Source organism: Streptomyces taklimakanensis, assembly GCF_009709575.1.
GTDB lineage: Bacteria > Actinomycetota > Actinomycetes > Streptomycetales > Streptomycetaceae > Streptomyces > Streptomyces taklimakanensis.
This window is the reverse complement of sequence record NZ_WIXO01000001.1, coordinates 2110001-2167671: the sequence shown is the minus strand read 5'-3', so window position 1 is coordinate 2167671 and position 57671 is coordinate 2110001. Positions and strand designations below refer to the sequence as shown.

The following is a 57671-nucleotide window of genomic DNA, read 5'->3' as shown; positions in this document are numbered from 1 at the left end:
AGCGTGCCGGACGTCCCCGCGGCCCTGGCGGACGCCATCCGACAAGGAGCCCGCTGATGAGCACCCACCCCACCCGCGACACCGCCGCCGCCCCCGACGGCGCCGGCAGCACCCTCATCGCCAACATCTCCTCCCTCGTCACCAACGACCACGAGACCGTGGCGGCCGCCGAGCACGGCCCCCTCGGAGTCGTCCGGAACGCGGCCGTCGTCGTCGAGGGCGACCGCGTCGCCTGGGTCGGCACGGAAAGCGAAGCACCGGCCACCGACAGTCGCGTGGACGCGGGCGGCCGGGCGATGCTGCCCGGCTTCGTCGACTCCCACTCCCACCTGCTCTTCGGCGGCGACCGCACCGAGGAGTTCGCCGCCCGCATGTCCGGCCGCCCTTACACCGCCGGCGGCATCCGCACCACCGTCGAGGCCACCCGCGCGGCCGACGACGCCGAACTCGCCGCGAACCTCGCCCGCCACGTCCGCGAGGCGCTGCGCCAGGGCACCACCACCCTGGAGACCAAGTCCGGCTACGGCCTGACCGTCGAGGACGAGGTCCGCGCCCTGCGCATCGCCGCCGACCAGGTGGACGAGACCACCTACCTCGGCGCCCACGTCGTGCCCCCCGAGTACGCCTCGGACCCGGACGGCTACGTCGATCTGGTCACCGGTCCGATGCTGGACGCCTGCGCCCGCCACGCCCGCTGGGTGGACGTCTTCTGCGAGCGCGGCGCCTTCGACGGCGACCAGGCCCGCGCCGTCCTCGCCGCCGGGGTCGCCCGCGGTCTGGTGCCCCGCGTCCACGCGGGGCAGCTCGGTCCCGGGCCCGGCGTCCGGCTCGCGGTCGAGTTCGACGCGGCCTCCGCCGACCACTGCACCCACCTGTCCGACGAGGACGTCGACGCCCTCGCCGGCAGCCGCACGGTCGCCACGCTGCTGCCCGGTTGCGAGTTCTCCACCCGCTCGCCCTACCCCGACGCCCGCCGCCTGCTGGACGCCAAGGTCACCGTCGCGCTCTCCACCGACTGCAACCCCGGATCGTCCTACACCAGCTCGATGCCCTTCTGTGTCGCCGTCGCCGTCCGGGAGATGGGCATGACGCCCGACGAGGCGGTGTGGGCCGCCACGGCGGGCGGCGCCGCGGCGCTGCGCCGCATCGACATCGGCCGTGTCACCCCCGGCGCCCGCGCCGACCTGGTGCTGTTGGACGCGCCCTCGCACGTCCACCTCGCCTACCGGCCCGGAGTGCCGCTGGTGGCGGCGGTGTGGCAGCGCGGCGAGCGCGTGCTCTGAGGGTTCCGCGGGCCTCGGCCGTCGGCCCGGAGACGGCCGTCGCCGCCCCGGCGGGTACCGGGGCGGCGACGGAGGTCCTCCTCCGCCCCGGGGCCGACCGTCGGAGACGGCGGGCACCGGGGCAGGAGTCGAAGGGCCGGGCGGGGGAACGCGGAAGGGCGCGGAGGAACGCGAGGGAACGCGGAAGGGTGTGACGGAGTGGGACGGAGCGGCGCGGGGAGCCTCGTCCGGGGCCCGGGGAGGTCACTCCTCGACCAGCAGCCCCTTGCGCAGCTTGCCCAACGTCCGCGAGAGCAGGCGGGAGACGTGCATCTGCGAGATGCCCAGCTCCTCGCCGATCTCCGACTGGGTCATGTTCGCCACGAAGCGCAGGGAGAGGATCCTGCGGTCCCGCGGCGAGAGTTCGGCGATGAGCGGCTTGAGGGACTCCATGTACTCGATGCCCTCCAGCCCGTGGTCCTCGTAGCCGATGCGGTCGGCGAGGGCGCCTTCGGTCTCGTCCTCCTCGGGCTGGGCGTCCAGGGAGCTGGCGGTGTAGGCGTTGCTCGCCGCCATGCCCTCGACGACCTCCTCCCGGGTGAGGCCCAGACGCTCGGCGAGTTCGCCGGCGGTGGGGGAGCGGTCGAGCTGCTGGGCGAGCTCGTCCCCGGCCTTGGCCAGGGCCAGCCGGAGCTCCTGGAGGCGGCGGGGGACGCGCACGGACCAGGAGGTGTCGCGGAAGAAGCGCTTGATCTCACCGACGATCGTCGGCATCGCGAAGGTGGGGAACTCGACCCCGCGGCCGAGTTCGAAGCGGTCGATGGCCTTGATCAGGCCGATGGTGCCGACCTGGACGATGTCCTCCATCGGTTCGCTGCGGGAACGGAACCGGGCGGCGGCGAACTTCACCAGTGCGAGATTCAGCTCGACCAGGGTGTTGCGGACGTACGCGTGCTCGTGGGTGCCCTCCTGGAGCGTCTCCAGGCGCTCGAAGAGGGTCTTCGACAGGGCCCGCGCGTCCAGCGGCCCCACCTCGCCGTACGGCGGGATCTCGGGGAGGTGGAGTTCCTCGGTGAGGTCGTGGACCTCGTCCGGGCCCACCTCGGGGAGCACGATGTGCTCGGGCGGGACGACCGACGACGCGGTGGACGTTTCGTCGAGCCGGGGTGACATGGGGTCCTCCATCGTTCTCGGCATATGGCTGCCGAAGCCGTTCCTGTGCTACGGGGTGCGGCGCCTCCAAGCCGACGTGATTTAGTGGTTTCTCCTACGCCTACCCGGTCATGTGGGGCCCTGGCAAGTGCTGGTTGTCCGAATATGACCCAATGTGCTGGTTGTGTGGCTACCGGTTGGGGCTGTAAGGGCGTAGGGTTCGAACGTCCATCTCCGGACGGCAGTGATCGGTTACCGGGAAAGTTGAAGGGGTGTACATGGACCGCGGGGTGCCCGGCAGCACCAGCCACCGGGGTCGGCTGACGGTCGACGTACAGCGCCACGGCGCGAGCCTGGTGGTGACGCCGGACGGCGAACTCGACCACCACACCGCCGATCTGCTGCGCGAGCCGCTGGAGCGTGCGCTGGAGGACGGCTGCAAGCTCCTGGTCGTGGACTGCTCGAAGCTGGAGTTCTGCGATTCCACGGGGCTGAACGTCCTCCTGGGGGCCAGGCTGAAGGCGGAGGCCGCCGGCGGCGGGATCCACCTGGCCGGGATGCGCCCGGTCGTCGCGCGTGTGTTCGAGATCACCGGTGCCGACGGAGTGTTCGTCCTCCACGGGACCTTGGCCGACGCCCTGAAGGAAACGGCGCAGTCCTAGCCGACCCCCACCGTGCCTCCGGGCCGTGACCAGAGTGTTACGTCCAGAGCCCGGTTCGGGGGAAATCCATGTGTGTCCCCCCGCCCCCGCAGGGCAGGAGACTCCTGGAAATCCATCGGAAACAGTTGTCCGCAGACCGAGCGAAACCGACGACATTGGTCAACCGGTGAGGTGAAGCACTGATGAGCACCACCCGGCCGCAACCGGCGGGCGATCGCGGCCCGGAGCCGGAGGGCACCGCCGCGACCGCAGCCGCACCGGTCGGTCAGGTGCGCGAGATGCGCCAGGTTCGACGGCTGCGGCTCATGGGGGCGAACGGTGCCGTGCCCCGTGCCCGTGACTTCACCCGCCAGGCGCTTCACGACTGGGGCTGGCTCCCGGCTTCCGGTCCCGAACAGCGTGCCGCCGCCGAGGACGCCCTGCTCGTGGTCTCCGAGCTGGTGACGAACGCCTGCCTGCACGCCGACGGCCCCGAAGAGGTGCGCATAGGTCTCGGTCCCAAACTGCTGAGGATCGAAGTGGCCGACCAGGGCGCCGGCCTCCCCTCGCCCCGCACTCCGCACCGTCCCGGGCGGCCGGGCGGCCACGGCATGTTCATCGTCCAGCGGCTCTGTCTGGACTGGGGGGTCGTACGCCACCCCCACGGAGCCGTGGGCAAGACGGTCTGGGCCGAGCTGGCCGGGCCGGACGAGGACTGAGAGCCGGAGCCGACGCCCCGCCCCGCCCCGCCGAGGCCGGTCGTCCGACCGGACCGCCGAGCGCGACGCACGCGGGTACGGGCGGACACCACAGCGACACACAGCGGACGTACGATCCTCATCGCCGGGTCCCCAGGGACTCGGCGTCGTCATGTGCGGCCCCGCCCCTCCGCGGGCGGTGGAGGGGCGGGGTGGAAGACGCCCGGGAGAAGGGCGACGAACAGGGGCCGGGCCCCGGTCCTGCCGACGAGGACCGGGGCCCGGCCCCACGGGTTTCTCCCCCCGCGCCGCGCGGGGTGGGCGCTCCCGGAGGAGCGCCCACCCCGTGTCACGGCACCGGTCGCCGGAGGAACCGGCTCGGGGGCGGGTTGTTACTTCACCCCGCCCATCAGGGCGCGGATCCGCTTCGAGGCCGTCATGAAGGCCAGGCCCGCGACCACGGCGACGACGCCCCACATGGTGTAGTACGCCGCGTCGCCCATCGGCTCGTTCAACTGGGTCGCCCAGCCGTTGAGGGCGTTGCCGGTCGCCGTGGCGAGGAACCACAGGCCCATGATCTGGCCGACGAACTGCTTCGGGGCCAGCTTGGTCGACAGCGACAGGCCCACCGGGGACAGGCACAGCTCGCCGAGCGTCTGGAGCAGGTACACGCCCAGCAGCCAGAAGACGGTGACCTTGCCGGTCTCGCTGTTCGCCGCGGCGGCGCCCGCCAGGCCCATCAGGCCGAAGGAGCCACCGATCAGCAGCATGGCCAGGGCGAACTTCACCGGGGCGCTGGGCTCGCTGTTGCGCTTGGCCAGCCACACCCACAGGCTCGCGAAGAGCGGCGCCAGGATGATGATCATGACGGGGTTGACCGACTGGAACCACGAGGCGGGGAACTCCCAGCCGCCGATCATGCGGTCGGTGTCGTTGTCCGCGAAGATCGTCAGCAGCGAGCCGGACTGGTCGTAGATCATCCAGAACAGCACGGCGGTGACGAAGAACCACACGAAGGCCTGGACGCGCGGCCGGTCCTCGGCGGTGAGCTGCGGGTTCCGGTACATCGAGGCGAAGTACAGGATGGGGACGACGACGCCGAGGACGGCCAGGAAGTTGACGATGTGCTCGATGTCGTAGGTGCCCAGGGCGATGTCCAGCAGCAGCGCGGCGACGGCCACGCCCACCCAGAGGCCGGTCTTCCGCAGCACCGAGCGCTTCTCCTCCGGCGAGGCCGGGGTGCCCGGTCGGCGGCCGACGTCACCGAGGTAGCGGCCGCCCAGCACGTACTGGACCACGGCCAGCGTCATGCCGATGCCGGCGACGGCGAAGCCCAGATGCCAGTCGACGTTCTCGCCCAGGTAGCCGACCACCAACGGCGCGAACATGGCACCGATGTTGATCGACATGTAGAAGATCGTGAAGCCGGCGTCGCGGCGGGCGCTGGACTGGCCCTCGTAGAGGCCGCCGACCATCGCCGAGATGTTCGGCTTGAGCAGGCCGGTGCCGAGGGCGATCAGGCCGAGCCCGATGAAGAACGCCACGTCGGACGGGATCGCCAGGGTGTAGTGGCCGGCCGCGATGACGATGCCGCCCACCAGGACGGCCTTGCGGGCCCCCCAGAGGCGGTCGGCCACCCAGCCGCCGGGCATGGCGGCCATGTAGACGACGGCGTTGTAGACGCCGTAGATCGCCGCTGCCAGGGCCTCGCGGCCGGCGAGCGGTCCCTCGAGCACACCCGCGATCAGGTAGAGGACGAGGATGGCGCGCATTCCGTACCAGGAGAAGCGCTCCCACATCTCCGTCATGAAGAGGGTGGCCAGACCGCGGGGGTGGCCGAAGAAGGTCTTGCCGGGGGTGCCGGCGGAGTCCTTCGTCAGGCTGGACGCCATGGTGGTGGTTCCTTGCTCGATCGGGACGCGCACGATGTGGTGCGCACGCGCCCGGGCGGGTGGTCGCCGGCTCCGGCGGCGCGCTCCCCGCGCGCGCCCGGACGGCAGGCCGGCATTCCTGCAGCGTTGTCCGCGTCCGGTCCTGACCGGCCGGACGCCCGATCCCGGGGAGCCCCTGCGGTGGTCCTCCGCGAAAGGACCCGGGCGCTCTCGCGCGCCACGGGTCACCGCTCCGGACAACGTCCCGGTCAGGGTACGTCACCGCGTACCGCCCGGATGACGGACACCCACCACCGAGAGGCGCATTTCACACCCGGCGCGGGGAACCGCCACCGGGTTTCCGCAAGTCGGTCACAGACCGCCGGGGGCGTCTCCACGAGGTCTACCATCAGGCCATGACCCGAGTACTGCTCGCCGAGGACGACGCCTCCATCTCCGAGCCGCTGGCCCGCGCCCTGCGTCGCGAAGGGTACGAGGTCGAGGTGCGCGAGGACGGTCCCAGCGCGCTCGACGCCGGACAGCACGGGGACATCGACCTGGTCGTACTCGACCTCGGCCTGCCCGGGATGGACGGGCTGGAGGTCTGCCGCCGGCTGCGCACCGAGGGGTACACCTTCCCCGTCCTGGTGCTGACCGCCCGGGCCGACGAGGTGGACACCGTCGTCGGCCTGGACGCGGGCGCCGACGACTACGTCACCAAGCCGTTCCGCCTGGCCGAGCTGCTGGCCCGGGTCCGGGCCCTGCTGCGGCGGGGCGCGGTCGAGCCGGTCCAGCCCGTCGCCACCCACGGCGTGCGCATCGACGTCGAGTCGCACCGGGCGTGGATGGGGGACGAGGAGCTCCAGCTCACCGCGAAGGAGTTCGACCTGCTGCGGGTGCTGGTACGGGACGCGGGCCGCGTCGTCACCCGTGACCAGCTCATGCGCGAGGTCTGGGACACCACCTGGTGGTCCTCCACCAAGACCCTCGACATGCACATCTCGTGGTTGCGCAAGAAGCTCGGCGACGACGCCGCCAACCCCCGCTACATCGCCACGGTGCGGGGCGTCGGATTCCGCTTCGAGAAGGACTGACCGACCGGCCCGTGGGGCGCCCGGAGCGGCACGGCACCACCGGGCGGCGCCGAGAACCGACGAGCATCACCGAGGGGTTCCCAGGCCCCGGAAGGGCTGACCGGCCATGCGCAGACGTCTGATCAACTCCACGTTGGCCGTGGTCCTCGTCGTGATCGCCGTCTTCGGGGTGTCGCTGGTCATCATCGAGAGCCGCACCATCGAGGGCAGCGCCGAGGAGAGCGTCCGCTCCGACGCCGCGCGGCTGGTCTCGGTCGTCGAGAGCCGGATCGTGGCCCGGGAGAGCGTCACGGCCGAGTCCATGCGCTCCCACGTCCCCGAGGACCGCCACGTCCGCATCGAACTGCCCGGACAGGCGCCGATCGAGCTGGGCGAGCGGCCCGACGACGCCATCGAGGGACGTGCCTCCTCCGGGCCGAACGGCGTGACCGTCACCGTCCGGCAGGACCGCGCCACCGTCCGGGAGGAAGTGGGCCGGACCCTGCTGATCATCCTGGCGGTGGCGTTGCTGGCGGTGATAGCGGCCGTCCTGCTGGCCGTGGGCCAGGCCCGTCGCGTCGCCGCCCCCCTCACCGACCTGGCCGAGACCGCCGAGCGGCTCGGCTCCGGCGACCCGCGTCCCCGCCACCGCCGCTACGGGGTGCCCGAGCTGGACCGGGTGGCGGACGTCCTGGACGCCAGTGCCGAACGGATCGCGCGGATGCTCACCGCCGAACGTCGGCTGGCCGCCGACGCGTCCCACCAACTGCGCACCCCCCTGACCGCGCTGTCGATGCGGCTGGAGGAGATCGTCACGGCCGCGGACTCCATCGGCGCCGCCGACACCTCGCCCACCGCCGACAGGACGGCCACCGCCGGCATCCGGGAGGAGGCGATGATCGGGCTCGCCCAGGTGGAGCGGCTGACCGACGTGGTACAGCGGCTGTTGACCAACTCGCGCGACCCCCGTTCGGGCTCGGCCGTCGGCTTCGACCTGGACGAGGTGGTCAAGCAGCAGGTCGAGGAGTGGCGTCCGGCGTACCGCAAGGCGGGCCGGGCCATCGTCCGCTCCGGCCGCGAGGGACTGCGCGCGGTGGGCACCCCCGGCGCGGTGGCGCAGGTGCTGGCCACCCTTGTGGAGAACGCCCTGATGCACGGTGCCGGTGCCGTCGCCCTGCGCACCCGCATCGCCGGCAACCAGGTGGTGGTCGAGGTGACGGACGAGGGGCCGGGCGTGGACTCGGCGCTGGGCTCACGGGTCTTCGAGCGCACCGTCAGCGGCCGCAACTCCACGGGGCTGGGCCTGGCGGTCGCCCGCGACCTGGCGGAGGCGGACGGCGGGCGACTGGAGCTACTTCAACAGCACCCGCCGGTCTTCGCGCTCTTCCTCAGCCGAGAGGTGGCCGAGGAGCCGTCCGGCGACTGAGGGGCCGCGCCGGTCGCGCCGGCCGTGCCGCCGACCGTGCCCGTCCCGCTCGCCCCGCCGGATCCGGAAGACCCAGGTGCGGTAGGCCCAGAAGCGGAAGACCGTGGCGACGCCCAGGCCGACCACGTTCTTGGCGATGTTGTCGGCCAGGGGCGAGGTGAGGCCCAGGCCGTAGTGCGAGAGCGCCAGCGCGCCGTTCTCGATCACCAGGCCGATGCCGCTGAACAGCAGGAACAGCCCGGCCTCCCGGTGTATCCGGCTCTTGTCGGTGTGCCGGTAGGTCCAGTAGCGGTTGCCCAGGTAGTTCGTCGCGACGGCGACCGCCGTGGCTGTCACCCCCGACCGCACCGGGGCCAGCCCCAGACCGTGGATGCAGAGGTTGAAGACCGCGACGTTCACCAGGAAGCCGAAGGCCCCCACCGTGCCGAACCTGGCCATCTCGCGCCTCAGCCGCAGCAGTCGGGAGCGTGGTGCGTACCGTTCGCCCATAGTGGTCCACTCGCCCCGTTCTCTCGGTCGCCTCGCGGGCCCGGACAGGGCACCGTCGCGTCCCCGTTCCGGTCATGCTAACCACGCCCCTACGCCGTACGGGGTACCCGCGGAGCGGCGGATAGGCTACGACCGTGACATTTCCTGTGATCGGCATGGTCGGCGGCGGTCAGCTCGCGCGGATGACCCACGAGGCGGGCATCCCCCTCGGAATCGGGTTCAAACTGCTCAGCGGGGCGCCTCGGGACTCCGCGGCACAGGTCGTGCGCGACGTCGTCGTCGGCGACCACCGCGATCTGGACACGCTGCGTGACTTCGCCCGCGGCTGCGACGTGATCACCTTCGACCACGAGCACGTCCCCACCGAGCACCTGCGGGCACTCCAGGCGGAGGGCGTCGTGGTGCGGCCCGGCCCCGACGCGCTGGTGCACGCCCAGGACAAGGGCGTGATGCGGGCGAGGCTCACCGAGATCGGTGTGCCCTGCCCCCGACACCGCGTCGTGACCGACCCGGCCGACGCGGCCCGGTTCGCGGCGGAGATCGGCGGCCGGCCGATCGTCCTCAAGACCGTCCGCGGCGGCTACGACGGCAAGGGCGTGTGGGTGGTGCGCTCCGAGGAGGAGGCGGCCGACCCGTTCCGGGCGGGGGTGCCGGTGCTGGCCGAGGAGAAGGTCGACTTCGTCCGCGAGCTGGCCGCCAACGTGGTCCGTTCCCCGCACGGCCAGGCCGTGGCGTACCCGGTGGTGGAGTCCGTCCAGGTGAACGGCGTCTGTGACACCGTGATCGCCCCGGCGCCCGACCTGTCGCCCGAGCTGTCCGCCCACGCCCAGGAGATGGCGCTGACGATCGCCAAGGAGCTGGACGTCGTCGGGCACCTGGCGGTCGAGCTGTTCGAGACCGGCGACGGCCGGGTCCTGGTCAACGAGCTGGCCATGCGGCCCCACAACAGCGGCCACTGGACCCAGGACGGCGCCGTCACCTCCCAGTTCGCCAACCACCTGCGGGCCGTCCTCGACCTCCCGCTCGGCGACCCGCGTCCGCGCGCCCCGTGGACGGTGATGGTCAACGTGCTCGGCGGCGACTTCCCCGACATGTACCAGGGCTACCCGCACTGCATGGCCCGCGACCCGCGGCTGAAGATCCACATGTACGGCAAGGACGTGAAGCCCGGCCGCAAGGTGGGCCACGTCACCACCTACGGCGACGATCTGGCGGACGTCCGCGAGCGCGCCGCCCACGCCGCCGCCTACCTGCGAGGGACCATCACAGAATGAGCAACGCCCCCCGTTCCGACTCCGCCCCCGCCACGAGCTCCCGCCCCGCCGTGGGCGTCGTGATGGGCTCCGACTCCGACTGGCCCGTCATGGAGGCCGCGGCCGAGGCCCTGGACGAGTTCGAGGTCCCCTACGAGGTCGACGTGGTCTCCGCGCACCGGATGCCGCACGAGATGATCGCCTACGGCGACCGCGCCGCCGGACGCGGCCTGAAGGTGGTCATCGCGGGTGCCGGGGGAGCGGCCCACCTGCCGGGCATGCTCGCCTCCGTCACCCCGCTGCCGGTGATCGGCGTCCCGGTGCCGTTGGAGCACCTGGACGGGATGGACTCCCTGCTGTCCATCGCGCAGATGCCCGCCGGGGTGCCCGTCGCCACGGTCTCGGTGGGCGGCGCCCGCAACGCCGGGCTGCTCGCCGTCCGCGTGCTCGCGGCCCACGACGAGGCGCTGCGTGAGCGGATGGAGGAGTTCCAGGCGAAGTTGAGGGAGCAGGCGGAGGAGAAGGGCCGACGGCTGCGGGCGAAGGTCGCCGCGGGCGGCGCGGGGTTCGGCTTCGGGGGCAAGTGAGATGGCCCACTCCGCGGAGTTGCTGGAGCGGGCCCGGGAGCTGCTGGCCGTCCACCCCGTGGTCGACGGCCACAACGACCTGCCGTGGGCCCTGCGCGAGCAGGTCGCCTACGACCTCGACCGCCGGGACATCGCCGGCGACCAGTCGGCCCACCTGCACACCGACATCCCGCGGCTGCGCGCCGGCGGGGTGGGGGCGCAGTTCTGGTCCGTCTACGTGCGCACCGACCTGAGCGGCGACGCCGCCGTCAGCGCCTGCCTGGAGCAGATCGACGTGGTGCGGCGGCTGGCCGACCGCCACCCGGACGACCTGCGGCTCGCCTTCACCGCCGACGACGTGGAGGCCGCGCGGAGCGAGGGCCGCATCGCCTCGCTGATGGGCGCCGAGGGCGGCCACTCCATCAACAACTCCCTCGCCACGCTGCGCGCCCTGTACCGCCTGGGCGTGCGCTACATGACGCTCACCCACAACGACACCATCGACTGGGCGGACTCGGCCACCGACGCCCCGCGCCACGACGGGTTGACCCGCTTCGGCGAGGAGGTCGTGCGGGAGATGAACCGGCTGGGGATGCTGGTGGACCTCTCCCATGTGGCGCCCGCCACCATGCGCGACGCGCTGCGGGTCTCCACGGCGCCCGTGGTCTTCTCACACTCCTCCGCCCGTGCCGTGTGCGACCACCCGCGCAACGTCCCCGACGACGTGCTGGAGGCTCTCTCGGCCAACGGCGGTGTGGCGATGGCCACTTTCGTGCCCAAGTTCGTCCTGCCCGCCGCCGTCGCCTGGACGGCGGCCGCCGACGAGAACATGCGCGCCCACGGCCTCCACCCGCTGGACGGCACCGAGCGGGGGCGCGCGGTCCAACGGGCCTTCGAGGAGGCCAACCCGCGCCCCGAGGCCACGGCGGCGACGGTCGCCGACCACCTGGACCACATGCGCGAGGTCGCCGGCATCGACCATGTCGGCATCGGCGGCGACTTCGACGGAACGGCCTTCACGCCGTCCGATCTGAGCGATGTGTCCGGTTATCCGAATCTGGTGGCGGAGTTGCTCGACCGTCGCTGGTCCGAGGCCGATCTGGCCAGGCTCACCTGGAAGAACGCGGTGCGGGTGCTCCGTGACGCGGAGGACGTCGCTCGTGACGAGCGGGCCCGTCGCGGTCCGTCCATCGCCACCATCGGGGAGCTCGACGGCTGACTTCGGGGCCGTCTCGTGACGCACCTCACGGGACGGCCTTCCGGGGGCATCGCTCTCCGTGTGGCCGGTAGTCCGTTCGCGTCATCGTCGCTGCTCACGAAGGAGCGTGACACCCCGTCAGGAACGGAGAAAAGCACTCAGGGGAGTGTGTGCGGCACGGTGGGTGACGGAGGCGGGGAACTCAAAGCCGCCGAAACGGGCGTCATGTGACCCATCGGCTTGTTGCGGCGGAAACGATGTGTTTACCGTTCTGGCCGCGCCGTACGAACGTGCGGCGGCCCGCTGTCGAACGCCGAATCCTGTCAACGGCGGCGGGCTGGACCATCCACACCACCGATGGCAGGAGCGGGGGACCCAAGGTAAGTGCCGGACCGTGAACCCACGGACGGCTTGGGGTGAAGCCATGTCGCGGCCCAGCGCCGCGGCCCGCATGGCCGGGCAACTCCAGCCCGAACCCGACAGCTCACCTCGCAGGCGTAGGAGAGGAGCACACCCATGTCCGCACGCGGACGTCACCGTCGAGTACGCAACAGCCGCCTCACCCGCCTGTCCCTGGCCATCTCCGTGGGCGGCGCCGGCGTGGCCCTCCCCTTGATCGCCACCGGCAACGCCAACGCGGCCTCCGTCGACACCTGGGAGAAGGTCGCCCAGTGTGAGAGCACGGGCAACTGGAGCATCAACACCGGCAACGGTTTCTACGGCGGCCTGCAGTTCACGCAGAGCACCTGGGCCGCCTTCGGCGGCACCGAGTACGCGCCGCGCGCCGACCTCGCCACCAAGGACCAGCAGATAGCCATCGCCGAGAAGGTGCTGGCGGGTCAGGGCCCGGGCGCCTGGCCGGTCTGCTCGGTCAAGGCCGGTCTGACCAAGGGCGGTCCGGCCCCGGCCGTCTCCCCCGACGGCGAGAGCAACCCGACCGAGCAGCGGGAGCAGGCCGCGCCGCAGCGCGCGGACCGCGCCGAGAAGGCCGAGCCCAAGGCCGAGAAGAAGGCCGAGCCCAAGGTCGAGAAGACCGAGGAGAAGGCGGAGCCCGAGGCCGCGCCGAAGTCGAGCGAGGGCACCTCCTACGAGGTCGTCGGCGGCGACACCCTCTTCAAGATCGCCACCGCCCAGGGCGTCGACGGCGGCTGGCAGCGGATCTACGAGGACAACCGCCAGGTCATCGGCGGCAACCCCGACCTGATCTACCCGGGCCAGGAGCTGACCCTGGGTGGCGTCTCCACCCAGCAGAAGGCCGCCGCCAAGCCCGAGCCCAAGGCCGCCAAGCCCGAGCCCAAGGCCGAGCCCAAGGTCGAGAAGACCGAGAAGACCGAGAAGACCGAGAAGAAGGCCGAGCCCAAGGCCGAGGCGCCGGCCGAGCGTGCCGACCGCTCCGACCGGAGCGACAACGTCTCCACCGGTGTCTCCACCGGCTACACCGCCCCGGTGAACGCCGCCCCGTCCGGCTCCTACAAGGCCTCGGGCGCCCGCTGGTCCAACGGCCACACCGGTGAGGACTTCCCCGCCGGCTCCGGCACCCCGGTGAAGGCCGTCACCAACGGCACCGTGGTCTCCGCCGGCTGGGGTGGCGCGTACGGCAACCAGGTCGTCATCCGTCACGACGACGGCCGCTACAGCCAGTACGGCCACCTGTCCTCGATCTCGGTCAACGCCGGCCAGCGGGTCGCCGTCGGTCAGCAGATCGGCGCGGTCGGCTCCACCGGCAACAGCACCGGTCCGCACCTGCACTTCGAGGTGCGCACCGCCCCCGGCTACGGCTCCGACATCGACCCGCTGGCCTACCTGCGGGCCAACGGCGTCGCCATCTGAGTCGGACCGGACCACCGGCCACGGCACCACCCGGCCCGGAACACCACGGGCCGGGTGACCCGTGACCCCCTTTCCGGGACAGCGAGAGGCGGGTGGGGGGGCGCGTACGCGCCCCCACCCCACCCGCCTCGTCCCGTTTCCGCGCCCGATCCCGTGGCCGCGGTGGAGCCCCGCCGCGGGTCAGTCGACGCAGAGGCAGAAGGGGTGGCCCGCCGGATCCAGGTAGACCCGGAAGCCGCGCTTGCCGTCGTCGTCGCCCTCGACGAGCTCCGCCCCGAGCCCCAGCACCTCGCGTTCGGCGGCGTCCAGTTCCTCCCGCGGCACGTAGAAGTCGAGGTGGAACTGCTGGGACCGCTCGGCGCTCGGCCACTGCGGCGGCACGTGTCCCTCGGCCTCCTGGAAGGCCAGCCTCCGGCCTGCCAGGGCGCCCGAGTCGAACGTCACCTCCACCCAGCGGCCCTCGCCCTCCACCCGCCCGCCCAGCATCCGGGCGTAGAAGTCGGCGAGCCTTCCGGGGGCCGGACAGTCCAGAACGACGACGGACCGAAGCGTGTTGATGGGCATGGTGTCCTCTCCCTGCGGCAGCGGTTCCCGAGGCTCGTTACCGCTTTACCGGCTCAACAGGTAACGAGTTACCCCATGATGGCGTGATACCGGTAACACGGCAAGACCGGTAACGTTGCGGGAGTGGAGCAGTCCGACGACCGGGATCCCACGCCGCCGGGGCTCCGTCCGGTGCGGGACCTGATCAACACCCTGGACGTGGAGACGGGCGCCGACGCGCTCGCCACCACGGCCGGCCTCGCCGCGTTCGCGCACCGCCACGGGTTGACCGAACCGGAGGCGGTCAAACGGAATCTTCCGGACATCGTCCGACTGCGCGAGGGGCTGCGCGCCGCCTGCCTGGCCCACACCGGCACACCGGTGCCCGAGGAGGCCCTGGCCGAACTGGACGCGGTGCTGCGCCGCGCCCCCCTCACGCTCACCCTCGACGAGGAGGGAACGGCGACGCTCGCCCCCGCCGACGGACTCACCGACGTCCCCGCCCTGACCGCGCGGATCGCGGCGGCCGTCGCCGTCGCGGCCTCCGACGGCACCTGGCGGCGCCTCAAGGTCTGCGAGGCACCCGACTGCCGGTGGGCCTACTACGACCGCAGCCCCGCCGGCCGCCGGCGCTGGTGCGACATGGCCGTCTGCGGAAGCCGGGCGAAGATGAGGGCCTACCGCGCACGACGGACGTCCGGCGCACGCGGTGGGTCAGGAACCCCCGGGAGGACATGACCGGCCGGCACCGCGCGCCACGGGCCCGGAGCGCGCGGAACCGCCGGCCCTACGCCGTCGGCCGCCCCAACGCCCGGAACGACCAGCCCGCCTTGCGCCACAGCACCGGATCCAGGGTGTTGCGGCCGTCGAGGACGCGCCGCCGGGCCACCGCCTCGCCCAGCACCTGCGGGTCCAGCTCCCGGAACTCCCGCCACTCCGTCAGGTGCAGCACCACGTCCGCGCCGCGCACCGCGTCCAGCGCGCTCTCGGCGTACCCCAGCGTGGGGAAGACCCGGCGGGCGTTCTCCATCCCCTTCGGGTCGTACACCGTCACCTGGCCGCCCTGGAGGTGGATCTGCCCGGCCACGTTCAACGCCGGCGAGTCGCGCACGTCGTCGGAGTCCGGTTTGAACGTCGCGCCCAGCACCGCCACCCGTTGCCCGAGGAACGCGCCGCCGACCGTCTCGCGGGCCAGGTCCACCATGTGGGAGCGGCGGCGCATGTTGATCGAGTCGACCTCCCGCAGGAACGTCAGCGCCTGGTCCGCGCCCAACTCGCCGGCCCGCGCCATGAACGCCCGGATGTCCTTCGGCAGGCAGCCACCGCCGAAACCGATCCCGGCCCGCAGGAACTTCCGGCCGATCCGGTCGTCGTGACCGAGCGCCTCCGCCAGCTTCACCACGTCGCCGCCCGCGGTCTCGCAGACCTCCGCCATGGCGTTGATGAACGAGATCTTGGTCGCCAGGAAGGAGTTCGCGGCCGTCTTCACCAGCTCGGCCGTCGGGAAGTCCGTCACCACGAACGGCGAGCCCTCCGCGATCGGCTTCGCGTAGACCTCGCGCAGCAGTTCCTCGGCGCGCTCCGAGCGCACTCCCACCACGATCCGGTCCGGGCGGAGGGTGTCCTCGATGGCGAAGCCCTCGCGCAGGAACTCCGGATTCCAGGCCAGTTCGGCCGCCTCGCCCGCCGGGGCCAGCTCCGTCAGCCGCCGCGCCAACCTCTCCGCGCTGCCCACCGGCACCGTCGACTTGCCCACCACCAGTGCCGGGCGCGTCAGGTGGGGGGCGAGCGAGTCGACGGCGCGGTCCACGTAGGACATGTCGCACGCGTACTCGCCCTGCTTCTGCGGCGTGTTCACACAGACGAAGTGGACGTCGCCGAACGTCCCCACCTCCTCCCAGGAGGTGGTGAAGCGCAGCCGTCCCGTCGAGCCGGCCACCCCGGCGACGTGGCGGCGCAGCAGCTCCTCCAGCCCCGGTTCGTAGAAGGGCACTCGTCCGGCCGACAGCGTCTCCACCTTCTCGGCCACCACGTCCAGGCCCAGCACCTCGAACCCCAGCTCGGCCATGGCGGCGGCGTGCGTCGCGCCGAGGTAGCCGGTGCCGATCACGGTGATCCTGAGGGCCATGGAGTGCTCCTGTGGTACGGGCGGGGTACTGTCCGCGAGCATATCCGGCCGTCGCCCGCCCGCTCCGGCCGCCGGTGTCGGCAAACTCATGTACCCGCGGACGGGCCGGGCCACTAGAATTGTGTTACTTAACGGTAGTTAGCAGTACCGCACCCAGGGAGTTGAGACACCGTGGCGGGATCGACCGACTTCGACCTCTACCGGCCGGCCGAGGAGCACGAGATGCTCCGCGAATCGGTGCGCTCGCTCGCCGAGGCGAAGATCGCGCCCTTCGCCGCCGAGGTGGACGAGCAGGGCCGCTTCCCCCAGGAGGCGCTGGACGCCCTGGTGGCCAACGACCTGCACGCCGTCCACGTGCCCGAGACCTACGGCGGCGGCGGTGCCGACGCGCTGGCCACCGTCATCGTGATCGAGGAGGTCGCCCGGGTGTGCGCCTCCTCCTCCCTGATCCCGGCGGTCAACAAGCTCGGCTCGCTGCCGGTGATCCTCTCCGGCTCCGAGGAGCTCAAGCGCAAGTACCTCACCCCCCTCGCCAAGGGCGACGCGATGTTCTCCTACTGCCTGTCCGAGCCCGAGGCCGGCTCGGACGCGGCCGGCATGAAGACCCGCGCGGTGCGCGACGGCGACCACTGGATCCTCAACGGCGTCAAGCGCTGGATCACCAACGCCGGCGTCAGCGAGTACTACACGGTGATGGCCGTCACCGACCCCGAGAAGCGCTCCAAGGGCATCTCGGCCTTCGTCGTGGAGAAGGGCGACGAGGGAGTCTCCTTCGGCGCCCCGGAGAAGAAGCTCGGCATCAAGGGCTCCCCGACCCGCGAGGTCTACTTCGACAACGTCCGCATCCCCGCCGACCGCATGATCGGCGAGGAGGGCACCGGCTTCGCCACCGCCATGAAGACCCTGGACCACACCCGCATCACCATCGCGGCCCAGGCCATCGGCATCGCCCAGGGCGCGCTGGACTACGCCAAGGGCTACGTCGCCGAGCGCAAGCAGTTCGGCAAGCCGATCGGCGACTTCCAGGGCGTCCAGTTCATGCTCGCCGACATGGCGATGAAGCTGGAGGCCGCCCGTCAGCTCACCTACGCCGCCGCGGCCCGCTCCGAGCGCGTGACCCTCGGCGCCGACGGCAAGGCGGAGGACCTGACCTTCTACGGCGCCGCCGCCAAGTGCTACGCCTCGGACGCCGCCATGGAGATCACCACCGACGCCGTCCAGCTGCTGGGCGGCTACGGCTACACCCGCGACTACCCGGTCGAGCGCATGATGCGCGACGCCAAGATCACCCAGATCTACGAGGGCACCAACCAGGTCCAGCGGATCGTGATGGCCCGCAACCTGCCGTAAGGCCGGAGGGCGGCGTTCGGTCGGCTCGGCGCCGCAACCGCGACTCGGGGGCGCCCTTCGGGGCGCCCCCGACGTCTTCCGCTTCTGTGGGCCCGTTCGATCTTCCCTGCCGGCGTGGGGTTATGGGTGGTTTGGAGGAGGCCGGAAGGAACAACGAGGCTGTACTCAGACGCTGTCGCTCCGGTCGCGGATCAGTTTGGTGATCGATACGACTCTCGGTCGGCCGACATTGCTGACACCGAAACCGAGTCCGTGCCGGTAGATCTCAGGAATCCAGTACTGGTCCTTCTCTCTGAAAAGGACACCGTTGGCCTCAAGGAGACGAGCCTGTGCTGAGGTCAGACGGACCGAATCGAGGGTGAAAGGAACCTTGCGGATCTCTTCGGGCAACTCCTGGAGGTGTCTGAAGACAGCGTCCACGGGTTCGTTCTCCTGCGCCATCGCGAAGATCTTCTCCCGGCTGCACTGTGGTAGCGCCCTGCGCATGGCCGAAGGAGTAAGCAAACGATCCGACCACCTTCCGGTCTTCTCATCGCCGGCCGAATTACTGGCGGCCTCGGCCAAGAAGTAGACGATGTCTCTCGCCTGGATCTGCAGATTGAAGTCGGAGAGCGCAGCCAGGAACCACTCCTCGGAGCGAGCTTCGCGGGAGCGGTCCGAGCCGAGCTTCTGCCCCCATACCTGGATGAGGATTTTGGAGAGTTCCTTCGAACTGGCCGAACGAACGCTGACCGACGTGTCGTTCATCAGCGCACCAGCTCGCTCGTTCACCCATGCAGCCAGACGGAGCGCCTCGGTCCGGTTCCACCGGAGCTCATATGCGCGGTGACGTTCGAGGAACTGTTGGGCGTTCTGTTGGACCGAGTTCAGAACGAGGTCGCGCCGCACAAAGACAACCAAACCCAGAGGGTGTCCACGCAGGGAACGGAGCCACTCGGGACAACCGGTGAGCAGGGCCCTCAGTGCGCGCTGCTGCTGCTGATTGCTGTTGAAATCCTGGAAGAGATCCTCCAAGCCGTCGATCACGAAGACCGCACGTTTCTCTCGGGCAAGATCCGTCAGTGCGGATTCGGCTGTCTTGGCCGTGGCGTCCAGACCGGCGGCGCGGGCCAGGCACGTTAGCCAGACCTGGCGCCATTCCACTTCGTTCAGTCTTTTGTCCAGCGCTTCGGTAACCAAGTCGCGGATGGAAAGGAAACTGTCCGGTTCGTTCCCGGTCAATCTGGCGGCGGAAGACCGCCGGACGTCGTCGATTCCAGAGCGAAGTTCTTCGGCAAGATTCTGTGATGCCAGAACGGGCACCAGCGGAGCACGGAGTTCGATGTTGTTCACGTCGACGGCTGCACCGAATTCCTCCCAGGTGCTCTGACGGCACATGCGGAGGTAGGTGAAGGTCTTTCCGGATCCCTTGGCTCCGACGATGATCTCCACCGGTGCCTCCGTCCTGTGGTTCGACACCAGGTTGGTGAGGGCTTCTGTCGGTAGAAATCCGTCCTGCACCTGGGCGGTCTCAGCATACGTAAGGCTCCGAGCCAGGTCTGCGAGCTTTTCGCGTACGACTCGAAGGTCGTCCTGGGAATTCTGCAAGCCCGAAATGGAAGCGGCCGGCTCCGGTGGGCGCAGACTGTCCGCGAGCTCGGACACCACGGAGCGTAGCGCGGTCCTCTCGATCCTGTCGCACACGTCGGCCCATCCCCGGGGGAGCGCGAGCAGGGGAGGGAGAAAGGGACTGCTGAGGGGCTCGGACGCCACATCGCGATCAACGGTGCTCTCGTCGCCGGTCTCCTCGTGGGAGCTCGATGGCGGAGCAATGGTCCCGGCGACCGCTTCCATCAACGATGCTGCCGCTTCCGACAACTCCGTCCCGTGTTCCTTCTCTTGGAACTGAGTGAGCAGTACGGCGCAGGAAGGGTCGGTCGGCCGTCGGGACGGGGCCCGGTGGGCCAGGTGTTTCAACATGTTCACGGTGCCCTGCACCGACTGATCGCTGACGGTGGTCACGAACACGCGGTGTACCCGTGGGTCCAAGAGGATCGGTGCACTGAGTTCGCTGGTGCCGGCTCTCAAGTCGATCAGAACGGTGTCCGCCCCCACCGAGTGGGCGAGCTCCGCCAGCGATTCCGTCAGGATGTACGGTGGCCGGTCATGTGTCAGGAGATCCACCGGTTGGATTCGGGGCGGGCCGATCCGAGTGCTGTCCCGCGTGGTGGGCAGGACGATAATTCCACCATGCTCCTGGTTGAGCAGGAACTTCCTCGCCAGCGCGATGATGTGGCTCCGGTCGTCGACCGGGGAGCCGTGTAGCAGGGAGATGAAGTCATCCAGAGCGAAATCCAGCCTTCCGCCCTGGGAAGCGATCATCCAACTGATGCCCGGTGCTTCGAGGTCGGCGTCGACCAGGAGAATGCGTTGTCCGTCAGCGGCCGTGTCGGTTCTCCGCTCCGCCAGTTCGCGGGCGAGTGCGACACAGTGCAAGGTCCGACCTACTCCGCCTTTGAAAGAGTGAAAGGCGCAGACTCGAACGCCGTGGGGGAATTGTTCTGTCTGCGGAGCGGGCAGTCCCTGTGCCAACTCCTGGACGATGCGCCGCTCGCCCCATCGAGGTACCCGAGTGACCTGGGTGATTTTCTCCGTGGTGCGTAGGTGGACCTCAAGGGCATCGCCGCTGCGGCCGCTGTCGAGCGACTCCAGTAGAATCACTTGGCTTTCCATGTCCACGGTGAGAGGACCCAGCCGCTCGGTGAGCCACGCCCACACGGTTTCGGGGTCCGTCCCCTCGGCAATGGTGAACTCGACGCTGTCCCAGTATGCGTCGACCTCGAGTAGCCAGGGCTCCCATTCGTCCCGTGCGGCGAGCTTGGCGAAGTACTCATCGACATCCACCCAGGTGTAGAGGTGGCTCGGAGCAGGAAGGGACTCCCCGGCGATCACCGCTTGTGCTCCTTTCGGCACCATTCGCTGAGGCTGCTCAGCGCGGTGTCTGCGATTTTTTCGTCATCCCTGTGTAGTGCGGCACCATACCGCCAGGCCTCATGGAGTTGGTGCTGTTCCACCTTGTTCCGACCGCCGTGTCTGCGGCGGCAGCCGATCAGCCGTCCCACCGCGTCAGGGCTGAGCCTGAGTTCCTTGGCGAGGGCTCTCAAATCGTGCGTGCGCAGTTCGGGGGGAAGGTCGGCGGTGCTGCGACCATTGGTTCCGTTCTTTCCGAGAACAGCCGCTTTTAGGCCACATTCGACGCTGTAGAACTGTAACAGGCGTGCTGCTGACCCATCCCTTACGGAGGCGCCATCCCGAAGCTCCACGTAGCTTCTGATCAGGTCACCCACCCCTACCTCGACTCCCATGGTGTCAGCTTAGAGAGGAAGGGGGGCGAACATGGCGGGAATGGGATGACGGATCGCTCCATGGCGCGCCTCTTCCGGCAACAGCGGCCGCGCGTGGGGCCCCGGACCGGACGGTCCGGGGCCCCACGCGTCACATGGCCGTACGGGAGGTGTTCCCGCGCCGGCGGGGTTCAGTCGCCCTTGACGGTGACCTTCTCGCCGTTCTTGATCTGCTCGACGAGCGTCTTGACCTTCGCCATGTCCCACTTGAGGGAGCCCTGCGGCGCGGATCCCGCGATCGGCATGTTCATCGAGACGCCCTCGCCGCCCGTGACGTCCTTCATGGCCCAGAACATCGAGGCCAGGTCGAACAGCCCCATGTCCTTGTCGACGATCAGGGTGTCCAGGCCCGCGCTCATCGTCGGGTAGAGCCTGAAGGGATTGAGGACGGTGGAGGGGGTGGCGGTCTGGTCGGCCAGGGCGGCCAGGAACTTCTGCTGGTTCTTGGTGCGCTCCAGGTCGCTGCCCGCCTCGTAGCGGTTGCGGACGAAGGCCAACGCCTCGGCGCCGTTCAGCGTCTGACGGCCCTTCTCGAAGTCGGCGCCGGAGTTCTTGTCCTTGATGTCGCGGGGGATGTCCATCTCCACGCCGCCGACCGCGTCCACGATCTTGGCGAAGCCGCCGAAGCCGATCTCCGCGTAGTGGTCTATGCGCAGGCCGGTGTTGTACTCGACGGTGCGGACCAGCAGGGTGGCGCCGTCCATGGAGTAGGAGGCGTTGAGCTTGTTGGCGCCGCGGGAGGGGAACATCTTGCCGCTCTCGGACCCCTTGAACTCGGGGATGGTGACCCAGGAGTCGCGGGGCAGGGAGATCATGACGACGCCCTGGGGGCCGTCGTGGAGCAGGATCATCGAGTCGGTGCGCTTCCCCGCGGCCGATCCGGTGTGCAGTTCCTTCCGCTCCTCGGCGGTCAGGCCCTCGCGGCTGTCGGAGCCCACGATCAGGTACGTGGTGCCCTCGCCCTTCTCGGGCCGGTCGACGACCGTGCTCAGGTCGACCTCGCGGCGCAGCTTGGAGTCGGCCCAGAAGTAGGTGCCGACGGACCACACCAGGAGCACGACGAGCAGGGTGACGAACCCCACCTTGATCCGACGGCCCCAGTCGGGGGCGGGGCGCGGGCCGCGGTACCCGACGTTCCCGTCCCCGCCGCGCCCCCCGGCGTAGCCGGCGCCGGCGTACACCTGGCCCGTGTTGTAGCCGGAGTCGTACCCGGCGGGGCCGCCGTATCCGGGGCGGCCGTCGTACCCGGTGGGGCCGTCGTGGTTGCCGTGGCCGCCGTAGTGGTCACCGCGTCGCGGGTTCGGCATGGCACGGGTGGGGTCCGGGCGCGGTCCGACGCCACCGCCGTTGGGCCAGTCAGTCATGGGAGGCAGTGTGCACGCTCCGGGTGGACGAGCCATAGACAGGGGGCCGGAACCGGAGCAGGGCTGTTGCAGAGCTGATGCACTGCGCGGTGTTCGCGGCGGGACGGGCGCGCACCGGGTGGGGCGGGGCGCCGTCCGTGCGCCCGGGCGGCGGGCGCGGGCCGTGGGGTTCCGTACCGGAGGGGCCGCATAGGGTGGAGAACATGACGACTCAGGCCCAGGCCCCCCAGCACGATCTGCCGGGCAAGCCCACCGCGGTGTCCCGGACCACCCTGTCGCACATCATGACGGGCAACGACACCAACCTCCTCGGCACCGTCCACGGCGGGGTGATCATGAAGTTGGTCGACGACGCGGCGGGCGCGGTGGCCGGACGGCACTCGGGCGGGCCGGCGGTCACGGCGTCGATGGACGAGATGGTCTTCCTGGAGCCGGTCCGGGTGGGGGACCTGGTGCATGTGAAGGCCCAGGTGAACTGGACGGGCCGGACCTCGATGGAGGTCGGGGTGCGGGTGCTGGCCGAGCGCTGGAACGAGTCGGCCCCGGCGACGCAGGTCGCCTCGGCCTACCTGGTGTTCACGGCGGTGGACGAGAGCGGCAGGCCGCGACCGGTGCCGCCGGTGATCCCCGAGACCGAGCGGGACAAGCGGCGGTGGCAGGAGGCCCAGATCCGGCGTACCCACCGGCTGGCCCGGCGCCGTGCGATCAAGGAGTTGCGCGACCGGCGGGCGGCCGAGGGCATCGACGACTGACGGACGACCGACCGGCGGACGGGACGACCGTCAGGGACAGGCGACCTCGTCGCCCGTGACGGCACGCACGCCGCCGCTCCCGGGTTTCGCCGGGCGACCGCCGCCGTCCGGGGACGACGACGGGGACGCGGAGGGCGACGGGGAGCCCGAGGCCGAGGAGGACGCGGCGGGGGCCGTGCCGTCGGCGGGCGCGGGACGCACCCGGCGCACCTCCTGACGGTCGTCGCCCAGGACGACCTCCAGCACCGGCCCCTGCCCCTTCACCGCCTTCAGCCGGGCGCCGGGCAGAGCGGTGGCCAGGGCGCGCGCCGAGCGGTCCCAGCCGGGGTCGTGGCGGATGACGGTGTGCTCGACGTCCCGGCGCTCCGCGGCGCGGGGGGCGCCGGTGGTGTCGAAGCCGGTGGCGCGCAGGGCGCGGTCCACCCGGTCGCCGAGGGCGGCGTCGGAGGTGCCGTTCTCGACCCGCACGCGGATCCTCGCGGGATCGACCTCGACCGGCAGGGGATCGTCCTTCCGGGGCTTCTCCGTCCGCTCGGGCCTCCCGCCGGGGGGCTCGTCGAGGTTCTTGGCATCGGCCGCGGCACCGCCGACCCCCTCCCGCCCGGCCCGCTTCGCCGTTCCGGAAGTCAGGGGGCGGTCCCGGCGCAGCGCGGTGAACAGCCGCTCCGCGCCCTCGTCGTTCCACACGACGGTCGAGCCGACACCGGGCACCGTGTGGTCGGGGTCGTCGAGGGGGACGGAGGCGAACTCGGCGGAGGCCGTGGTGAAGCCGCGCATGGCCCGGCCGAGCGCCAGCAGATCGTCGGCGCCGAAGTCCCGGTCGGCGCGGACCGATCCGAGCAGTGCGGAGACGACCCGGCCGAGCCGGGTGGGGGCGGTGAGGAGGTCCTTCTCGGTGGCCTCGCCGATGACGGAGGCCAGGAAGCGCTGTTGACGCTTGATGCGGCCGAGGTCGCCCTCGGCGTCGAGGTACCGCGCCCGTACGTACCGCAGGGCCTCTCCGCCGTCGAGCCGGGTGGTGCCGGCGGGCAGGTCGAGGCCGCTGCGTTCGTCGCGGAGCGGTCGGGGGGTGCAGACGGGGACGCCGCCCAGGGCGTCGATGGTCCGCATGAAGCTGGTGAAGTCGACCTCCAGGTAGTGGTCGATGCGCAGGCCGGTCAGTTTCTCGACGGTGCGGACGGTGAGTCCCGGGCCGCCGATGGAGTAGGCGGCGTTGATCTTCCCGGAGTGCTCGGTGCGGCGCTCGCCGGTGACCGGGTCGATGTGCTCGGGGAACTCGGCGTAGGTGTCGCGGGGGATGCTGACGACACTGGCCCGGCCGCGGTCGGCCGAGATGTGCACGAGCATGATCGTGTCGGTGCAGTTGCAGGGCTCGCCCCCGAGCGAGTACCTGCGTTTCTGCTCCTCGGTGAGGTCGTCGCGGTCGTCGACGCCGACGACCAGGAAGTTGGTGCCGCCTCCGGCACCGGGGCGGTGGCTGAGCCCGTGGAAGGGGTCCACGCGCTCCAGGCGGCCGTCGAGTCCGGAGACCACCGCGTGCCCGATGCCGCCGGCCAGCAGCACCATCGCGGAGACGGCGCCGGCGATCCTGGTTCCCCAGCGGGACGGGCCGCGCCGCTTCGGTCGGGGACGGGCGTGGCGGCCGCGTTGACGGGACCGTGACCGTAGGGGCATCGGGGTAAGCACCTCCGCGGCGGTGGGGGCCAGGAAGCGGCCAACATAAGTCCATACGATCTACGGACCGCGATCCCACGCCGTCCTCGGCCGGCGGCCACCCGGCTGCCGTGCGAGGGCGTCACCCGGTCGCGGTACCGTGATCCGGTGACCTCTGCACAACGATCCCCCTCCCCGGCCGCGGCGCCGCCCGCGGTCTCCGTGATCATGCCGGTGCTCAACGAGGAGCGGTACCTGCGCAGCTCCGTGCGGCACATCCTGGAGCAGGAGTACGCCGGTGAGCTGGAGGTCGTGATCGCCCTCGGCCCATCCGAGGACCACACCGACGCCATCGCCGCCGAGCTGGTCCGCGAGGACCCGCGGGTGCGCACCGTGCCCAACCCCACCGGCCGCACCCCCGCCGGCCTCAACGCGGCCATCGCCGCCTCCCGCCACCCGATCGTGGTGCGGGTGGACGGGCACGGCATGCTCTCGCCGAACTACATAGCGACCGCCGTGCGGTTGCTGGAGGAGACCGGCGCGGCGAACGTCGGCGGCATCATGCACGCCGAGGGCGAGAACGACTGGGAGAAGGCGGTGGCCGCCGCGATGACGTCGAGGATCGGTGTCGGCAACGCGGCGTTCCACACCGGTGGCGAGGCCGGCGAGGCCGAGACGGTCTACCTGGGAGTCTTCCGGCGGGAGGTGCTGGAGCAGCAGGGCGGCTACAACGAGGAGTTCATCCGGGCGCAGGACTGGGAACTGAACTTCCGCATCCGGCAGGCGGGCGGGCTGATCTGGTTCTCGCCGGAGCTGCTGGTCTCCTACCGGCCGCGACCGAGCGTGCGCGCGCTGGCCAAGCAGTACCGCAACTACGGCCGCTGGCGGCACGTGGTGGCCCGCTACCACTCCGGGTCGATCAACCTGCGCTACCTGGCGCCGCCCGCCGCGGTGGTGGCGATGGCGGCGGGCCTGGTGGTGGGGGCGCTGGTCACCCCCTGGGGCCTGGTCGTCCCGGCGGGCTACCTCGCGGCGATCACCGCGGGATCGGTCCCGGCGGGCAGGGGTCTGCCGCCGGGAGCCCGGGTGCGGATCCCGCTCGCGCTGGCGACGATGCACATGTCCTGGGGCTGGGGCTTTTTGACCAGTCCGCGCAAGCTGGCCGAGAAGGTGAAGGCGAGCCGCAGGGAGCCGGTGACCGCCGGCGGCTGACGGCGCGTCACCAGGTGTAGCGGGGGTTGACGTCCATGCAGCCCCTGTCCTCGCCGCCCAGCATGTCGGCGCTCTTTGGGGCCTTGCGCTCGCCGTCGTCCGGCTTCTCCGACCCCACCGGATAGGTGGCGCCCTCACGCCAGTCGGCGCCCACGACCAGGGTGATCTCCTCGACGCCCGCCGACCGCCGTACCGCCCGCTCGGGCAGGCCGACGGCCTCGGCGACGGCGAGGGCGTCGCCGTGCAGGCTCTCGTCGGGGTACGACAGGGTGGTGTCGGCCCGGGGCTCCTCGGTCGGTTCGGCGGCGGCCAGAGTGAAACCGAGCCGCCGCAGTTCGTCGGCGACGGCGCCGGCGCGGCCGTTGACGGGACCGAGGGCGGCGGTGCGGGTGCCGTTGAGGACGCGCACGGTGATCCGTTCCTCGGGCGCGGCGGGGTCGCGCGTCTCCCGTGCGGTGTCCTTCTTCGGCGCGGGGTCCTTCCCGTCGAGCGCGACGTCGTCGCGGATGAGGGAGAAGACCTGTTCGGCCTCGCCGGGCTTGGGGACGACGTAGTCGCCGCCGGCGGCGTACTCCCACGGCATGGTGGCCATGGAGATCCGGTCGGTGGGGACCTTCTTCAACTCGTTCGCCAGGTCGTAGAGGTCCTTGACGCCCTCGATGCCGTCGTCCACGGTGAGCGCCTCGGTCGCGGCCTCGGCGAGCGCCCGGAGCTTGCCGGCGTCGGTGAGCTTGGTGCCGGCCTTGAGCTGGCGGACCATCGAGTTCATGTACATGTGCTGGGCCCGGGCCCGGCCGATGTCCGTGCCGTCGCCGAAGCCGTAGCGGGTGCGCAGCCACTGGAGGGCCTGCTCGCCCCGGACGGTGGTCTCGCCCTTCTCCAGACGGAGGCCGGAGTTGGGGTCGTGGACGTTGGCCCGCACGCAGACGGGGACACCGCCGACGGCGTCGGCCATGTCCACCACGCCCGCGAAGTCGATCATCATGAAGTGGTCGATGGGGATGCCGGTCAGTTCGCCCCAGGTGGCGACGGTGCAGCCCGGTCCGCCGTGCTGGAGACTGGTGTTGATCTTCCCGATGGTCCGTGGATGGACCGTGTCGTCCTCCGGGTCGGTGCACTCGGGGATGGTCACCCGGGTGTCCCGGGGGATGCTGAGCACCGAGATGCTGTCGCGGTCGGCGGAGAGGTGCAGCAGCATCTGCACGTCGGCGAGCGGCTCGTCCCCGACCTTGTCGCGGGCGCCGCCGAGCTCGACGTTCCGCGTGGAGTTACGGCTGTCGGAGCCCAGCAGCAGGATGTTGATCGGGGTGCGACCGTCGGCGTCCTGACGGTGTTTGAGCTGGTCGCCGCCGAGGGTGAGGGGCTTCCTGGTGAGGTTGCCGTTGAGGTGCTCGTAGTAGAGGTAGCCGGCGCCGGCGGTGCCCAGGACCAGTACCGACAGGCTGAGGGCGACCCAGCGCAGCACCCGCACGGCGCCCCCGGGCCGACGGCCCCCCGTACCGCCGCCGCTCCCCTCGGGGCCGCTCCTCCCGTGTCCCGCTCCGTGCCCGCCGGAGCGCGGGCCGCGTCCGGCACCGGCACCCCCTCCGGTGCCGTCCGTTCCGGAGGCGTCCGCGTACGGTCCGTTCCTCCGGCCGAGGTCCCGGGCCCGCGGGGCGCGGTCGTGCGGTCCGTCCCCCGGTGCGGCGTACTGCCTCAACGAGCCCTCCCCAGCCACCGGGACCGCTTCGGAACGCGGCGCCGGGACCTCACTTGGCGCATATCTGTTCGTCGGCCTCCACGTTCCCGAGGTTCTCCGGGGCCTTCGTCGGAGTGGCGACGGGGATCCCGACCCCCTTGAAGTCGGCGCCGAGCGTGAGGACCATCGGTTCGCGCCCCACGGCGTCCACGGTGCCCGGCTTCAGGGCGGAGGCGGGCAGGCCCATGAGGTCGGCGAGCTTGCGAGCCTGGTCGGCCTGGTTGGGCGCGTATTCCAGGGTCGTCTTGTCGGCCGGCTCGGGCGCGTTGCCGCCGTTGCGGGCCTTCGACATCCCGTGGCTGTTCTGCAGCCAACTGAGCGTGGTCTGCGCGGCGCCGGCGATCTCCCCGCCGTTGAAGACGTCGACCCGGACGTCGACGGCATCGGCCCGCGGGCCCTTGAGCAGGGCCTCCTGCTCCTGCTTGGCCTTGTCCTTGGCCGCCTTCTCCTTCTTCTCCACCTCGGTGAGGGAGACGTCGTTCTGCAGCATCGAGAACAGCGGGAGCGCCTTGGTCTCGTCGAGTACGACGGTGGCCTTGATCTTCTCCGTGGGATTGTCGTTCACCGGGAGGGTGACGAAGGAGATGTTCTTGAGGTCGATCCCGCTGAGTTCCCTGCCCAGGTCGGTCAGCTTCTTGATGCTGCCTATCTTGCTGTCGACGGTGAGCGCCTTGGTGGCGGCGTCCGCCAGGTCCCACAGCTTGCCGGGGTCGGTCAGGGTGTCGTTGGACTTGAACTTGCGGATCATCGAACTCAGGAACTGCTGCTGCACCTTGATGCGGTCCAGGTCGCTGCTGTTCCCGAAGCTCTTGCGGGTGCGGACGAAGGCCAGGGCGTCCTCGCCCATGACGACGCTCTCGCCGGCGGGCAGGTCCAGCTTCGACTTGGGGTCCTTGACGGGCTTCTCCAGACAGACCTCGACGCCGCCGATGGCGGTGGTCAGCGTCTTGACCGCGTTGAAGTCGGCCATCATGAAGTGGTGGACGTCCAGCCCCGTCAGCTCCTTGACGGTGCGCATGGTGCAGCCCGGGTCGCGGCCCCCCTGACCGAGGCTGTTGTTGAACCGGGTGTTCGGGGTGCCCGGGATCATCTCGGTGGTGCCGTCCTCCTGCTTGGTGGGGCAGTCGGGGATGTCGGTGATCAGGTCCCGGGGGATGCTCAGGACGGTGGCGTTGGAGCGGTCCTCGGAGACGTGGAAGAGGAACGTGGTGTCGGCGTGGCCGCCGCTGCCCGTGTCCCCGTAGCCCTCGTTGCCCGCTCCGGTGCGCTTGTCCGTGCCGATCAGCAGGATGTTGATGGGGCCGCCCTCGCCGAAGCCCCCGGTGTCACCGCCGACGTCGCCGACGTCGACCGTGCTGAGGTTGCCGTTGAAGTGGTCGTAGACGAGGTATCCGGCGACCGAGGTGCCGACGACCAGGAAGGCCGCCACGCCACCGGTCCATTTCAGGGCCTTCTTCCGGCCGGCCTTCTTCGCCCTCGCCTTGCGCCGGGCGGCGGCCCTGCCGCCGGTCTGCGCGGCCTGGTACCGGGCGGCCGCCCGGCCGCCGGCGCTCTTGCGGGCCGCGGCCCTGCCTCCGGGGGGCCTGGTCTCGGCCGGGGTGGCGTCGGTCGACTCGCTCTCCGGGTCGTCGGCCACCCGTCGCCTGCGCTGCCGTGGCACCTCGCCGTGGGGAGCGGTGGCCTGCCGGTGGTCCGAGGCGCGAGGGGCCTCCGTGCGGGGGGGCGCCGTTCGGGGAGCCGCCGTGCGGGGGGCGGGGGAGGGGGACGGTCGCGCTCCGGGGGAGGCCGGTCGCAGTTTGTAGTCGCCGGTCTCCGGGTCGAAGACCCACTGGTCTGCGGGGTCGACATCCCCCGCACGCCCACGGCTTTGCGCGTCCACGGTTGCCTGAATCCTCCGTCGTGCCACGTAGCGCCCTCCGTTGGGACGTCGGGCGCTCGATCGGTCACAGTGCGGTGCGCGGCTGTCTGGGCGAACGCACCGGATTGCTCACACTATCCGTCACGGTTGGGTGTCAAGCACCCCTGTCCGCACGTTACTTTCCTCCTGAAGAGGACATTCCATGCCTTTTCCCGAGGGTGGACCCTGTGCTGTTTCTCTCTCGCCTCCCGACCGGCCAGGCCCGTTCGAACCCGCCCGCGCTCATCCGCACACACCGCCGACGGACGACGAGACGGAGGGGGAGGCGGACGGCGAGCCGGTGCCGTCCCCCGGAACGGTGACTCCCGTCTTCGACGCGGCAGGCCCCGTCCCGGGTTCCGCGGTCGCCTCCCGGACCCGGACGGCACCCCGCGACGCCGGTTCGCCGGACGGGGCGCCGGACGGCTCGGCCGCCGGCTCGTCGGGCGACCCGGTGACCGGTTCGTCGGTCGGGCCGTCGGGGGAGGAGCCGGTCAGGAGGTCCTCCGGCACCGGCCGGTCGTCGCGGAGCGCCGCGAAGAGCCGGTCGGCGTCGGGCTGCACCAGCTCGTCCCGGTTGGGGTCGTAGGTGTACGGCCGGCGGGGGGCGGTGAGGAACCGCACCCGGTCCTGGGGGAGGTCGCGCACGCTGCGCGCCAGATCGTAGAGTTCGGTGAGGGAGTCCAGCCCCGGATCGGCGACGAGCGAGGACGTCACCGCGTCCAGCACCCGGTACAGCTTCGTCGGGTCGGTCAGGATCCCGTCGTCGCGCACCTCGTGCAGCAGCGACTTCAGGAAGTCCTGTTGCCTGGCCATCCGTTGGGTGTCGCTGCCGTCCCCGATGCCCTTCCGGGCGCGGACGTAGCCCAGTGCCTGCTCGCCGTCGAGCCGCTGCGGGCCCGCGTCCAGGACGAGGTGGGCGTCGGGGTCGTCCACGGGTTCGGCGAGACACACCTCGACGCCGCCGACCGCGTCCACCAACTTCTCGAAGCCGGTGAAGTCCACCACCAGGTGGTGGTCGACGCGGATGCCGGTCAACTCCTCGACGGTGCGCACCGTGCAGGCCGTGCCCCCCAGCCCGAACGCCCAGTTGAACTGGGCGAACCGGGGCTCGGTGGTGGTGCCGTCGGGCTGTTCGCACTCGGGGACGTCCACCATCAGGTCGCGCGGTATCGACACCCCCGTGGCGCGGGACCGGTCGGCGGACAGGTGGAGCAGGATGGTGGTGTCCGAACGCCGGGTGCCGTTGTCCCGGCCGTACCTGCCGTTGTCGCCGCTGCGGTCGTCCGAGCCGATCAGGAGGATGTTCCTGGCCTCGTGCGCCACCGGCGAGGGACGCTGTTCCTCGAAGCGCCGCAGTTGGTTGACGGCGTCGACGTCGGTGCGGATGTTGCCGTCGAGACGGTCGTAGAGGTACCAGGCCGCCCCTCCGGCCGTGAGCACGAGGAGCGACGCGCCCAGGGCCGCCCAACGCAGCAGACGGCGGGGGCGGAGCGACGGGCCGTCCTCTGATCGGTGTTCTGCCTGGTGCGTGCCCTCTGGTTCGGTCACGTCTGAGTTCATCCCTCGCACGGTCGGCGGTGTCCGGCGCGCACAGGTGTGCGGCGACCGGTCTCCTGTACAGACACCGGAGAACGGCGCGGGGTTGTACTCCGGGTGCGGAAAACCCGCCCGTGCGGCGGAGGCCCGGGCGGGTTGGTCCGGGAAACAGGGGAAAGTTCCGCCCCGGCACCCGGGAGGGCGGGGGACCGTGGACCCGGGCCGGTCGGTCGGTGTCAGCGGACGGTGTGGGTGACGCGCTCGTTCTCCCCGCGCCGTTCCAGCTCCGCCGCGTCCAGCCGGTCCAGGTGGCGGCAGAGCACCACCGAGCCGCCCGCGGCCAGCGGGGCGAACAGTCCGGCCGAGAGTCCGTCCCAGGAGTCGTACGGCAGCCCCGACAGCAGCCGCGACCCGGGGCCGAGGCCGCGTGCGGCGGCGTCGGCACGGGCGCGTTCGACGATCCGCGCGCCGGTCAACTCCTCGCCGTCGACCACCAGCGCGGGCGCGTCCGGGTCGACGGGGGCGTACGGGGTGAAGTGATCCCCCTGGCCCGGCACTTCGACCGCGTAGTCGACGAAGCCCTCCGGCGGCTGGGGGAAGCGGGCGCCCAGGGGGCGCAGGCTGAGGGCGACGCGCTCTCCGGTGCAGGCGCGCGCCTCCGAGAGGGTCTCCGGTCCGCTGACGACGAGGTCGGCGGAGGACGCGGTCGCGGAGACGGCGGCGGAGTCGGAGAGGTCGGTGGGCAGTTCGGCCACCACCCCGGTGGAGGAGCAGGCGAGCAGCCAGACCGCGGTCTGCCAGTGGGCGGGCAGCAGCAGCGCGAGGCGGTCGCCGGGCTCGACGGACAGCTCGTCCTGGAGGAGGTTGGCGGTCTTCGCCACCCAATTGGCGAGGGTGGCGACGGAGAGTTCGACGCGCTCGCCGGTGGCGTCGTCGTAGAAGGTCGTCAGCGGACGGGCCGGGTCGGCGGCGAGCGCGGAACGCAGCAGGTCGGCGGGGGTGCGGTCGGTGGTGTTCATCGGCGCCAGGGTACGCGGGGCGCCCGCCGGCGGAGGGCGGGGAGCGGGGCGCCGGCCGGTGGAGGGGGACACCCGGAGCGACAGGACGTCAGCTCCCCGTTAGACAGCACTGAGTGTTATGCCCAATATCTTACATATGCGTGCATTCATTGCGTCCTCGATCGGCGTCGTGTGCGCGGCGGCCGCGGCGCTGCCGCTGTCCCTGCCCGACGACCTGACGGACAGTGCCTCCGCCGCCCCCGCGTCCGCACCCGTCCCCGTGACGGCGCCCCGACTGCCGGGCAGCACCCAGTCACTGCCGCTCGTGCCCCTCGAACCGACGCCCACGACCCCCACGGCCACCCCGACCGGATCACCCGGGTCCGACTCCTCCGACACGGTCTCGCTCGGCCTCCCGGCGCGCGACGTCGAGCCCTTCGCGCTGCTGGGCGTGGTCTGGAACGACCCCGAGGAGGAGCTGCACGGCCAGGTCCAGGTGCGCACCAGATCCGCGGCCGACGGCGACTGGACGCCCTGGCAGGACCTGGAGCCCCACGCCGACGCCCCCGACCCCGCCTCGACCGAACGGAGCGGCAAGGGGGTGCGCGGCGGCACCGCGCCGCTGTGGGTCGGCGACTCCGACGGAGTGCAGGTGCGCGCCGTACCGGAGAAGGACGAGGAGACCGGCACCGTCCACGAGCTGCCCGAGGGCCTGCGCCTGGAACTGGTCCACCCCGGTGACGCGCCCGCCGACGACCTCACGCCCCAGGCGCGCGCCAGCAGCGAGGTCAACGCCGACCTCGCCCCCGTCGGCGCCCACGAGATCCCCGCCCAGGACCAGGAGGCGTCGGAGACGAACCCGTCGGCGGTGCGCGGTGGCACGGAGACCGTCGAAGCGAAGGCCGTCGAGGACGAAGCCGGGGCGGAGGAGGCCGACACGCTGGCGCCCATCGGCCCCCGCCCGGCCATCGTCACCCGTCGCGGCTGGGGAGCCGACGAGAGCATCCGCGGCCCGTTCCTCTACACCAACACCGTCAAGGTCGCCTTCGTCCACCACACGGCGATGAGCAACGGCTACTCCTGTTCGCAGGCTCCGGCCCTCATCCGCGGCATCTACCGCTACCACGTCAAGAGCAACGGCTGGCGGGACGTCGGCTACAACTTCTTCGTCGACAAGTGCGGCAAGATCTACGAGGGCCGCGCCGGCGGCGTGGCCAGGCCGGTGATGGGCGCCCACACCTACGGCTTCAACGCCAACAGCACCGGCATCGCCGTCCTCGGCTCCTTCAACAGCACCAACCCCTCCTCGGCGGCGGTCAACGCCGTCTCCAAGATCGTCGCGTGGAAGCTCGGCCTGCACGGCGTCAATCCGCGCGGCACCGCGGTCATGACCTCCGGCGGCGGCAAGTACGCCAAGGGCACGCAGGTCAGGTTCCACACCGTCGCCGGGCACCGCGACGGCTACGTCACCGACTGCCCCGGCGGCCGGCTCTACGCCAAGCTGGGCACCATCCGGGAGACCGCCGCCCGCCTCCAGGGCCGGTAGCCGCCCCGGCACCGGGGACCGTGTCGGACGGCCGCCTACACTGGCTCGGCCACCCGGCACGGTCCCCAGCAGGAAAGCAGAGAAGAACCGGTGACAGAAGCGATCCTCCTCGTCGGGGGCAAGGGAACCCGGCTGCGCCCGTTGACGGTGCACACCCCCAAGCCCATGGTCCCGGCGGCCGGAGTGCCCTTCCTCACCCACCAACTGGCCCGTGCCCGGGCGGCCGGAGTCGAGCACGTCGTGCTGGCCACCTCCTACCTCGCGGAGGTCTTCGAGCCCCACTTCGGCGACGGCTCCGAACTCGGGCTCCACCTGGAGTACGTCACCGAGGGGGAGCCGCTGGGCACCGGCGGCGCCATCCGCAACGTCGCCTCCCGGCTCCACTCCGCCCCCGACGACCCGGTGCTGGTCTTCAACGGCGACATCCTCACCGGCCTCGACATCCGGGCCCTGATCGACACCCACACGTCCTTTGGCGCCGACGTCTCCCTGCACCTGACCCGGGTGACGGACCCGCGCGCCTTCGGCCTGGTCCCCACCGACGCCGACGGCCGGGTCACGGCCTTCCTGGAGAAGCCGCAGACCCCCGAGGAGATCGTCACCGACCAGATCAACGCGGGCGCGTACGTCTTCACCCGGTCCGTGATCGACACCATTCCCACCGGCCGTCCCGTCTCCGTCGAGCGCGAGACCTTCCCCGGACTGCTCGCCGACGGCGCGCACCTCCAGGGGATGGTCGACTCCACCTACTGGCTGGACCTGGGCACCCCCCAGGCGTTCGTGCGCGGCTCGGCCGATCTGGTGCTCGGCCGCGCGCCCTCCCCGGCCCTCCCCGGACGCCGTGGCGAGCGGCTGGTGCTGGCGGGCGCCGAGGTGGCGTCCGACGCCAAACTGACCGGCGGCACGTCGGTCGGCGCGGGCGCGGTGGTGGGAGCCGGGGCGCGCGTGCACGGCAGCACGCTGCTGGACGGCTCGGTGGTCGGTCCCGGTAGCGTGGTGCGTGACTCACTGGTCGGCACAGGGGCGCGGATAGGGGCGCGCACGGTCCTGGACGGCGCGGTCATCGGGGACGGTGCCGTCGTCGGCGAGGACAACGAGCTGCGCGGCGGCATCCGGGTGTGGTGCGACGCCCGCCTGGCGCCGGGCTCCGTGCGCTTCTCCTCCGACCGCTGAACCCGCCGCGGAAGCAGGGAAGCAGGAACGGAGCGCCCGTGAGCACCGCAGCGCCGTCCACCGGACGGAACACCCCCCGGGCCGTCCGCCGCTGGGCCCCGCCGTGGCCCTACGGGCCGGATGACCTGCGCCGCAACCTGCGGGTCCTGCAACGAGGCCCCCACGACCCCGCCCACCGGGTCGTGGGCGGTGCGATCTGGCGGGCCACCCGCACCCCCTGCGGCCCGGCCACCCTCCGGATCGCCGCGGAGCCGGCGGCCGGCGAGATCACCGCCGAGGCGTGGGGGCCGGGCGCACCGTGGGCGCTCGACCGCCTCCCGGCGCTGCTCGGCGCCGACGACGACCCGTCGGCCTTCGTCCCCCGCCACCGGCTGGTGGCCGAGGCGCACCGCCGTCACCCCGGGCTGCGGCTGGCCCGCACCGGACTGGTGCTGGAGTCCCTGATCCCCTCGATCCTGGAGCAGAAGGTCACCACCGACGAGGCGTACCGCGCCTGGCGGACGCTGCTGCGGCGGTACGGCGAGCCCGCGCCCGGCCCGGCCGACCGGCTCCCCGAGCGGATGCACGTGATGCCCGAGCCCCGCACCTGGGCGCTGATCCCCTCCTGGGAGTGGCACCGCGCGGGTGTGGACAACAAGCGCTCCTCGACAATCCTGCGCGCCGTCGCACGCGCCCGGCGCATGGAGGAGGCGGCACACATGGACCTGACCGCGGCGGTGACCCGCCTGACCGCGATCCCCGGCATCGGACCGTGGACGGCGGCCGAGACCCTCCAGCGCACCAACGGCGCGGCGGACGCGGTGACCGTCGGGGACCTCCACCTGCCGGGCATCGTGGTGTACGCCCTCACCGGGGCGCGCGGCGGCGACGACGCGCGGATGATGGAGCTGCTCGCTCCCTACGCGGGGCAGCGCCACCGCGCCACCCGGCTGATCCTGGCCACCGGCCGCACCCCGCCGCGCCGCGCGCCACGCTTCCCGCGCGGTGACATCGCCCGGTGGTGACGCGGCGGCGCGCGATCCGGGGCACTCCCGTCAGCGCACGACGGTGAAGTCGTCGGCCGCCCGGGAGGGGCGGGCCCTGGGCGGAGCGGCCGGGCGTCCCACGGCCACCGCGCCCATCGGGTCCCAGTCGCCGGGCAGTGCCAACACCTCGCGCACCACGTCGCGGCAGAACATGGTGGAGGACACCCACGCCGATCCCAGGCCCTCGCCCGCCAGGGCGACCAGCAGGTTCTGCACCCCGGCCCCGGCCGCGACCACGAACATCTCCCGCTCGGCGGCCGAGCGCCGCTCGTCCGGGTAGGAGTGCGCGCCCTCGGCCACCAGGCACGGCACCACCAGGTACGGCGCGTTGCGCAGCACATCACCGCGCCGCACCCGCTTCGCGATGCTCTCCTCGCTCTTTCCGTCGCGACGCAGGTCGGCCACCCACGCGTCGCGCATGGCGTCCAACAGACGGAGGCGCGACGCCTCGGACTCCAGCAGCACGAAGCGCCACGGCGTGGTGTGGTGCGGTGCCGGCGCCGTCACCGCCGCGGCCACCGCGCGCCGCACCGCCGCGCCGTCCACCGGCTCGTCGGTGAACTCCCGCACGGTGCGCCGCAGCGTCACCGCCTCCCGCACCGCCTCGGAGGTTCCCAGCCGGAACATGTCGTCGGCGGCGGCCCGTACCAGCGGCCGTGCCCCGGGGTCCTCCTCGGCCGGTGAGGCCCCCGCGTCCCCCGTGCCCTCGGCGTCTTCGGTTTCCTCGGGGTCCTCGGGGTCCTCCGCGGCCTCGGTGTCCTCGGGGCCGTCCCACAGCACGTGCTGCGGCAGCCCCCGCACCACCGCGACCGGCAGCCCATCCGCCTTGCCCTTCACCAGCTCGCCGGCACCGGCCAGTTCGTCGCCGACGGCCGTGACCGTCACCCCCAGGGGGTTGCCGTGCGTGTCGGTGCCGCCGCGCAGGTCCTGGAGCACCCGGACCCCGGCGGCGCCGATCGCCACATCGGTCTGGCCTACCCGCCACGGGCGCCCGAAGGTGTCGGTGACCACGACCCCGACCGTCACGCCCAGCAGCTCCCGCAGTCCGTCGCGGATCCGGCGAGCGGAGGCGTCCGGGTCCTCGGGGAGCAACAACACCGTTCCGGCCGGGGTGTTGGAGGCGTCGACCCCGGCCGCGGCCATCACGAAACCGTGCCGGCTCTCCACGATCCGCGCCGGTCCGCGCCGGGCGACCACCCGCACGGTCTCGGCATCGATCGCGGCCTCGCGGTCGGCGGCCTCGACCACCCGCCCCTCGGCCTTGCTGACGATCTTCGAGGTGACCACCAGCACGTCGCCGTGGGCCAGCCCGGGCAACCCCGGCGTGGTGGCGGCGTCCGCGATCAGCTTCACCAGGTCGTCGCCGGGCCGCACCTCGGGGATCCCGGGCAGCGCCCACACCTGGTACGCGGGGACCCCGGGCGTTCCCGTCTCGCCCATGACGCCCTTCACGCCCGCACCTCCCCGGCGAGCGCGAGCGCCTCGCGGGCCATCCCGGCGGCGGCCTCGACGTCCGTCATCATCAGCGGCACGGCCCGGCAGCGGATGCCCGCCTCCTCGACCTCCGCGACCGCGGCGGAGTCCACGGTGTCCACCAGCCAGCCGTCCAGCAGGCCCCGACCGTAGTGCTCGGCCACGGCCGCGGCGGTGGCCTCCACGCCGACGGCGGCCAGTACCTTGTCGGCCATCCCCCGCACCGGGGCGTTCCCGACGATGGGCGACAGGCCCACCACCGGCACCCCGGCGTCGGCGATCGCCTCGCGGATGCCCGGCACCGCGAGGATCGTGCCGATGCTCACCACCGGGTTGGACGGCGGGAAGAGGATCACGTCGGCCCCGGCGATGGCGTCCAGCACCCCTGGCGCCGGCTTGGCCTGCTCGGCCCCGACCGGCGCGACGGCCTGCGCGGGCACCGAGGCCCGCAGCCGCACCCAGTACTCCTGGAAGTGCACGGCCTTGCGGTCGCCGTCCTCGGTCTCGACCACCACATGGGTCTCGACGCGGTCGTCGGTCATCGGCAGCAGCCGCACGCCCGGCTTCCACCGGGTGCACAGGGCCTCGGTGACGGTGCTGAGGGGGTATCCCGCGTCGATCATCTGGGTGCGGACGATGTGGGTGGCGATGTCGCGATCGCCCAGGCCGAACCACTTCGGCTCGACGCCGTAGGCGGCCAACTCCTCCTTCACGACGAAGGTCTCGTCCGCGCGACCCCAGCCCTGCTCCTCGTGGATGCCACCCCCGAGGGTGTACATCACCGTGTCGAGGTCCGGACAGATCTTCAGGCCGAAGAGGTGGATGTCGTCCCCGGTGTTGCCGACGACCGTGATCTCGGCGTCGGGCACGGCCGCCTTGAGACCGCGCAGGAAACGGGCACCACCGATGCCCCCGGCCAGAACCACAATGCGCTGCATGGTCGACAGTCTCTCAGCCGGAGGTCGTCTTCTGGGGGTGGAGGTCGGGTGACGGGCGGGCTGTCGGCCGGAGGTCGTCTTCTGGGGGTGGAGGTCGGGTGACGGGAGGGCTGTCGGCCGGAGGTCGTCTTCTGGGGGTGGAGGTCGGGCGACGGGCGGGCTGTCGGCCGGAGGTCGTCTTCTGGGGGTGGAGGTCGGGCGACGGGAGGGCTGTCGGCCGGGGGTGTCAGCCGAGCGGCAGCCCGTGGGGTGTGGCGGCGCCGTCCGGAAGTGCCGGGGTCCGTGCCGTGGAGGAGCACCAGGCGGTGTGCGGGTCGTGCATCGGCATCTCGGTGAGGCCGGGGAAGTAGACGTGCAGGCTGACGGCCGGTTCGAGGGCGTCGTTGACGACGTCGTGGGGGTGGCCGGGCGCGAGGATCCGTTGTGTTCCGCTCCGGAGGGAGCGGACCCCCTGCGCGGTCCGCTCGCTCAGTTCGCCGTCGAGGACGGTGAACACCGCGGAGGAGGAGCCGTGGTCGTGCGGTCCGCTGCCCTGGCCGGGCACCCAGCTCAGCAGCCAGACCTCGTGGCCGGGGCCGGTGCGCAGCCGGTGGTACCAGCGGGCGGTGGCGTCGTACCGCACGAGCGGTGCCCAGGCGGCACGGTCGTCGGCGATCGCACGGGCCAGGCCGACGAAGCCGGCGACGGTGGTGGGGTGGGTGGGGGTGGGAGGCAGGAGGTGGGGGAGGGCGAGCGGGTCGCCGGCGATCTCGACGTCGCTGTTCACGGTCGGGGTTCCTCTGGAGCGCTGGACGTGACGGGGCGCCGGCGCGCGATGCGCGCACGGCCCGGAGGGGTGTGGAGGGGGGAAGGCGCGAGGCGGAGGGCGGTCGCGAGAGGCAGGGAGCGGGGAGGGTGGAAGGCCCCGCGGTGGGGATCCGTCCCCGTCCGGGACGTTCCGGCCGTTCCCGTGCTCGGGCGTTCTCGCCGCTCCGGGGTTCCCGGTGCCTCAGCGGTGGTGACGACAGCGACAGCGACACAGGGCCCGGACAGCGCGGAGAGACCCGCGGAGGCGGGCCGGGCTGGGCGCGGAAGTCGCTGGCATGGGTCCAAGAAGACCGGGTACTCCGTCCCGCTGTCAACCGGACGGCCTGTTTGAGGGGCGTGTTTCACCACATCCGGTCGTCGGGGCCGCTGAAAGGTTTATGCGTGCCGGGAGGGGACATGCGGCGCAACATCCGCGCACACAAACGCCGTTGCGGACCTGTGATCCAAATGTGATCGTGATCGCTTCGGGGCGCGGAGGGCAACGGAGCGGCTCCCGGTCGCGTCCTTCCGGGTACGGGAGGAGAGGTGGGCGGGATGTCCGATCTGCTGTCGTGGTTTGTGGTGATTTAAGCACTTATTGCGAGGGCTTGGTTCCGCAGAGTGAATAACGGGCCCATTAGCAGATCTCGGCTTGACTCGGGTGGATGCACACACTTGTAATTTCACTCGTGTCGTTCAGCCGGGATCGATAACGACAGCATCACGGGGACGCCAAGACAGACGAGGGGCGAGCGCATGACCGAGCTGTTCGAACAACTGCTGGTCGAAGAGGCGGACGAGGAGCTCGGCTGGCAGGAGCGGGCGTTGTGCGCCCAGACCGACCCCGAGTCCTTCTTTCCGGAGAAGGGCGGTTCGACGCGCGAGGCCAAGAAGGTCTGCCTCGCCTGCGAGGTGCGCTCCGAGTGCCTGGAGTACGCCCTCGCCAACGACGAACGGTTCGGCATCTGGGGCGGTCTGTCCGAGCGTGAGCGCCGCCGCCTGAAGAAGGCCGCGGTCTGAGGAGGACCGCCCGCCCGGTCGGACGGCGTGGAAGTCGATACCACGCGATCCGCCGCACAACCATCCACAACGGTCCGCCCGCCTCCCGTGCCGCGCACGGGAGGCGGACCGCCGTTCGGGGGGCGTTCCCCCGGGACCCCGAACGGCGCTGCCCGTTCAGCCATTAGTGTGGGGGGCCGTCCACGACGCGGCCGCCGGCCCCACGGCACCCGCGTCCGACCAGTCCGCACCGGCCCGCGCAGGGCCGCACAGGTCAACAGCAGTCCGACGCAGCAGCCTTCCGGGGGGCGACCCCCGGACCCCGGCCGGAGGGCCCCTACCCCGATGTCCGTGCACAGTCACCCGGCGGCCCAGTACGAGGCGGCCACAGCAGCGTTCGCTTCCCCGCAACCCGGAGTGTTCGACCCCTCGAACCCCCCGGAGTTCCCGCGGCACGTCGTCACCGCCGTACTCGTCTCCCACGACGGCGAGCGCTGGCTGCCCGACGTGCTCGCCGGGCTCAACGGCCAGACCAGGCCGGTGCAGAACGTCGTCGCGGCCGACACCGGCAGCGCCGACGGCTCCGCCCAACTGGTCGCCGAGGCCCTCGGTCCCGACCGCGTGCTCCACCTCGCCCGCCGCACCGGATTCGGTACGGCCGTCGCCGAGGCCGTCCGCGCCGCGCCCGTCCTCGGCCCCGACGACCTGCCGTACCTCAAGCGCCCCAGCGGCTGGGACCCGGTCACCCGGACCTGGCGCGACGAGGCGTACGACATGCCCGAACTCCCCCACGGCGAGCCGGTCCAGTGGCTGTGGCTGCTGCACGACGACTGCGCCCCCGCGCCGGACGCGCTCGCCGAACTGCTGCGGGTCGCCGACGAGGACGAGACGGCCGCCGTCATCGGCCCCAAGCTGCGCAGTTGGTACAACAGCCGCCAGTTGCTGGAGGTCGGCGTCTCCATCGCCAACAGCGGTCGCCGTTGGACCGGACTGGACCGGCGCGAACAGGACCAGGGCCAGTACGACCAGGTCCGGCAGGTGCTGTCCGTCTCCACCGCCGGGATGCTCATACGCCGCGACGTCTTCGAACTGCTCGGCGGCTTCGACCGCCGACTGCCGCTGATGCGCGACGACGTGGACCTGTGCTGGCGTGCCCAGAGCGCCGGCCACCGGGTGCTCGTGGCGCCCGAGGCCGTCGTACGGCACGCGGAGGCGGCCTCCCGCGAGCGGCGTCCCGTCGACTGCGCGGGGCGCTCGACCGCGAGCCCGCACCGGGTGGACAAGGCGGGCGCCGTCCACACGCTCCTCGTCAACACCCCCGGGAAGCTGCTCCCCTGGGTGCTGCTCCGGCTGGTGACGGGCACCCTGCTACGGATGGTCGCCTATCTGGTCGGAAAGGTGCCCGGGCAGGCGCTCGACGAGTTCAGCGGGCTCGTGCGCGTCCTGCTCCGCCCCGGCCTCGTCGTCGGCGCCCGGCGCGGGCGCGGCAGACCGGTGGTGCCCCACGGGGACCTGCGCCCCCTCTTCCCGCCGCCCGGCGCCACGGTACGGGCCACCGTCGAGCAGATCGCGAGCAACTTCGCGGGCCGCTCCGAACCCGACCTCTCCTCCGGCGGGCGGCACGGCGCCGTCGAGACCGGACCGGGCGACGAGGACGCCGACTTCCTGGACGTCGAGCAGTTCGCCCGGTTGAAGCGGATCGCCCGCAAGCCGGCCCCCGTGCTCTTCGCCGTCCTGCTCGTCACCTCCCTGGTCGCCTGCCGCAACCTGCTGAGCGGCGGCGCGCTGGCGGGCGGCGCCCTGCTGCCCGCGCCCGGCGACGCCGCCGACCTGTGGGCGCGTCACCTTCAGACCTGGCAGCCGGTGGGCATCGGGGCCACCGAGACCGCGCCGCCGTACCTGGCGGTCCTGGCCACGCTCGCCACGGTCCTGTTCGGCAGCACCGGCCTCACCCTCACCCTGCTGCTGGTCTGCTCGGTGCCGCTGGCCGGCCTCACCGCCTACTTCGCCTCCCGGTCCCTGGTCGGCTCCCGACTGCTGCGCGCCTGGGGCTCCGTCGCCTACGCCTTCCTGCCCGCGGTCACCGGGGCCCTGGCGGCCGGCCGGCTCGGCACCGCCGTGCTCGCCGTGGCGCTGCCCCTGATGGCGCGGGCCGCGGTCGCGGCCTCCGGAACGCGGCCGGGCGGCGGGCGGTCCGAAGCGGCCGAGGAGGGCGCCGACAGCGGAGCCGGACGGCCGGAGGAGGGCCTCCCGGACGGCCGGGCCCGGCAGGGGCGCGCGAAGCCGGGGTGGCGACCGGTGTGGGCCTGCGTCCTGCTGCTCACCCTCACGACCGCCTTCACTCCCGTCGTCTGGCCGATCGCCGCCGTCCTGACCCTGGTCGTGCTCGCCGTCAGGACACGGCAGCGCGCCCACCCGGGGGCGTACGCGGTCCGTGCCGTCGTGCTGTTGGCGACCCCGTTGGCGCTGCTCGCGCCGTGGTCCCTGGACCTGCTCACCGACCCCTCGGCCCTTCTGCGCGAGGTCGGGCTGGAGTACGGCGGGGGCACGGCGTCCGTGGCCGGTCTGGTGGCGCTCGACCCCGGCGGGCCGGGCACGATGGGCGGCCTCCTCTTCGTCGGCGTGCCGGTGGCGGCACTGGCCGCGCTGCTGCGCGCCGACCGGCGGGCGGCGATCGGCGCGGCCTGGGGCGCGGCCCTGACCGGCCTGCTCTTCGCCGCGCTCGCCAACGGCTCCGGCTGGGCCGGACCGGCGACCCTCGTCTACGGGCTGGCGCTGCTGGTGGCCGCGGTGCTCGGCGCCGAGGGCGCGCGTGGCCGGGTCGCCGCGCAGAGCTTCGGCTGGCGCCAGCCGGTCGCGGTGCTCATCGCCGTCGCGGCCGTCGCGGCGCCGCTGGTGGCCGCCGTCGGCTGGATGGCGGCCGGGGCCGACGGACCGCTGTCACGGCGTAGTCCGGTGCAGGTGCCGGCGTTCGTCGCCGAGGAGAGCAACACCCGCGACCAGCCGCGCACCCTCGTCCTCGACGGTGAGAGCGGCACCGGGAACGCCGTCTCCGGCGCGCCGACCCGGGTCTCGTACACCCTCGTGCGCGGTGCGGGAGCCCGCCTGGGGGACGGGGACGTGGCCCGCGCGGTCGCCCCGGACCGGCGGCTGGACGAGGTGGTCGGCAACCTGGTCGCGGGTTCCGGCGCCGACCAGGCCGACCAGCTCGGCGGCTACGCCGTCCGCTACGTCCTGGTGCGCGACGGAGCCCCCCGGCAGATGAGCCGGGTGCTGGACGCGACTCCGGGCCTGACCCGGCTGAGCCAGGAGGACGGCAGCGCGCTGTGGCGGGTGGACGCCCAGGTCGCCCGCGTCGTGATCGTCCCCGGCGGGTCCGGGGACGGCGAGGGCGCGGCGGCCGGCGGTGACGCCGCGGGCTCGACGGACGGTCCGGTGGCCGTCGCGGCGGGACCCGTCGAGGCACACGCCGACATCCCGGCGGGCCCCGCCGGGCGGGTGCTGCGGATCGCCGACGCCGCCGACCCCGGCTGGCGGGCCACGCTGGACGGCCGACCGCTGAAGTCGCTCACCGTGGACGGCTGGGCCCAGGGCTTCGAACTCCCCGCCGAGGGCGGCCGGTTGGACCTGACGTACGAGACCTCCGTCGCGCACACCGGATGGGTGTGGGCCCAGGGCTTCCTGGGCTTGGTCACGCTGGTGATGGCGTTGCCCGGACGGCGTCGCGAGGTCGACGACGACCTGCCCGAGGTGGAGAGCGTGCCCGCGGAGCCGATCGAGGGGGAGGGGCGCCGGGCCCGCAGGCTGCGGGCGGCGCAGGAGGCCGCGGGCGATCCGCCGCGGGCCGCCCAGGAGACGGAGGAGAGCGCGGACACCGACCCCGAGCGGACGTGGGAGCGGCCGGGCGAGCCCGAGCCCCGGCCCGAACCGGAGTCCCGGCCCGAGCCCGAGCCCTCGTACGCCTCCGGTCACCGGGAGTGGCAGGACTGGAACGGGCAGCAGGCCGGGCAGGCCCCGTACGTGCCCTCCCCCTACGACGGGTACGACCCGTACGGCCGGGGAGGTCACGACGGCTACGGCGACCAGAGCGGCTACGGCCAGGGTGGCTATGACCAGAGCGGCTATGACCAGAGCGGCTACGGCCAGGGTGACCACGACCGGGGCGGCTACGGCCAGGGCGGCTACGACCGGGGCGGCTACGACCAGAGCGGCTACGGTCAGGACGGCTACGGTCAGGACGGCACCACGTACGGCAACAGGAGCGACCACGCATGAACCGCACCGCCCAGTCCCTGATCGCCGTGGCCACCACGCTGGCCGCCGTCACCGGCGTCGCCGCGCTGACCGCGCCCTCCGGCGAGCCGTCCGCCGCCCCCGCGTCCGCGTCCCGGCTCCCCGTGGAACGCTCCACGCTGGTGTGCCCGAAGCCGACCGGTTCGGACATCGGCGAGACGACGTACACCGCCTTCACGCCCAAGGGGAAGACGGAGCGGGCCACCACCGGTGAGGACGGGGCCGGACTGCTGCCGGCCGGGAGCACCCTGGAGGGCGGCGGCGGAGAAGGGGGCAAGGGGAGCACGGGCGGGAAGTCCGCTCCCAAGCCGTTCGTGCCGCTGGAGGAACCCGGCGTCCCCGTCACCGCCGAGACCGACGGCAGCGCCTCCCCCGCGCTCACCGGCTCGGCGGACGGTCGCCTGGCACCCGGCTGGACGGTCCAGCAGACCACCCTCGTCACCGTGGGGACCGGGCGCGGGCTGCAGGGGCTCTCCTGCACCGTCCCCGACACGGAGTTCTGGTTCCCGGGCGCGAGCACGGCCGAGCAGCGTCAGGACTACATCCACCTCACCAACCCCGACGACTCCACGGCCGTGGTCGACCTGGAGCTGTACGGCGAGGACGGGTCGGTGCGGACCGACAGCGGCCAGGGCATCAACGTCCCCGGCCGGTCCACCGTCCCCGTCCTGCTCTCCGCGCTCTCCACCAAGCCGGTCGAGGACGTGGTCCTGCACGTGGTGGCGCGCACCGGCCGGATCGGCGCCCAGGTGCAGTCGTTGGACGAGAAGCTCGGCGGCGACTGGCTGACCGCCTCCAGGCGGTCCGGCGGCGATCTGGTGATGCCCGGACTCCCGCCGGACGCCACCAGCGCGCGTCTGGTCGTCTTCGCGCCCGGGGAGCGGGACGCCGACCTGCGGGTGCGGCTGGCGACCCCCACCGGCACGATCACCCCCGCGGGGCAGGAGACCCTGCACGTCAAGCGGGGGACGACGGTCGCCGTGGACCTCGGGGACATCACCCGGGGCGAGGCGGGTTCGCTGCTGCTGTCCCCGACCGAGGAGGGTGGGGGAGGCCAGGTGGTGGCGGCCGTACGGGTGGTGCGGGGCAAGGGCGGCGCCCGGGAGACGGCGTTCGTCCCGGCCACCGAGCCGATCCGGGAGAGGGCGTCGGTCGCCGGGAGCGACGCCGAGGCGACCAACAGCAAGGACGGCGGGACGATCCTGTCGCTGGTGGCGCCGGGCAAGGCCGCGAAGGTGCGGGTGACGGCCTCGGCGGCCAGTGGCGGCGGCAAGGCGGTCGACAGGACGCTCACCCTCAAGGCCGGGACCACCACCGCCGTGAGCGATCTGCGGCCCGAGGGCGGCAAGGGCCACTACGCGATCACCGTCGAGCGGCTGTCGGGCGGGGAGGTGTACGCCGCCCGGACGCTGTCGCTGGAGGACGACGGCGTCCCGATGTTCACCGTGCAGACGGTCCCCGACGACCGTGGGACGGTGGCGGTGCCCGAGGCCGGACAGGACCTGTCGGTGCTGGTGGACTGAGCGGGGCCGATCCGCCGGGCCCGCCGGAGCGGTCCGGCGCCCGGCCGGCTCGCTCAGTCCTGTCCGTAGCGCGGGTCGACCGACTCCGGGGCCAGTCCGAGGAGCTCGGCGACCTGCTCGACGACCACCTCGTGGACGAGCAGGGCCCGGTCGTCGCGCGTCCTGGCCCGCAGCTCGATGGGGCGGCGGTAGACGACGATGCGGTCGGGGTGGCCGTCCCGCGCGGCCGCGTACCGGCCCAGGGGGATGCCGTCCGGGCCGTCGAGCCACCCGCCCGGCCAGCCGGCGAGCCGCTCGCCGTCCTCCGGGGCCGGGGCGGGCGGCACCTCCTGCACGACGAACTCCACCCCGGCGAGTTGTGGCCACTGCTTCTCCAGCCGGTCCGCGGAGTCGCGCACCAGGTCGTCGAAGGCGTCGGCGCGGCTCATGGCCAGCGGCACCTGCGGCGGGGCGAGGGGGCCGCGCATGCCGCGCCCATGGCGGTCCCGGCGACGCGGTGGCCGCGGATCGGGCCTGTGGGGCGGTACGGGGTTGTCCATCGTCTTGAGAGTAGCCGTCCGGCGGCGTCCGGCGGACCGCGCGCCGCGAGGTGGTGGAGCCGCGGCGGCCCGGTGGCGGGCGGGCGCGGGAGGGACGTGCCCGTCCGGGCGCGGCCCACGTCGAGAGCTCACGTCGAGGACCCCTGTCGAAAGCGCTCCAGAAAATGATCGCTTCCGTTTCTCGTGGTGCGATTTCGGCAGGTTCCTCGATCGTTGATCGCTCCTCGATGACGGTCTCCGAACGAAGCGGTAACGCCCCTGAAGCGCCGGCAAATCGGACTTTTCCATCGAGCAGCAGGTCAACGCGGACGCCACCGGAGCGGGGGGCCCGGACGGAACGAGGCGACACAACAGGGTGACCTGCCGGGGAGTCGTCGCGGCCCGCTCAAGAGTGCGGTACCGTCCAACATCGTGAGCCCTGTACGTCGCTGTTCGCGCACCGCGTGCGGCCGCCCTGCCGTGGCGACGCTGACGTACGTCTACGCGGACTCCACCGCCGTCCTCGGTCCCCTGGCGACCTACGCCGAGCCCCACTGCTACGACCTGTGCTCCGAACACTCGGAGCGGCTGACGGCCCCGCGCGGCTGGGAGGTCGTCCGCCTCGCGGTGGACCCGGGCCCCGCGCGTCCCAGCGGCGACGACCTCGAAGCGCTGGCCGACGCCGTGCGCGAGGCCGCCCGCACCCCCCGGCGCAAACCTCCCGCCCCCACCGAGCAGCCCGGTTCGAACGGCGTGCGCGACACGGACCTGATGGAGGTGGCCCGCCGTGGCCACCTGCGGGTCCTGCGTTCCCCCGACAACTGACCGCCCCGTTACATTTGGGGCGACACCGAAAAACTCCAGAAGGGGTGGACCGTGCCTGACCTGTCACAGATCGTGAAGGCGTACGACGTACGTGGTGTGGTGCCCGACCAGTTGGACGAGGGGCTCGCCGAACTCTTCGGCGCGGCGTTCGCGACGGTCACGGGCGCGGAGGCGATCGTGGTCGGACACGACATGCGTCCTTCCTCGCCGGGCCTGTCGCACGCCTTCGCCCGGGGCGCGGCCGCCCGCGGCGCCGACGTCACCGAGATCGGTCTCTGCTCCACCGACCAGCTCTACTTCGCCAGCGGCAGCCTCGGCCTGCCCGGCGCGATGTTCACCGCCAGCCACAATCCGGCCAGGTACAACGGCATCAAGATGTGCCGGGCGGGCGCCGCGCCGGTCGGCCAGGACACCGGACTGGCCGACATCCGGGCCCTGGTGGAGGAGTGGGCCGCCGACGGCGCCCCCGAACCGGTGGAGAAGCCGGGCGCGGTCACGCGGCGGGACGTCCTGGAGGACTACGCCGCCCACCTGCGCTCCCTGGTGGACCTCACCGCCATCCGCCCCCTGAAGGTCGTGGTGGACGCGGGCAACGGCATGGGGGGCCACACCGTCCCGACCGTCCTGAAGGACCTGCCCGTCGAGCTGGACGCGATGTACTTCGAGCTCGACGGCACCTTCCCCAACCACGAGGCCAACCCGCTGGATCCGGCCAACATCGTGGACCTCCAGGCCAGGGTGCGGGAGACCGGCGCCGACATCGGCCTGGCCTTCGACGGGGACGCCGACCGCTGTTTCGTCGTGGACGAGCGGGGGGAGCCGGTCTCCCCCTCGGCGATCACCGCCCTGGTCGCCGCCCGCGAGCTGGCCAAGGAGCCCGGCTCCACGGTGATCCACAACTGCATCACCTCCTGGTCCGTCCCCGAGGTGGTCAGGGAGGCGGGCGGCACCCCCGTGCGCACCCGGGTGGGACACTCCTTCATCAAGGAGGAGATGGCGCGCACCGGAGCGATCTTCGGCGGCGAGCACTCCGCGCACTACTACTTCCGCGACTTCTGGAACGCCGACACCGGCATGCTCGCCGCCCTCCACGTCCTGGCGGCGCTCGGCGGGCAGGAGGCCCCCCTGTCCGAACTGGTGGCGCGGTACGACCGTTACGTCGCCTCCGGCGAGATCAACAGCACCGTCGACGACCAGGCCGGCCGAGCCGCCGCCGTCAAGGCCGCCTACTTCGGCCGCGAGGGCCTGGAGTTGGACGAACTGGACGGGCTGACGGTCACGGCGGCCGACTGGTGGTTCAACCTGCGCCCCTCCAACACCGAGCCGCTGCTGCGCCTGAACGTCGAGGGGCGCGACGCGGAGACGGTCGCCGGGGTCCGCGACGAGGTCCTGGCCATCATCCGCGCCTGACGCGCCCCCGTACGGGGACGCGTTGCCCGGCCGACGTCGGACGGAAGGTGCCGGGCCCGCCCCGGGCCCGGCACCGGACCGCGCGTTCGTCCCCGCCGACCGCCCCCGACGCCCCGGCGGTACGCTGACCGCACGACGACCGCGCGACCGCGCACCCGCGCGACCGCGCCCGCGCACCTGCTCGAAGGGACGACGCCCCATGCCGCTCGAAGCCGGCCTCCTGGAGATCCTCGCCTGCCCGGCGTGCCACGCCCCCCTCCGTGAGGAGGACGGGGAACTGGTCTGCCAGGGCGCCGACTGCAAGCTGGCGTACCCGATCCGCGACGACATCCCCGTCCTCCTCGTCGACGAGGCCCGCCGCCCCGCCTGAGCAGTCAGACCGCCCCCGGCGACCGGAGAGGCCGCACATGCTGGACGAGACCCTGCTCGACGCCCCCGATGCCCTGACCGGCGCCGACACCCACGGCCTACTGCGCGGAGCCGCCGCGTCCGGTGCCCGTGTCCGCACGGCCCTCCGGCACGCCACCGAGGCGGGGTTGACCGAACTCCGTCCCGACGGACGGCCCCGCGCCGTCCTGGTCGCCGGCACCGGCCCCGCCGTTCCCTGCGCCGCCGACCTCATCGGCGCCTTCGGCAACGGCGCCGTCCCCGTCACCCTGATCCACCCCACCGGTTCCCTCGCCGATCCCGGCGCCCTGCACTGGACGCTCCCCGGCTGGGCCGGGCCGCTGGACCTGCTGCTGTTGGCCACCCCCGACGGGCACGAGGGAGGGCTCGCCCTGCTCGCCGAGCAGGCGTACCGACGCGGCTGCACCGTGGTCTCCGTCAGCCCCGTACCCGCCCCGCTGGCCGAGGCCACCATCCAGGCCCGCGGCCTCGCCGTCCCCTTCGCGGGGATTCCGGGCGAGCGGTACGAGGGGCCCGACCCCCGCGACGCCTACGAGCGGCCGGGGGAGGCACCACAGGCCGCCCCCGGCACCCTGTGGGCGCTGCTCACCCCGCTGCTGGTCCTCACCGACCGGCTCGACCTGGCCACCGCCGGGCCCGACGCACTGGACGCGCTCGCCGACCGGCTCGACCGGACGGCCGAGCGCTGCGGTCCGGCCGTCCCCACCTACGGCAATCCCGCCAAGACCCTGGCCGCCGAGCTCTCCGACGCGTTGCCGTTGCTGTGGAGCGAGGGGACCGTCGCGGCCGCCGTCGCCCGGCACTGCGCCACCGTCCTCGCCGCGCTCGCCGGCCGCCCGGCCCTGACCGCCCGCCTGCCGGAGGCGATGACCCTCCACCGGGCCCTGCTGGCCGGTTCCTTCTCCGGCACCGACGACACCGAGGACTTCTTCCGGGACCGCGTGGAGGAACCGGAACCGCTGCACGCCCGGGTCGTCCTGCTGCGCGAGGGCGCCCCCGCCGCGGACTCCGCGGCCGTCGCCGCCCGCGACCTGGCCTACGCCCACGGCGCCCCGATCAGCGAACTGGAGCCGGCGGAGGGAAGCCTTCCCCTGGAGGCCGCCGCCGAACTGCTCGCCACCGTGGACTTCGCCGCCGTCTACCTCGGACTCGCCGGTGGTGGACGACGCTGATCGGGGAATCCGTTCCCCGGCGGACCGCGACACCCCGCACGGCCCGAACGACGAGGTTCGGGACCAAGGACCCAAGGACCCAAGGACACCGACCCCGCATGGACCTCCTCGCCAACACCGTGCGCCCCTACGCCTGGGGCTCCACCACCGCCATCCCCGAACTGCTCGGCACCGAGCCCACCGGCGAGCCGCAGGCCGAACTGTGGATGGGCGCCCACCCCGGAGCCCCGTCCCGCATCGACCGGGGCGGCGGCGAGACGCCGCTGTCCGAAGTGATCGCGGCCGACCCCGAGGGCGAGTTGGGCCGGGCGACCGTCGAGGCGTTCGGCCCCCGGCTTCCGTTCCTGTTCAAGGTGCTGGCCGCCGCCTCGCCCCTCTCCCTCCAGGTGCACCCCGACCTCACCCAGGCGAAGGAGGGCTTCGCCGACGAGGAGGAGCGCGGCGTTCCCGCGGACGCCCCGCACCGCAACTACAAGGACGCCAACCACAAGCCCGAACTCGTCTGCGCCCTCGCCCCCTTCACGGGCCTGTGCGGCTTCCGCGCCCCCGACGAGACCGCCGCGCTGCTGGACGCCCTGGGCGTCGACGGCCTCAAGCCGTACGCGGACATCCTGCGCGCCCGCCCCCGGGACGAGGCCCTGAGCGAGGTCCTCACCGCCGTCCTGACCGCCGACCGGAAGGCGATCGGCGAGACCGTCGGCGCGGCGGCGGAGGCGGTGCGGAGCCTGGCGGACGGGGACGGTCCGTACACCCGTGACTGCGCCGCGTACGCCGGGATCGCGGACCACTACCCCGACGACCCGGGCGTCCTGGCCGCGCTGCTCCTCAACGTCGTCCGGCTGGCCCCCGGCGAGGCCCTCTACCTGGGGGCCGGGGTCCCCCACGCCTACCTCGAAGGTCTCGGCGTCGAGTTGATGGCCAACTCCGACAACGTGCTGCGCTGCGGGCTGACGCCCAAGCACGTGGACGTACCCGAACTGCTGCGCGTCGTCCGCTTCGAACCCACCGAACCGGAAGTGCTGCGTCCCCGCACCGCCTCGAACGGCGAGCAGGTGTACTCCACCCCCGTGGACGAGTTCCGACTCACCCGCCACGTCCTGACCCCAGAGGACGAACCGCGCCTCCTGGACGACCGCGCTCCGCAGATCCTGCTCTGCACCGACGGAGAGGCCGTCCTGCGGGAGACGGGGCCGACGGACGCCGACGGGGACGGCGCGGAGCTGACCCTCACCGGTGGCCGGTCGGCCTTCGTCCGGGCGGGCGAGCGCGTGACGATCACGGGCAGCGGTACGCTCTTCCGCGCGACCGTGGCCCTGTAGACCACGACGCGGAGCACCGACCGGCCACCGGGGCCCCGGGCGCCCGGGGCCCCGAGCCCCGGGAACCGAGAACCGATCCGCAGTCCTTACCAGGGGGAGTCACCCGTCCATGAGTGCATCAGGTGGAACCAAGGCGATCGTCGCCGCGCTGGGCGCCAACCTGTCCATCGCCGTGGCCAAGTTCGTGGCGTTCGCCTTCAGCGGCTCCTCGTCGATGCTCGCCGAGGGCGTGCACTCCGTGGCCGACTCCGGCAACCAGGCGCTGTTGCTGCTCGGCCGCAAGAGGTCGGAGCGGAAGGCCAGTGAGGAACACCCCTTCGGGTACGGGCGCGAGCGCTACATCTACTCCTTCCTCGTGGCCATCGTCCTGTTCAGCGTCGGTGGCCTCTTCGCGCTCTACGAGGGCTACCAGAAGATCAAACACCCGCACGACCTCGACCACTGGTACTGGCCGGTGGGCGTCCTGGTCTTCGCGATCATCGCCGAGATCTTCTCCTTCCGCACAGCCATCAAGGAGTCCAACGAGATCCGCGGCGGGCAGTCGTGGACGGCGTTCGTCCGGCGCGCCAAGGCGCCCGAGCTGCCGGTCGTGCTGTTGGAGGACCTCGGCGCGCTGGTCGGTCTCGTCCTGGCCCTGGCCGGCGTCGGGCTGGCGCTGCTGACGGGGGACCCGGTGTGGGACGGCGTCGGCACCGTCTGCATCGGCGTGCTGCTCGTGGTCATCGCGGTCGTCCTGGCCGTGGAGACCAAGTCGCTGCTCCTGGGCGAGTCGGCCGCCCCGGAGGCCCTGACGAGGATCCGCGAGGCGATCGTGGACGGCGAGCGGGTCACCCGGATCATCCACATGCGCACGCTCCACCTCGGCCCGGAAGAGCTGCTGGTCGCCGCCAAGATCGCGGTGGAGAGCCACGAGTCGGCGGCCGAGGTGGCCCGTGCGATCGACGAGGCCGAGACCCGCGTCCGCGAGGCGGTCCCGATCGCCCGCGTGATCTACCTGGAGCCGGACATCTACCGGACGGACGCCGCCAAGGCCGTGTGACGGCGCGGCAGGGCACGGTTCGCGCGGAGGCGGCCCGGGGACACGGCGACGTCCCGGGCCGCCTCCGCGCGTCGTGGCGGGACGGCCGGAACACAACGGTCCGCCGGCCCCGATTCCCCCCTGGCCCATCCGGGCGACCGGCCGAGCGTGTAAATTCGATGGTGCACAGACGTCGCTGCTGATGGCGGTCGGTCGGCCAGAGGGCCGGCCGAGGGAGAGAGGGCCTCCGACGGACTGCGCCGCGGTCAGGGAACACGTACGTCCGTAGGGTGCGCACGAGGACGACGGCACACGGTGACACGCACCGGTGTGCCCGGTCCCGCGCTCCCGCCCACCGCCGCGGACCAGCCAGCCGTACACCTCGACCAACCCCGAGGAGCAGACTCGTCATGACGACGACCGACGCGCCCACCGGCGCCTCGACCGACTCGACCGACACCGTGCGGGACTTCAAGGTCGCCGACCTCTCCCTGGCCGAGTTCGGCCGCAAGGAGATCAAACTGGCCGAGCACGAGATGCCCGGCCTGATGGCGATCCGCGCCGAGTACGCCGCCGCCCAGCCGCTGGCGGGCGCGAGGATCACCGGCTCGCTGCACATGACCGTGCAGACCGCCGTGCTGATCGAGACCCTGGTGGCGCTGGGCGCCCGGGTGCGCTGGGCGTCCTGCAACATCTTCTCCACCCAGGACCACGCCGCCGCCGCGATCGCGGTCGGCCCGGACGGTACCCCCGACGACCCGCGCGGCGTGCCGGTCTTCGCCTGGAAGGGCGAGACGCTGGACGAGTACTGGTGGTGCACCGAGCAGGCGCTGACCTGGCCGGACGCGCCCACCGGCGGACCGAACATGATCCTGGACGACGGCGGTGACGCCACGCTGCTGGTCCACAAGGGCGTGGAGTACGAGAAGGCCGGCGCCGTCCCCGACGTCTCGACGGCCGAGTCCGAGGAGCACGCCGTCATCCTCCGGCTGCTGAGCCGCACCCTGGGCGAGAACCCGACCAAGTGGACGAACCTGGCCTCCGAGATCCGCGGGGTGACGGAGGAGACCACCACCGGCGTCCACCGCCTGTACGAGATGCAGCGCGAGGGCTCCCTGCTGTTCCCGGCGATCAACGTCAACGACTCGGTGACCAAGTCGAAGTTCGACAACAAGTACGGTTGCCGCCACTCGCTGATCGACGGCATCAACCGGGCCACCGACACCCTCATCGGCGGCAAGGTCGCGGTGGTCTGCGGCTACGGCGACGTGGGCAAGGGATGCGCGGAGTCGCTGCGCGGCCAGGGCGCCCGGGTCATCGTCACCGAGATCGACCCGATCTGCGCCCTGCAGGCCGCGATGGACGGCTACCAGGTCGCCACCCTGGAGGACGTCGTCGAGACCGCCGACATCTTCGTCACCACCACCGGCAACAAGGACATCATCCTGGCCGAGCACATGCGGCGGATGAAGCACCAGGCGATCGTCGGCAACATCGGTCACTTCGACAACGAGATCGACATGGCCGGCCTGGCGAAGATCCCCGGCATCGTCAAGGACGAGGTCAAGCCGCAGGTGCACACCTGGACCTTCCCCGACGGAAGGTCGATCATCGTGCTCTCCGAGGGCCGGCTGCTGAACCTGGGCAACGCCACCGGACACCCGTCGTTCGTGATGTCCAACAGCTTCGCCAACCAGACCATCGCCCAGATCGAGCTGTTCACCAAGACCGATCAGTACCCGGTCGGGGTGTACGTGCTGCCCAAGCAGTTGGACGAGAAGGTCGCCCGTCTCCACCTGGAGGCACTGGGCGCCAAGCTCACCACCCTCCGTCCGGAGCAGGCCGCCTACATCGGCGTCCCCGTCGAGGGCCCCTACAAGCCCGACCACTACCGCTACTGACCGCGCGCGGCGTGCGGGCCGCGCGCCCGCGGCACGCACCGCACAGCGCGCACGCGACATCCTCAGGCCCCCGCTTCCCGGCGGGGGCCTGACCCGTGAAGGACGACCCACCATGCCCCGCGGCCGCTACTCGCTCCACGACCCCCACGACCACGCCCCCCTCGGGGAGGAGCGCTTCCAGTGCGCGACCGGCCCCACCGGCTGGCGCTACGTCTCGCAGCTCACCGACCCCTCCGGCGGCCGCACCGACTCCACCGACCTCACCCTGGACGACCTCGGCCGTCCGCTGCGCCTGGAGCTGCGCACCGCCCAGTGGCAGGTGCGCGGCGCCGCCCTGGACGGCGTGACCTGGGTCCGCACCGATCCGGCCGGCGAGCACGCGCAGGAGGGCAACGCCCTCGCACACGCCTTCACCGGCGCCTCCCCCGCGTTCCTCGTCGCCGTGGCCAGGCTGCTGCGCCTCGCGCCCGGCGCGCCCGCCACCCGTGTCCGCCTCGTCTCGTTCACGCCTCCCGCGCTCGCCCCTCGAACCCTCGACCGGGCATGGGCACTGCTGGAGAGCGAGACACACCCCACCGACAGCGGCCCCCTGGTCGTGGACCACTACCGGGTCGACGACCTGGAGACGGGGGAGCGGTACTCCGTCCACCTCGCCGGGGACGTCGTCCTGGCCGCCCCCGGCATCGAACTGGAGGAGTTGGAGTCCCCGCCCTCGACGTTCACCTGACCGCCGGCACGGGATCCGGCCCCTTGGCCCGGTGCCGTCAGGCGGGCGGCACGAACCCGGTCCGCCGCTCGTCCGACGTCCCCCCGCCGCCGGGGTCCGACACCGGGGGCGCCCCCGGGGGAGCCTCCGGGGGAGGGGGCGGCCCGGCGGGGCCCCGGGGAGCGACGGTCGGGGCGGCCGGGACGGCCGGCTCCGGAGGAGCCGAGGGCGGTGCGAAGGGCGGCGCGAAGGGCGACGAGCCCGCGGGCCGCTCCGCCTCCCGCCCGGTTCCGAACGCGCGCAGCGCGTCCCGCGCCTGCCGCTCGGCGACCACGCCGGAGAGGTACATGGCCGGTGGCATCCGCTCCGGTATCGGAGCCCCGGTGCGGGCCGCGACGTCGGCCGCCAGCCGCTGGGCCACCGACCAGCTCGCCTGCGGATCGAGTTGGTCCACCCGCAGCAGGTACTGCCGCACCGCCAACCACAGCCCCTCCGGCACCCGCGACAGGTCCAGCCCCGCCAACCGGTCGGTCACCCACGGCGGCGGAGGCGGCACCGGAGTGGGCCGCGCCACCGGAATCCGCTCCCGCACCACCAGCGTCCCGGCGAACACGTCCCCCAGCCGCCGCCCCCGGGCGGACACCAGGGAGGCGACGCACGCGATCACACCGGCCGACATCTGGATCTCCACGAAGCCCAGTGCCCCGCGCACCAACGCGTGCCGGAAACGGATCGGTCCGCCGTCCTCCCGCACCACCCGCAACCCGCACGCCATCTTCCCCAGCGAGCGGCCGTGGCTCAGCGTCTCGACCAGCACCGGCCCGCCCATCAGGACCAGCACCAGCAGGGCCACGGCCACCGCCGCCGTCGCCGCCTCGTCCAGCGAACCGGTGCCCGACAACACCATCATGGACAGCGCCAGATAGACGCCCCAGAGCACGACCAGGTCGATGACGACGGCCAAGGCCCGGCTCGGCAGCCTCGCGGGCCGCAGCCCGAGCACCACCGCATCACCCGTCACGAGTTGACTCACCCGGCACGCCCTCCTCGCCCTCGCCGTGGTCCCCGTACCCGCAAGCGGTGCCTCGCGCACACGTACGAGCCGGTACGGACAGTCTGCGACAGTCTGCCGTCCGGCGCCGACCCGCCCACCGGACCACCGGTGGGCCGGGCCCCGAAGCAGCGGGGGACAACAGGCCGCGGAACGCCCCGCCCGTCTGCGAAGCTCTTCCCATGGACATCGACGTCTTCGTCACCGCCCACCGGGCCGAGTGGGACCGCCTGGAGGAGCTGCTGCGCCGCCGTCGCCGCCTCACCGGGGCCGAGGCGGACGAACTCGTCACCCTCTACCAGCGCACCTCCACGCACCTGTCGCTCGTCCAGTCCGGCGCGCCCGACCCCGAGCTGACCGGCAACCTCACCTCGCTCGTCGCCCGCGCCCGCAGCGCGGTCACCGGCACCCGCCGCGCCACCTGGCGGGACGTGACACGGTTCTTCACGGTCGGGTTCCCCGCCGCCGTCTACCGCGCCCGCCACTGGTGGATACCGACGGCACTGCTCTCCACGCTGGTGGCCGTGCTCGTCGGCTGGTGGATCGGCACACACCCCGAGATCCAGTCCGCCATCGCGGCCCCGGAACAGCTACGGGAGATGACACGCCCCGGCGGCCGGTACGAGACGTACTACTCCAGCCACCCGGCCGCCTCCTTCGCGGCGCAGGTGTGGACGAACAACGCACAGGCCGCCGCGATCTGCCTGATCTTCGGCGCCTTCCTCGGTCTCCCCGTGCTCTGGGTGCTCTGGCAGAACATGCTGAACATCGGGATCGGCATCGGTCTGATGACGTCGGCAGGCCGCCTCGACACCTTCCTCGGCCTGATCCTCCCCCACGGTCTGCTCGAACTGACGGCGGTGTTCGTCGCGGCGGGAACGGGGCTGCGCCTGGGGTGGACGGTCGTGGACCCGGGCCCCCGCAGCCGCCGGGCGGCACTCGCCCAGGAGGGGCGCGCGGCCATCGGCATGGCGCTCGGGCTGGCCGTGGTGCTCTTCGTGTCGGGGGTCATCGAGGGTTTCGTGACCCCGTCGGGCCTGCCCACATGGGCCCGGATCACCATCGGGGTCGTCGCGGAGGCGGCCTTCCTCGCCTATGTCTACGTACTGGGCGGCCGGGCGGTGCGGGCGGGGGAGGCGGGGGACATCGACGCCGCGGACCGTCCCGTGGAGGTGCCCGCGGCGGCCTGACGCGAGCCGCGATGTGCGTCCAGGGCACCGGACCTGGTACGGTTCTGATCGTTCCGAGGGGCGCCCTTGACAGGGGGCTCCGCGGGAGGTAGATTTCAGAAGTTGCCCGGAGGGTGATACCCTCAAGGGTGGATGGATGACAATCTATCCGGCCCGACCGAGAGCCCCAGGCTCCGGTCGAGGCAATCCGAATTCTCATCGGAAAGCCAAGCCGATTTCGATCGGTGAAAGTGGTTCTGATAGAGTCGGAGACACCGAAGGGAAGCGCCCGGAGGGGCCCCGAGAGGGGTGCCGATGGAAGCGTCCGTTCCTTGAGAACTCAACAGCGTGCCAAAAGTCAACGCCAGATATGTTGATACCCCGTCGTCGGAACCGGTCGGT

Annotated in this window: 47 protein-coding genes and 1 riboswitch (1 of these 48 cut by a window edge); of the genes, 29 read left to right on the top strand and 18 right to left on the bottom strand. The window is 72.3% G+C overall.

The features are described from left to right. A protein-coding gene (locus F0L17_RS09400) for a formimidoylglutamate deiminase (RefSeq protein WP_162466780.1) crosses the window boundary here: on the top strand, positions 1-57 show its 3' portion. Its footprint begins 1323 nt before the window's first position; 57 of the gene's 1380 nt are visible here — the last part of the coding sequence; its start codon lies beyond the left edge, outside the window; it ends in the stop codon at positions 55-57. Further along, positions 57-1283 carry an imidazolonepropionase gene (gene hutI / locus F0L17_RS09395; protein WP_155070720.1) on the top strand — a complete coding sequence of 409 codons (1227 nt, stop codon included), beginning with the start codon at positions 57-59 and terminating at the stop codon, positions 1281-1283. Before F0L17_RS09400 ends, hutI begins: the two co-directional genes overlap by 1 nt. Positions 1284-1526: 243 nt before the next feature. Here the strand turns inward: hutI and F0L17_RS09390 are convergent, their stop codons facing one another. Beyond that, positions 1527-2447, bottom strand: a complete 921-nt coding sequence (locus F0L17_RS09390; protein WP_155070719.1) for an RNA polymerase sigma factor SigF — start codon at positions 2445-2447, stop codon at positions 1527-1529. A gap of 245 nt (positions 2448-2692) precedes the next feature. Here F0L17_RS09390 and F0L17_RS09385 point away from each other — a divergent pair, with 245 nt between their 5' ends. Next, positions 2693-3076 (top strand): STAS domain-containing protein, encoded by a 384-nt coding sequence (locus tag F0L17_RS09385; protein WP_155070718.1) that lies wholly within the window; start codon positions 2693-2695, stop codon positions 3074-3076. Between the two features lie 182 nt (positions 3077-3258). Further along, positions 3259-3774, top strand: a complete 516-nt coding sequence (locus tag F0L17_RS09380; RefSeq protein WP_155070717.1) for an ATP-binding protein — start codon at positions 3259-3261, stop codon at positions 3772-3774. A gap of 371 nt (positions 3775-4145) precedes the next feature. On the opposite strand, the gene F0L17_RS09375 is transcribed toward F0L17_RS09380, so the two are convergent. Beyond that, positions 4146-5645, bottom strand: coding sequence for a peptide MFS transporter (locus tag F0L17_RS09375; protein ID WP_155070716.1), 1500 nt, complete (start codon positions 5643-5645; stop codon positions 4146-4148). Positions 5646-6040: 395 nt separating this feature from the next. Here F0L17_RS09375 and F0L17_RS09370 point away from each other — a divergent pair, with 395 nt between their 5' ends. After that, positions 6041-6718, top strand: a complete 678-nt coding sequence (locus F0L17_RS09370; protein WP_155070715.1) for a response regulator transcription factor — start codon at positions 6041-6043, stop codon at positions 6716-6718. A gap of 106 nt (positions 6719-6824) precedes the next feature. Further along, positions 6825-8123 carry an ATP-binding protein gene (locus tag F0L17_RS09365; RefSeq protein ID WP_155070714.1) on the top strand — a complete coding sequence of 433 codons (1299 nt, stop codon included), beginning with the start codon at positions 6825-6827 and terminating at the stop codon, positions 8121-8123. Here the strand turns inward: F0L17_RS09365 and F0L17_RS09360 are convergent. Beyond that, positions 8049-8612 (bottom strand): GtrA family protein, encoded by a 564-nt coding sequence (locus F0L17_RS09360; RefSeq protein WP_155070713.1) that lies wholly within the window; start codon positions 8610-8612, stop codon positions 8049-8051. The two genes, F0L17_RS09365 and F0L17_RS09360, sit on opposite strands and share 75 nt — an antisense overlap. Before the next feature lie 134 nt (positions 8613-8746). Here F0L17_RS09360 and F0L17_RS09355 point away from each other — a divergent pair, with 134 nt between their 5' ends. The 4 genes from F0L17_RS09355 (at position 8747) to F0L17_RS09340 (ending at position 13459) form a co-directional block, all read left to right on the top strand. Next, positions 8747-9886, top strand: coding sequence for a 5-(carboxyamino)imidazole ribonucleotide synthase (locus tag F0L17_RS09355; RefSeq protein WP_162465990.1), 1140 nt, complete (start codon positions 8747-8749; stop codon positions 9884-9886). Continuing rightward, the gene (gene purE / locus F0L17_RS09350) at positions 9883-10452 is read left to right on the top strand and encodes a 5-(carboxyamino)imidazole ribonucleotide mutase (protein ID WP_155070712.1); all 570 of its coding nucleotides are present in this window, start codon (positions 9883-9885) and stop codon (positions 10450-10452) included. Before F0L17_RS09355 ends, purE begins: the two co-directional genes overlap by 4 nt. A gap of 1 nt (position 10453) precedes the next feature. Then, positions 10454-11650 carry a dipeptidase gene (locus F0L17_RS09345; protein WP_155070711.1) on the top strand — a complete coding sequence of 399 codons (1197 nt, stop codon included), beginning with the start codon at positions 10454-10456 and terminating at the stop codon, positions 11648-11650. A gap of 283 nt (positions 11651-11933) precedes the next feature. After that, a riboswitch (cyclic di-AMP (ydaO/yuaA leader) is annotated at positions 11934-12142 on the top strand. 3 nt (positions 12143-12145) lie between these two features. After that, entirely contained in the window at positions 12146-13459 is a 1314-nt protein-coding gene (locus F0L17_RS09340; RefSeq protein WP_155070710.1) for a transglycosylase family protein, read from the top strand. Between the two features lie 180 nt (positions 13460-13639). Here the strand turns inward: F0L17_RS09340 and F0L17_RS09335 are convergent, their stop codons facing one another. Beyond that, positions 13640-14023 carry a VOC family protein gene (locus tag F0L17_RS09335; RefSeq protein ID WP_155070709.1) on the bottom strand — a complete coding sequence of 128 codons (384 nt, stop codon included), beginning with the start codon at positions 14021-14023 and terminating at the stop codon, positions 13640-13642. A 123-nt stretch (positions 14024-14146) separates the two neighbouring features. Between F0L17_RS09335 and F0L17_RS09330 the strand changes: the two genes are divergently transcribed. Beyond that, positions 14147-14740, top strand: a complete 594-nt coding sequence (locus F0L17_RS09330; RefSeq protein ID WP_338018020.1) for a CGNR zinc finger domain-containing protein — start codon at positions 14147-14149, stop codon at positions 14738-14740. Positions 14741-14789: 49 nt separating this feature from the next. Here the strand turns inward: F0L17_RS09330 and F0L17_RS09325 are convergent, their stop codons facing one another. Continuing rightward, complete coding sequence (locus F0L17_RS09325; protein ID WP_155070708.1) at positions 14790-16130, bottom strand: UDP-glucose dehydrogenase family protein; 1341 nt, start codon at positions 16128-16130, stop codon at positions 14790-14792. 171 nt (positions 16131-16301) lie between these two features. Between F0L17_RS09325 and F0L17_RS09320 the strand changes: the two genes are divergently transcribed. After that, entirely contained in the window at positions 16302-17480 is a 1179-nt protein-coding gene (locus F0L17_RS09320) for an acyl-CoA dehydrogenase family protein (RefSeq protein WP_162465989.1), read from the top strand. Between the two features lie 165 nt (positions 17481-17645). Here F0L17_RS09320 and F0L17_RS09315 read toward each other — a convergent pair whose 3' ends face one another. The 3 genes from F0L17_RS09315 to F0L17_RS09305 all read right to left on the bottom strand — a co-directional run bounded on the left by F0L17_RS09315 (position 17646) and on the right by F0L17_RS09305 (position 22227). Next, on the bottom strand, positions 17646-20411 hold the full coding sequence (locus tag F0L17_RS09315) for a ParA family protein (RefSeq protein WP_155070707.1): 2766 nt from the start codon (positions 20409-20411) through the stop codon (positions 17646-17648). After that, entirely contained in the window at positions 20408-20824 is a 417-nt protein-coding gene (locus F0L17_RS09310; RefSeq protein WP_155070706.1) for a hypothetical protein, read from the bottom strand. The genes F0L17_RS09315 and F0L17_RS09310 overlap by 4 nt, the downstream gene beginning before the upstream one ends. 170 nt (positions 20825-20994) lie before the next feature. Continuing rightward, the gene (locus tag F0L17_RS09305; protein WP_202917855.1) at positions 20995-22227 is read right to left on the bottom strand and encodes an LCP family protein; all 1233 of its coding nucleotides are present in this window, start codon (positions 22225-22227) and stop codon (positions 20995-20997) included. A gap of 203 nt (positions 22228-22430) precedes the next feature. Here F0L17_RS09305 and F0L17_RS09300 point away from each other — a divergent pair, with 203 nt between their 5' ends. Further along, entirely contained in the window at positions 22431-22979 is a 549-nt protein-coding gene (locus F0L17_RS09300; protein WP_155070705.1) for an acyl-CoA thioesterase, read from the top strand. A 30-nt stretch (positions 22980-23009) separates the two neighbouring features. On the opposite strand, the gene F0L17_RS09295 is transcribed toward F0L17_RS09300, so the two are convergent. After that, a complete protein-coding gene (locus tag F0L17_RS09295) occupies positions 23010-24653 on the bottom strand; it encodes an LCP family protein (protein WP_155070704.1) in 1644 nt (547 codons plus the stop codon). Positions 24654-24800: 147 nt separating this feature from the next. Between F0L17_RS09295 and F0L17_RS09290 the strand changes: the two genes are divergently transcribed. Next, positions 24801-25844, top strand: a complete 1044-nt coding sequence (locus F0L17_RS09290) for a glycosyltransferase family 2 protein (protein ID WP_338018019.1) — start codon at positions 24801-24803, stop codon at positions 25842-25844. 7 nt (positions 25845-25851) lie between these two features. Here the strand turns inward: F0L17_RS09290 and F0L17_RS09285 are convergent, their stop codons facing one another. The 4 genes from F0L17_RS09285 to F0L17_RS09270 form a co-directional block, all read right to left on the bottom strand. Beyond that, the gene (locus F0L17_RS09285) at positions 25852-27543 is read right to left on the bottom strand and encodes an LCP family protein (RefSeq protein WP_155070703.1); all 1692 of its coding nucleotides are present in this window, start codon (positions 27541-27543) and stop codon (positions 25852-25854) included. A gap of 49 nt (positions 27544-27592) precedes the next feature. Continuing rightward, positions 27593-29461: an LCP family glycopolymer transferase gene (locus F0L17_RS09280; protein ID WP_162465988.1), complete on the bottom strand. Its 1869-nt coding sequence runs from the start codon at positions 29459-29461 to the stop codon at positions 27593-27595. 261 nt (positions 29462-29722) lie between these two features. Then, positions 29723-31030 (bottom strand): LCP family protein, encoded by a 1308-nt coding sequence (locus F0L17_RS09275; RefSeq protein ID WP_420802404.1) that lies wholly within the window; start codon positions 31028-31030, stop codon positions 29723-29725. A gap of 224 nt (positions 31031-31254) precedes the next feature. Further along, positions 31255-32037 carry a TIGR03089 family protein gene (locus F0L17_RS09270; protein WP_155070701.1) on the bottom strand — a complete coding sequence of 261 codons (783 nt, stop codon included), beginning with the start codon at positions 32035-32037 and terminating at the stop codon, positions 31255-31257. A 136-nt stretch (positions 32038-32173) separates the two neighbouring features. On the opposite strand from F0L17_RS09270, the gene F0L17_RS09265 reads away from it, so the two are divergent. The 3 genes from F0L17_RS09265 (at position 32174) to F0L17_RS09255 (ending at position 35739) form a co-directional block, all read left to right on the top strand. After that, positions 32174-33562 (top strand): peptidoglycan recognition protein family protein, encoded by a 1389-nt coding sequence (locus tag F0L17_RS09265; protein WP_155070700.1) that lies wholly within the window; start codon positions 32174-32176, stop codon positions 33560-33562. A 90-nt stretch (positions 33563-33652) separates the two neighbouring features. After that, positions 33653-34735 carry a mannose-1-phosphate guanylyltransferase gene (gene manB / locus F0L17_RS09260; protein WP_162465987.1) on the top strand — a complete coding sequence of 361 codons (1083 nt, stop codon included), beginning with the start codon at positions 33653-33655 and terminating at the stop codon, positions 34733-34735. Positions 34736-34773: 38 nt separating this feature from the next. Continuing rightward, positions 34774-35739 (top strand): DNA-3-methyladenine glycosylase family protein, encoded by a 966-nt coding sequence (locus tag F0L17_RS09255; protein ID WP_420802403.1) that lies wholly within the window; start codon positions 34774-34776, stop codon positions 35737-35739. 30 nt (positions 35740-35769) lie between these two features. Here the strand turns inward: F0L17_RS09255 and F0L17_RS09250 are convergent, their stop codons facing one another. From F0L17_RS09250 to F0L17_RS09240, 3 genes are all read right to left on the bottom strand, one after another. Further along, positions 35770-37200: a coenzyme F420-0:L-glutamate ligase gene (locus F0L17_RS09250; RefSeq protein WP_155073385.1), complete on the bottom strand. Its 1431-nt coding sequence runs from the start codon at positions 37198-37200 to the stop codon at positions 35770-35772. Positions 37201-37208: 8 nt separating this feature from the next. Continuing rightward, entirely contained in the window at positions 37209-38171 is a 963-nt protein-coding gene (gene cofD / locus F0L17_RS09245; protein WP_155070699.1) for a 2-phospho-L-lactate transferase, read from the bottom strand. A gap of 226 nt (positions 38172-38397) precedes the next feature. Then, positions 38398-38937 (bottom strand): cupin domain-containing protein, encoded by a 540-nt coding sequence (locus tag F0L17_RS09240; protein WP_162465986.1) that lies wholly within the window; start codon positions 38935-38937, stop codon positions 38398-38400. 776 nt (positions 38938-39713) lie between these two features. Between F0L17_RS09240 and F0L17_RS09235 the strand changes: the two genes are divergently transcribed. The 3 genes from F0L17_RS09235 (at position 39714) to F0L17_RS09225 (ending at position 45772) form a co-directional block, all read left to right on the top strand. After that, entirely contained in the window at positions 39714-39977 is a 264-nt protein-coding gene (locus F0L17_RS09235) for a WhiB family transcriptional regulator (RefSeq protein ID WP_003950432.1), read from the top strand. Positions 39978-40301: 324 nt separating this feature from the next. Beyond that, on the top strand, positions 40302-44231 hold the full coding sequence (locus tag F0L17_RS09230) for a glycosyltransferase family 2 protein (RefSeq protein WP_155070698.1): 3930 nt from the start codon (positions 40302-40304) through the stop codon (positions 44229-44231). Then, a complete protein-coding gene (locus tag F0L17_RS09225) occupies positions 44228-45772 on the top strand; it encodes a DUF5719 family protein (protein WP_155070697.1) in 1545 nt (514 codons plus the stop codon). Before F0L17_RS09230 ends, F0L17_RS09225 begins: the two co-directional genes overlap by 4 nt. A gap of 53 nt (positions 45773-45825) precedes the next feature. Here the strand turns inward: F0L17_RS09225 and F0L17_RS09220 are convergent, their stop codons facing one another. Beyond that, complete coding sequence (locus F0L17_RS09220) at positions 45826-46311, bottom strand: metallopeptidase family protein (protein ID WP_155070696.1); 486 nt, start codon at positions 46309-46311, stop codon at positions 45826-45828. A 360-nt stretch (positions 46312-46671) separates the two neighbouring features. Here F0L17_RS09220 and F0L17_RS09215 point away from each other — a divergent pair, with 360 nt between their 5' ends. The 8 genes from F0L17_RS09215 (at position 46672) to F0L17_RS09180 (ending at position 55070) form a co-directional block, all read left to right on the top strand. Continuing rightward, positions 46672-47115, top strand: coding sequence for a DUF3499 domain-containing protein (locus F0L17_RS09215; RefSeq protein WP_155070695.1), 444 nt, complete (start codon positions 46672-46674; stop codon positions 47113-47115). Between the two features lie 51 nt (positions 47116-47166). Then, entirely contained in the window at positions 47167-48525 is a 1359-nt protein-coding gene (locus tag F0L17_RS09210; RefSeq protein ID WP_162465985.1) for a phosphomannomutase/phosphoglucomutase, read from the top strand. Between the two features lie 199 nt (positions 48526-48724). Next, positions 48725-48895 (top strand): Trm112 family protein, encoded by a 171-nt coding sequence (locus F0L17_RS09205; RefSeq protein ID WP_155070694.1) that lies wholly within the window; start codon positions 48725-48727, stop codon positions 48893-48895. A gap of 37 nt (positions 48896-48932) precedes the next feature. Then, the gene (locus F0L17_RS09200; RefSeq protein ID WP_155070693.1) at positions 48933-50105 is read left to right on the top strand and encodes an SIS domain-containing protein; all 1173 of its coding nucleotides are present in this window, start codon (positions 48933-48935) and stop codon (positions 50103-50105) included. A 98-nt stretch (positions 50106-50203) separates the two neighbouring features. After that, positions 50204-51424 carry a mannose-6-phosphate isomerase, class I gene (manA, locus tag F0L17_RS09195; protein ID WP_155070692.1) on the top strand — a complete coding sequence of 407 codons (1221 nt, stop codon included), beginning with the start codon at positions 50204-50206 and terminating at the stop codon, positions 51422-51424. Positions 51425-51533: 109 nt separating this feature from the next. Further along, positions 51534-52463, top strand: a complete 930-nt coding sequence (locus F0L17_RS09190) for a cation diffusion facilitator family transporter (RefSeq protein WP_155070691.1) — start codon at positions 51534-51536, stop codon at positions 52461-52463. Positions 52464-52852: 389 nt separating this feature from the next. Further along, positions 52853-54343: an adenosylhomocysteinase gene (gene ahcY, locus F0L17_RS09185; RefSeq protein ID WP_155070690.1), complete on the top strand. Its 1491-nt coding sequence runs from the start codon at positions 52853-52855 to the stop codon at positions 54341-54343. Between the two features lie 112 nt (positions 54344-54455). Beyond that, positions 54456-55070 carry a hypothetical protein gene (locus tag F0L17_RS09180; protein ID WP_155070689.1) on the top strand — a complete coding sequence of 205 codons (615 nt, stop codon included), beginning with the start codon at positions 54456-54458 and terminating at the stop codon, positions 55068-55070. A 37-nt stretch (positions 55071-55107) separates the two neighbouring features. On the opposite strand, the gene F0L17_RS09175 is transcribed toward F0L17_RS09180, so the two are convergent. Continuing rightward, positions 55108-56082, bottom strand: a complete 975-nt coding sequence (locus F0L17_RS09175) for an RDD family protein (RefSeq protein WP_162465984.1) — start codon at positions 56080-56082, stop codon at positions 55108-55110. 200 nt (positions 56083-56282) lie between these two features. Here F0L17_RS09175 and F0L17_RS09170 point away from each other — a divergent pair, with 200 nt between their 5' ends. After that, a complete protein-coding gene (locus tag F0L17_RS09170; RefSeq protein WP_155070688.1) occupies positions 56283-57290 on the top strand; it encodes a stage II sporulation protein M in 1008 nt (335 codons plus the stop codon). Positions 57291-57671 lie beyond the last annotated feature (381 nt).

What these genes read in the sequence shown, in the direction of transcription:
- hutI (WP_155070720.1), top strand. Translation starts at nt 57, where the DNA reads ATGAGCACCCACCCCACCCGCGACACCGCCGCCGCCCCCGACGGCGCC.
- F0L17_RS09390 (WP_155070719.1), bottom strand. Translation starts at nt 2,447, where the DNA reads ATGGAGGACCCCATGTCACCCCGGCTCGACGAAACGTCCACCGCGTCG.
- F0L17_RS09385 (WP_155070718.1), top strand. Translation starts at nt 2,693, where the DNA reads ATGGACCGCGGGGTGCCCGGCAGCACCAGCCACCGGGGTCGGCTGACG.
- F0L17_RS09380 (WP_155070717.1), top strand. Translation starts at nt 3,259, where the DNA reads ATGAGCACCACCCGGCCGCAACCGGCGGGCGATCGCGGCCCGGAGCCG.
- F0L17_RS09375 (WP_155070716.1), bottom strand. Translation starts at nt 5,645, where the DNA reads ATGGCGTCCAGCCTGACGAAGGACTCCGCCGGCACCCCCGGCAAGACC.
- F0L17_RS09370 (WP_155070715.1), top strand. Translation starts at nt 6,041, where the DNA reads ATGACCCGAGTACTGCTCGCCGAGGACGACGCCTCCATCTCCGAGCCG.
- F0L17_RS09365 (WP_155070714.1), top strand. Translation starts at nt 6,825, where the DNA reads ATGCGCAGACGTCTGATCAACTCCACGTTGGCCGTGGTCCTCGTCGTG.
- F0L17_RS09360 (WP_155070713.1), bottom strand. Translation starts at nt 8,612, where the DNA reads ATGGGCGAACGGTACGCACCACGCTCCCGACTGCTGCGGCTGAGGCGC.
- purE (WP_155070712.1), top strand. Translation starts at nt 9,883, where the DNA reads ATGAGCAACGCCCCCCGTTCCGACTCCGCCCCCGCCACGAGCTCCCGC.
- F0L17_RS09345 (WP_155070711.1), top strand. Translation starts at nt 10,454, where the DNA reads ATGGCCCACTCCGCGGAGTTGCTGGAGCGGGCCCGGGAGCTGCTGGCC.
- F0L17_RS09340 (WP_155070710.1), top strand. Translation starts at nt 12,146, where the DNA reads ATGTCCGCACGCGGACGTCACCGTCGAGTACGCAACAGCCGCCTCACC.
- F0L17_RS09335 (WP_155070709.1), bottom strand. Translation starts at nt 14,023, where the DNA reads ATGCCCATCAACACGCTTCGGTCCGTCGTCGTTCTGGACTGTCCGGCC.
- F0L17_RS09325 (WP_155070708.1), bottom strand. Translation starts at nt 16,130, where the DNA reads ATGGCCCTCAGGATCACCGTGATCGGCACCGGCTACCTCGGCGCGACG.
- F0L17_RS09310 (WP_155070706.1), bottom strand. Translation starts at nt 20,824, where the DNA reads ATGGGAGTCGAGGTAGGGGTGGGTGACCTGATCAGAAGCTACGTGGAG.
- F0L17_RS09305 (WP_202917855.1), bottom strand. Translation starts at nt 22,227, where the DNA reads ATGACTGACTGGCCCAACGGCGGTGGCGTCGGACCGCGCCCGGACCCC.
- F0L17_RS09300 (WP_155070705.1), top strand. Translation starts at nt 22,431, where the DNA reads ATGACGACTCAGGCCCAGGCCCCCCAGCACGATCTGCCGGGCAAGCCC.
- F0L17_RS09295 (WP_155070704.1), bottom strand. Translation starts at nt 24,653, where the DNA reads ATGCCCCTACGGTCACGGTCCCGTCAACGCGGCCGCCACGCCCGTCCC.
- F0L17_RS09270 (WP_155070701.1), bottom strand. Translation starts at nt 32,037, where the DNA reads ATGAACACCACCGACCGCACCCCCGCCGACCTGCTGCGTTCCGCGCTC.
- F0L17_RS09265 (WP_155070700.1), top strand. Translation starts at nt 32,174, where the DNA reads ATGCGTGCATTCATTGCGTCCTCGATCGGCGTCGTGTGCGCGGCGGCC.
- F0L17_RS09250 (WP_155073385.1), bottom strand. Translation starts at nt 37,200, where the DNA reads ATGGGCGAGACGGGAACGCCCGGGGTCCCCGCGTACCAGGTGTGGGCG.
- cofD (WP_155070699.1), bottom strand. Translation starts at nt 38,171, where the DNA reads ATGCAGCGCATTGTGGTTCTGGCCGGGGGCATCGGTGGTGCCCGTTTC.
- F0L17_RS09235 (WP_003950432.1), top strand. Translation starts at nt 39,714, where the DNA reads ATGACCGAGCTGTTCGAACAACTGCTGGTCGAAGAGGCGGACGAGGAG.
- F0L17_RS09230 (WP_155070698.1), top strand. Translation starts at nt 40,302, where the DNA reads ATGTCCGTGCACAGTCACCCGGCGGCCCAGTACGAGGCGGCCACAGCA.
- F0L17_RS09225 (WP_155070697.1), top strand. Translation starts at nt 44,228, where the DNA reads ATGAACCGCACCGCCCAGTCCCTGATCGCCGTGGCCACCACGCTGGCC.
- F0L17_RS09220 (WP_155070696.1), bottom strand. Translation starts at nt 46,311, where the DNA reads ATGGACAACCCCGTACCGCCCCACAGGCCCGATCCGCGGCCACCGCGT.
- F0L17_RS09205 (WP_155070694.1), top strand. Translation starts at nt 48,725, where the DNA reads ATGCCGCTCGAAGCCGGCCTCCTGGAGATCCTCGCCTGCCCGGCGTGC.
- F0L17_RS09200 (WP_155070693.1), top strand. Translation starts at nt 48,933, where the DNA reads ATGCTGGACGAGACCCTGCTCGACGCCCCCGATGCCCTGACCGGCGCC.
- manA (WP_155070692.1), top strand. Translation starts at nt 50,204, where the DNA reads ATGGACCTCCTCGCCAACACCGTGCGCCCCTACGCCTGGGGCTCCACC.
- F0L17_RS09190 (WP_155070691.1), top strand. Translation starts at nt 51,534, where the DNA reads ATGAGTGCATCAGGTGGAACCAAGGCGATCGTCGCCGCGCTGGGCGCC.
- ahcY (WP_155070690.1), top strand. Translation starts at nt 52,853, where the DNA reads ATGACGACGACCGACGCGCCCACCGGCGCCTCGACCGACTCGACCGAC.
- F0L17_RS09180 (WP_155070689.1), top strand. Translation starts at nt 54,456, where the DNA reads ATGCCCCGCGGCCGCTACTCGCTCCACGACCCCCACGACCACGCCCCC.
- F0L17_RS09170 (WP_155070688.1), top strand. Translation starts at nt 56,283, where the DNA reads ATGGACATCGACGTCTTCGTCACCGCCCACCGGGCCGAGTGGGACCGC.